This window comes from Streptomyces daliensis (genome assembly GCF_054782395.1).
In genome coordinates, this window is the sequence record NZ_BAAGSO010000028.1 from 1 (window position 1) to 41,239 (window position 41,239).

The window sequence follows — 41,239 nt, forward strand, 5'->3', positions numbered from 1 at the left end:
ACCGGCGCGGTGATCGGTATCGACTGGGGCGTGCGGGAGACGGCCACCACCACCAGCGACGCCCATGACCTTCCCCACCCGCGGCACGGGCGCACGGCGGCGCACAAGCTGGCCCGGTACCAGCGCATGATGGCCCGCCGCCGCCCTGCGAAGGGGCAGGCGGCGTCGAAGGGCTACCGCGAGGCGAAACGGCAGACAGCGAAAGCGCACCAGAAGCTCGCCCGGCAGCGCCGCGAGACCGGCCGTAAGTGGGCCAAGCGCGTCGTCCGCGACCATGACGCCCTGGCCGTGGAGGACTTCCGCCCGAAATTCCTGGCAAAGTCCACCATGGCGAGGAAGGCCGCCGACGCCGCGATCGGCGCCACCAAACAAGCCCTGGTGGAGATGGCCCGCAAGCACGGGCGCATCCTGCACCTGGTCCATCCCGCGCACACCACCATGGACTGCGCACGGTGCGGAGCGAGAACCAAGCACGCACTCCCCCTCTCCGAAAGAACGTATGCCTGCACCACGTGCGGAGCCGTCTCGCCCAGAGACAAGAACTCCGCACGCGTGATGCTGGTCCGGGCTGGTCTGCACCCCGGCTAGCGCTGATCGTGCAAGCCCTGCGCGCCCGCCGGGCCGCAGGCGACGTGAGCTAGGAATCCCCCTCATTGATGAGAGGGAGGCGTCAAGTCCCAGTGGTTGCCCTCTGGGTAGTAGATGTTCCCGGAGGCCGACTTCCACTTGGAGCCGCCTATGGAGGCGAAGTTCCCGGTGATGTAGTTGCCGGTGTGGGGGTTCCTCTCACTCGGTACGGGGAAGGGGAGCCGGGCCGTCAGGAGACGCCGCAGGTGGGCGCCGACCAGTAGCGGCTGGAGCGGTGGTCGACGTGGGTGTGGTCGTCGTGCCCCGGATAGCCGGGCCCGAGGATGCCGTTGAACCCGTGCGCACGGGCCTGCTTCGCGAGGGTGCACAGCGAATGCGGCCCCGAGCCCAGGTCGGCGGCGTCACCGTAGAGGTGCCTGCTGCTGGGCGCCCCGCCGACCGCGTCGTTGCACGCCTTGGACCGGAAGCCGCTGGTGACCCTGATCGACTGGTCGCCTAGCGCGTGCCGCAGCGCCTCCAGCTTCCACATGGTGAGCAGCGCGTTCGCCTTGGCCTGTGCCGCGCTGACGGCGCCGCCGCTCCAGTCGCCGTTGCAGTTGTTCAGCTCCGCGTAGGAGAAGTGGACGGGGGTGCAGTCGTCGTCCTGGAGCGCGTAGAGCTTCGCGTACGTCGCGGATCCGGCGACTCCGTCGGCCGCCAGCCCGTACGCCTGCTGGAAGCGGGTGACCGCCGCCTTGGTCGCGGGCCCGAAGGCACCGTCGACGGCGAGGACCGAGCCGCTGCCGGGGTAGCCGGAGACGCGGATCTGGAGCTGTCGCACGTCCTCGCCCGAGGCGCCCTCGGAGAGGGTGCGCGGCCAGGTGTAGCAGCCGTCGGCGACGGCGGCCGTGAGCGCCGCCCGCACGTGCGGGGGCGCGGCGGCCGAGGCGGCACCGCCGCCCACCAGCAAAGATGCCGCGATCATGACAAGGCCGACAACGGCCCCTGGCATTCGTCCGAGCATGGTTCCTCCATGCGCTGTGGGGTGGCATCCGAGACTGGCGTGACAGGCGTGACCCGTCAACTACGCGCGGAGAATGCCATTGGACGAGGCCACTGGCGGCACGGGTCCGGCTGACGCCGGTTCGGGGCGGTCCGGTCCGACCCCGGTCCGGGAGCGCGTCGGCACCCGTACGACGTGCAGGCCGGAACGCGGCACAAAGAGGGCGGACCAACGCCCGCACAAGGGGTCCCGGACCGATGCCCGGTACACGGAGTACGGCTCGACGCCCGGCACACGGTGAACCCGGCCGACAGCCGAACAACAAGGCCGGCTCGACACCCGCGGGGCACCCGGGCTGGCGCCCGGCACGAATGAGACCGCGCCAGCGCCCGGCCAAGGGCCCCGGGCCGGTGCCCGGCACGCAAGGATCAGCTCGCACCCGGCACACGGTCAACTCGGCCGACGGCCGTATCGCAGGGCCGCCCCGACACCGACGCGGGCACGGCGCGAGGGCCGGGTGGACACCCGGTACGCGGTCGATTCGGCCTACGGCCGAACAACGCCGACAGCCGAACAACAGAGCCGTCCCGGCACCGACGCGGGCACGGGCCCGACGTGGGCGCGGCACGAAGGCCAGCACGACACCCAGCGCACCGTGAACTCGGCCGACGACCGAACAACGCCGACAGCCGTACAACAGGGCCGCCCCGACACCGACGCGGGCGCGGTGCGACGGTCGGCTCCGTGCCGGTCGCGGCACCGGAACACGCAGCGTCCACGCTCGGGACCGGGCACCCGGGGATCGCACCGGACCCGCCTCGCGGTCAGGGCCGACGCCCCGAACCGGAGCCGGGCCGGACCGCTGCCGTCACGCACCCCACGTGGCCCGGTACAGCCGCGTACGGCTCCGTAGGTCCACCGGCGCCCCGGGGCCGCACGGCCCCGCGCCGACGGAGCCGCACCCGGAAACCAGCGCATCCGTGTCCGCGGGACCACCCCGCGGACACGCGTCACTCGTTCGGCACGACCTCGTAGCGCGGGGTGCCCTCGGCCATCTGCCGCAGCGCGTCCTTGCGCTCGCGCTTGGAGAGGCGGTCGATGTAGAGGTAGCCGTAGAGGTGGTCGGTCTCGTGCTGGAGGCAGCGCGCGAAGTAGCCCGTGCCCTCGATGACCACCGGCTTGCCCGAGGCGTCCTGGCCGCGCACCACCGCGTAGTCGGGGCGGGCCAGCGGCGCGTAGGCGCCGGGGACGGAGAGGCAGCCCTCGTTGGAGTCGTCCAGGGCGCGGCGCTCGGCGGGCAGTTCGTCCAGCACCGGGTTGCAGACGGCCCCGACGTGCCGTACGCCGTCGTCGTCCGGGCAGTCGTAGACGAAGACCTTCAGATCGACGCCGATCTGGTTCGCGGCGAGGCCGACGCCCTCGGCAGCCCGCTGGCTCGCGAACATGTCGTCGATCAGCTGGGCCAGCTCGTCGTCGAAGGCCGTGACGTCCTTGCACTCCTTGTGGAGCACCGGGTTGCCGACGACGGTGACCGGCCGGGCCGTGCCGCGCTCGCGGTGCGCGGCCTCGCGTGCCTCGCAGTCCTTGGTGTCGTCGACGAACTCGACGCCCGCCCCCGCCTTGGTCTCCTGCTGCTGCGCCATTCCGCCGTACGCCTTCCTCACAACCTGATTCGTCGCCCTACAGGGTACGGGGCGCACGGCGCCGCCCGCCCCGGCAGACCCCCGCGGGACGGCCCTCGCGCCCCGACCTCAGCAGACGTCCTCAGCAGACCTCCTCCAGGTCACGCCACTCGCGGGTGTCCGGGCTGTCAGCGACCCAGCCGTCCAGCAGCCCCCGCACCAGCGAGGCGGGCGCCGCGAGGCCGCACTCGCGCTCCGGGACCCACAGGTCCCCTGGGCCGCCCGCCGTCATATGGCCCAGCGGCCCGGGGTGGCCGGGCGAGCTGTGGTCGTGCGGGTCCAGGTGGGTGGAGCCGTCGCCCTCGTCGGCGGGCATCCGGCTCTCCGAGCAGGAGCGGCACAGCAGCCGCACCGACGACGACCAGTCCTCGGCGGCGAAGCCCGCGTCGGCCGCCAGGCGTTCCAGCGCGTCCCTGTCGGCCTCCGTGGCGGCCTCCAGCAGCACGACCCAGGTGGGCACCGGGGAGGGCGCCCACAGCTCGATCTCGTCGAACACGGGGTACGAGGGCCCCGCCGTGGTGGTGCGCTCGCCGTGCGGGACGCCGTCGTGCAGCACGACCTCGCCCCAGCGGCGGCCCGAGGAGGGCAGCGGGATGCTCTGGAGCTCCATCCGCGCCGGGTCGATCCTGCGGCCCCACACGACCTCGGCCTCCCCCTCAGGGGAGAGCCGCACGGCCGCGCTGCCCAGCTGCATGCCCGTCGGCTCGCCGACAGCCGCCGCCGACTGCGCGGCACCCGGCACCCGCAGCCCGTACGCCTGCCAGGCGCGCCGCGCCAGGGGCCAGTCCTGGAGCGCCGTGGCCGCGATGCCCACGTTCCACCAGTCGGGCGCCCCTGCCTCCCTGTCCAGCAGGGCCACCGCCCGCAGTCCCGCCGCGCGTGCCTGCTCCCAGTCGTGCCGGAACTTGTGCAGCAGCGCGAGGTTGAACCAGGACTCGGACAGCCACGGCTCCAGGTCGGCGGCGCGGGTGAGCAGTGCTCCCGCGTCCTCGTACCGCCCGTCGCCGATGAGCGTGAACGCGCGGTCGGTCGCCTGCCGCCAGGAGGCGGAGGGCCGATGCCGCACCTTGCCGAAGATCCTCACGATGTTCCCGCCTGATTCCCGCCTGTTGATTCGCCGCCGCCCGGTCTGCTGCTGCGCCTTGTGCGTCGTACGCGCCCTGTTCGCTGTGTGCGCCTTGTGCGCTGTGTGAGCTGCGTGTGCCTCTTTCGCGGTTCCCCTCTTCGCATCCAACCATGCCCACCGGGATGCTCGCTCACTACCCGGGAGTCACGCCTTCGACCCCCCGCGAGACGACCCGGGCCAGCGCTTCGACCACCCGGGGCTCGTACTCGTGGGCGCTGCCCAGCCGCAGCCGCTCCAGCGCGCGCAACGAGCCCTCTATTCCGGGCTGCCCGGCCACCATGTCCTCGTACGCGTTGGCGACGCGGACTATGCGCGCTGTGAACGGCTGGTCACGGTAAGGATCCGCCTGCCGTTCCACCACTACGGCGACATCGGCCGCCACTCCGGTCTTCCTGACCACCGCGCCGCCCAGCTGCGCGATGCGCCGCCGCTCGGCCGGATCCAGGTCCTCGGTGGCGCCGCCCACCACGGGGTCGACGAGGGAGAGCTGCCCGATGTCGTGCATCAGCGCCGCGTACTCCAGCACCGTCAGCTCGGGCTCGCTCAGCCCCAGCTCGCGGCCTGTCGCGGTGCTGAGGGCCGCCACCCTGCGGGCGTGCCCGTGCGGGGTGTATCCCGCGACCTCCGTGGAGCGGGCCAGGGAGGCGATGGTCTGCCGGTACGTCGCCCGTACGGCCGCGTAGCGCCGGAAGGAGAACTGGGTCAGCAGCAGGGGCACGCAGAACACCGGAAGCGCCCACAGGCCCGCCACGGCCACGCCGAGCGCGAGCACGGCCCCGGTGGCGGCGATGGCGGGCACGATGCCGAGACGGGCGCGCAGCGCGTCCCGCAGCAGCGGGCAGAAGGGCCTGCCGGTGCGGGCCCTGGCCAGCACGGACCCGAGCAGCGCGTCGCAGACCCCGGTGAGCAGCGTCACGGCCAGCAGGCACAGCGCGTGGTACGGGCCCGGGCTCAGCAGCGCCGGCAACCCGCCGGTGTTGTAGAGCGGTTGGAAGCACGTCGCGGCGAACCCGACGCCCAGGACGCCGCGTACGAGGTGGTCGGGCGAAGGGGCACGGCCCAGCGCCACATGCGGGGCCAGCCCGGCGAGCGTGGCCAGGACGGCGACGGCGACGCACTGGAGGGCGCCGTGCGTGCTGGGCTGCCCCGCGACCTCGCCGAGCAGCGCGTAGCCGAGCGCCCCCGCCGCGCCGACGGGGCCCGCCGTGGCTGAGCCGTCGCCGTCGTCGCCGTGCGCGGCGCCCGGCAGGCGTACGCGCACGAGTTCGCCGACGGCGATCACGAGGCCGAACACGACGGCGGTGCCCGGCTGTTCCAGGCCGTGCCACAGGGTCCAGGTCAGTGCCGTCACCGTGAGCACGGCTGCCGCTCCGTACACGGCGACGACCGCGCGGCTCATGTGTGCCGCGCCGTGCTGCCGGGGCTGCTTCCCGCGGGGTGCGCCTCCTGGGGTCCGGCAGGGCCGTCGGAGGGCGGCCCTCCTGGGGCGCGGGGCGGCCCGAGTGCACCGCTCTGGCCGCCCTGGTGGGAGGGTGCCGGTACGTTTCCGCCGCGCCCCGGCCCGGCACCTGGTGCGTCGGCCGTGACCGCGGGGGACCAGCCCTGGCGGTCCAGCGCGCGGGCGAAGGCGCGCACCACGCGGGGGTCGAACTGCGTCCCGGCGCACCGCCTCAGCTCCTCCAGCGCGACGGACACGGGGCGGGCGCGGCGGTAGCTGCGCGTCGAGGTCATCGCGTCGAACGCGTCGGCCACGGCGACGACCCGCGCGAACTCCGGGATCTGGCCGCCGCGCAGCCCGTACGGATAGCCGCTGCCGTCCAGCCGCTCGTGATGGTGCAGGATCGCGGCCCGCGCCTCGTCCAGGAAGCCGATGCCGCGCACCATCTCGTGCCCGTACTCGGGGTGCAGCTCGATGACGGCGCGCTCCTCGTCGGTGAGGGGCCCGTCCTTGCGCAACACCCGGGTGGGGACGCCGAGTTTGCCCACGTCGTGCAGGATGCCCGCGAAGCGCAGCGCCTCGGTGCGCTCGTGGTCCATGCCCAGCTCGCGCCCGATGAGGACGGAGGCGCGGCCGACGCGCTCGCTGTGGCCGCGCGTGTAGCGGTCCTTGATGTCCACGGCCTGCACCAGGGCGCGGATGGTGGCCTGGTGGGCGCCGCGCTCGCGGTGGTACTGCGCGAAGACCCAGCAGCAGATGTACATGGGCAGCAGCACGAACAGGGCCGCTACGGGACCGTACGGGCTGCGCCAGAGGACCGCCATCATCAGCCCGGCCAGCCCGTGCACCAGGTGGGGAACGGCGGCGAGCGAGAGCTGGCCGCGCCAGGCGGTGCGTACGGAGCAGCGCTCGGCGGCGACGAGGACGGCGCCGTCCAGCAGCGTGACCACGGCGCAGAACGCGAACGCGGCGGCTGCCGCGGGCAGCAGCGCGTACGGGAAGTCGGCGACGGCGGCGGGCAGCTTGGGCGAGGGTGCCGCGGGGCCCACCGTCAGGGCCGCCTGCGCCTGCGCCGCCGCCCACGCCGCGAGGCCGAGCTGCGCCGCGTGCCACAGGCGGCGCGCGGTGCCGTGCCGGGACTGCACCCGCCCGATGAGCGCCCCCGGCACGGGCACGAGGGCTGCGGCGGCCGGAGGCAGCAGAAAGACCCCGGTGAGGAGGACGGGAAAGAAAGCGCCCATGTTCTTGGGCACCTTGTGGCCCATGAGGGGGCAGCGGGGCGCGTACTCACAGATCGCGTAGAGCACGGCCAGCGGGAGCAGCGCGAGCCACTCGGTCTCCCGGAAGCCGATGACGGCCGGAGCCGCGCACAGCCCGGCCGCGCAGACGGCGCCGCCGATGCACGCACGGGCCGCCCCCGGCAGCCGCGCCCCCGTTTCTCGTGCACGCATCGCACGTCTCCTCCCCGTACCGCACAGGAAAGGGAGGATAGGACGGGGGAAACCGATACCGGCGGGTCATGCGCGTATTACTTCTTAAGAGACCTGTCTCACTCACACGAACGAGTGAGACAGTCGTGAAAAACGTGCGGGAAGTGCCGAACTCCCGTACTACGCACGCGTCTTGACCTCGCCCGCCCCCGCCCGGGGAGGGAGGGGGCGCGGTGCCGGGGCTCGGAGCCGGTGCTCGGCCCGGCGGCGTCGGCGGCGTCAGGCCAGGTGTTTGCCCGCGTCCGACCGCGGGGCGGAGGGCGCGGCGTCGTCCCCGGGCTGTCCCGGTGCCTCCGCGGTCTCTGCCGTCTCCGCCGCGGGCTGGTCGGGGACCTCGCCCGCCTGGCCGGAGCGGATCAGATCGATCCGGTCCATCACCTTGGAGCGCAGGTCGGTCGGCACGTCGTCCTGGCCGCAGCAGCGCTTGACGAGCTTCTTGACCTCCTGCTCCAGGCCGTACTTCTCGAAGCAGGGCGAGCACTCGTCGAAGTGCTCCTTGAACTTCTCACAGTCGCTGTCCGGCATTTCCCGGTCCAGGTACTCGTAGAGGTGGTCCAGCACCTCGGAGCAGTCCGTCTCGTGCGGCTCTCCGCAACTCATGAGCCCGAGCCTTTCCGGTCGTGCGACGCTTCTCCGCTCGCGGACGCACCGGCGGGGGCGAGCCCGCGGTCGCGCGCGTAGTCCTCCAGCATGCCGCGAAGCTGACGCCGCCCGCGGTGCAGACGGGACATCACCGTGCCGATGGGTGTCCCCATGATGTCGGCGATCTCCTTGTAGGCAAAGCCCTCGACGTCCGCGAGATAGACGGCGATGCGGAACTCCTCCGGGATCGCCTGGAGGGCTTCCTTCACATCCGAGTCCGGAAGGTGGTCGAGCGCCTGTGCCTCGGCCGAACGCAGTCCCGTGGACATGTGCGACTCGGCGCGCGCAAGCTGCCAGTCCTCGATCTCCTCGGCGGCGCTGCGCTGCGGCTCGCGCTGCTTCTTGCGGTACGAGTTGATGAAGGTGTTGGTCAGGATGCGGTACAGCCACGCCTTGAGGTTGGTGCCCTCACGGAACTGGTGGAAGGACGCGTACGCCTTGGCGTACGTCTCCTGGACCAGGTCCTCCGCATCGGCCGGGTTGCGCGTCATGCGGAGCGCGGCCGAGTACATCTGATCAAGGTAGGTGAGGGCGTCCCGTTCGAAGCGCTCACTGCGCTCCGCCTCGGTCTCCTGCTTGGCACTGCCGGCGTCTTCGGTCCCGGTGACCGGACCCACCTCCTCCGATGTCACGGCGAGCCCGAACGAGGACCCGCTCGAATCGGAGAATAGACGACGTTCCACTCCGTCCGCCGCCGGAATCTTCGCGCCACCGGCCAACGCCAGCGTGGCCCAGTCCACCTCGGCGGCCTGGGGGCGCTGCGGGCAAGCGACAGAACCCATAGGGGCGGCTCCCTCTCCTCGTGACGTCGCGACAGCCCGTACAACACGCGTATCCCGGATCGCATTCCCGGGCCGCGCGGATCTTCTTCCCTTTGTTTCCGCCGAGAGGGTGGCCGGGCGCTGGCCCCGGGGCCGGGCCCAGGGCCGGAAAGGGTTCTAGAGCCCCGTCAGCCCCTCCAGCCAGGTGCGTACCGCCTCCGTCAGGACGCCGAGCGCCTCCTCCTGGCCGATCCCGGCCCGCTTGGGCACGGCGAAGCCGTGGTCCCCGTGGGGCACCTCCACGACGCGGGTGTCCCCGGGCAGTCCCGACGGGAACTCGTCGGGGCGCCCGAACGGGTCCCGTCCGCCCTGGACGACGAGCACCGGCAGCCCCGTCCCCGTCAGCTCCGGGGCGCGCGACTTCTCCGGCTTGCCCGGCGGGTGCAGCGGAAAGGAGAGGGCGAGCACCGCGTGGGCGCCCAGTTCCGCGCCCGTACGGCAGGCGACGCGGGCCCCCGCGCTGCGCCCGCCAGCGACGACGGGCAGCCCGGGGCCCAGCAGCGCCGGCCACAGCGCCGTCCACGCCGCGTCCAGCGTCCGGGGCGCCGGGGCGACCTTCTTGCCCGCGACGCGCCACGGCTGCTCGACGAGCGCGACGCTCACGCCCGTGGGCGGCAGCGCGGCGGCCAGTGCGACGAGGTCCCGCGCCTCGATGCCGCCGCCCGCGCCGTGGCCCAGCGCGAGCACGGCACGCGCGCCGGCGCCCGCCGCCTCGGCGGTGTGCCAGGTGACGCGGGCCTCCCCCACGGGCGTCGGAACGGTCTCGCGCACGGCGCCGGTGCCCGTGCCCTCGGTGATCTCACTCATGGGAGCATCCTGCACCGCGCGCCCCGGAGAGGCGCAGGACCGGGGCCGTCGGACCGGGCCGTCGGATCAGAACAGCGTGCCCACCTCGGGCCCGTCCAGCTCCTTGACCAGTTCGGGGCTGTTGTTGCGCACGTTGCTGACCTCCGTCGAGACGGGGTAGGCGCGCATCAGCCCGGCCGGGGGCGGCTCCAGCAGAGGGCGCAGTTCGTCGGGGTCCGTGCGCGAGGGGTCGAGCCAGGCGTCCCAGCGGTCCGGGGTGAGCATCAGCGGCATGCGCGGGTGGATGTCGGACAGCGCGCGCGGCCCTTCCTCGCCCGAGTCGCCCGCGAGGGGCGTGGTCTCGGCCTCCGTGGTGATCACCGTGCAGGTCACCCACCAGGCCCCCGAGTGGTCGTCGGGCAGGGTCTTGTCCCGCCAGAACTCGTAGAGCCCCGCCATGGCCATGACCGAGCCGTCCGCCGGGGTCACGAAGTACGGCTGCTTGCGCGGGCGCTTCTTCTTGCCCTCCTGCTCCAGGTCCAGCTCGCCCTTGGCCGTCACCCGTCCCCTCGGGCCTTCGGCCCTGGGGAGACCCCACTCGTAGTACCCGTCAGCGGGGAGCAGGCAGCGGCGGGCCGCGAAGGGGCGCCGGTAGGACGCCTTCTCGTGGACGGTCTCGGCGCGCGCGTTGATCATCTTCACGCCCGTGTCGGGTGACTTCGCCCACCCCGGGACCAGCCCCCACTTGAGGACGCGCAACTGGCGCACGGGGCGCGGATCGTCCGAGCCCTTCAGCGGGCGGTCGAGCACCGCGTACACCTGCTTCGTGGGCGCGACGTTCCAGTCCGGCGCCAGCGCCTCCTCGGGCTCCCACTTCTCGACATCGAAGAGGCCCACCAGATCCTCGGGCTTCCGGCTCGCTGCATACCTACCGCACATAAGTGCCAGACTGCCACGGCACAGTGACACGGATGGCGGAGTCGTCCCGGCTACGGCACGCGTCGTAGGGAGAAGCAGCCCGCCGCCGTCCGTTGTACCGGCGTCCGGCGGGGAACGAACGGGGAGAGCTAGGGGAGAGATGGACACCGCGAACATCACCGACATCTGGGACCGGGTCTTCGGCACACAGCCGGACCCCGACCAGTGGCTGGTCGTCATCACCGGTCTCGTCGCTCTCGCCGCCGTGCTCCCGCACGGCGTCTGGCGGGTGTCGCGGAACGCGGTGACGATCGCCCACGAGGGCGGCCACGGTCTCATCGCACTGCTCTCGGGCCGCCGTCTCGACGGCATCAGGCTGCACTCGGACACCTCGGGCCTCACCGTCTCGCGCGGCAAGCCCACCGGCATCGGCATGGTGCTCACCGCCGCCTCCGGCTACACCGCCCCTCCCCTGCTCGGTCTCGGCGGCGCCTGGCTGCTCGCCGCGAACCACATCACGCTCCTCCTGTGGAGCGCGACGGCGCTGCTGCTGGCCATGCTGCTCATGATCCGCAACGCCTACGGCGTGCTGACGGTCTTCGTCGCGGGCGGCGCCTTCCTGCTGGTCTCCTGGCTGACGGACGCCGAGGTGCAGGCCGCCTTCGCCTACGTAGTGGTGTGGTTCCTGCTGCTGGGCGGGGTGCGCCCGGTCTTCGAACTACAGCGCAAGCGCAGGGGCTGGAGCGGCGCCCGCGGCCGCGTCGCGCACGCGTTCCACGGCCGCCAGGGCGGCCAGGGCGGGGAGCCCGATTCGGACGCCGACCAGCTCGCCCGCCTGACGAACGTCCCTGCGGCGATGTGGCTGGTGCTCTTCCACGCCGTCGCGCTCTGCTCCCTCATCGGGGGCGGCCGGTGGCTGCTGGGTCTGTGACGGCGGGAGCGCGCGCGGCGGCGCGAGGAGGGGGCGCGTGCCGGACTCCAGGCGGCGCGCGGTGCCCTTACCAGTGCCATGTTTCCGTGGCATTTCTCCGATTCTGATCAAGATCCCCGCCCAGGCAGAGCCATTAAAGTGAGACCCATGACCGACCACACCACATCCGCCGCCCACTGGTCCGCGCCGCTCGCGTCCTCCCCCGTGGACGCGACCGTCACCGTGCCGGGATCGAAGTCGGTCACCAACCGCGGACTCGTACTCGCGGCGCTCTCCTCGGAGCCCGGCTGGCTGCGCCGCCCGCTCCGCTCCCGCGACACCCTGCTGATGGCCGAGGCGCTGCGCGCCATGGGCGTGCACATCGAGGAGACGGTGTCCTCGTCCAGCGCATCGGCGGGCCCCGGCGCGGGCGCCACGAGCGCCGCAGCCGGTGCGGGCGAGGCGTGGCGCGTCATCCCCGCAGGGCTGTCGGGCCCGGCCACGGTGGACGTCGGCAACGCGGGCACCGTGATGCGCTTCCTGCCCCCCGTCGCCGCGCTCGCCGACGGCGACATCCGCTTCGACGGGGACCCGCGCTCCTACGAGCGCCCGCTGCACGGCGTCATCGACGCGCTGCGCGCCCTCGGCGCCCGCATCGACGACGAGAAGCGCGGCGCGCTCCCGATGACGGTGCACGGCAGCGGTTCGCTGACCGGCGGCACCGTCGAGATCGACGCCTCCTCCTCCAGCCAGTTCGTCAGCGCCCTGCTGCTCTCGGGTCCCCGCTTCAACCAGGGCGTCGAGGTGCGGCACGTGGGCGGCAGGCTGCCGTCGATGCCGCACATCCGGATGACCGTGGACATGCTGCGCCTGGCCGGTGCCCAGGTGGACGCCCCGGAGGACGGCGGCGAGCGCGACACATGGCGGGTCACGCCCGGCGCGCTGCTCGGCCGGGACCTGACCGTCGAGCCCGATCTGTCCAACGCGCAGCCCTTCCTCGCCGCGGCGCTCGTCACCGGCGGCCGGGTCACCATTCCGGACTGGCCGAAGCACACCACGCAGCCCGGCGACGCGCTGCGCCGGATCTTCACGGAGATGGGCGCCACCTGCGAGCTGGACGAGCGCGGCCTCACACTCAAGGGCAACGGCCGCGTCCGGGGCATCGACGTGGACCTGAGCGAGGTCGGCGAACTCACCCCGGGCATCGCCGCGGTGGCGGCCCTGGCGGAGAGCGAGTCGGTGCTGCGCGGCGTCGCCCACCTGCGGCTGCACGAGACCGACCGGCTCGCCGCGCTCACCAAGGAGATCAACGGCCTCGGCGGCGATGTCACCGAGACCGAGGACGGGCTGCGCATCCGCCCCCGCACCCTGCACGGCGGCGTCTTCCACACCTACGACGACCACCGCCTCGCCACCGCCGGCGCCCTGCTGGGCCTGGTGGTCCCGGACGTCCAGGTGGAGAACATCGCGACGACGGGCAAGACGCTGCCCGACTTCCCCGCACTGTGGTCGGGGATGCTCGGACAGCCCGTCGGAGAGAGGGCCTAGGCCGTGTCGTCAAAATTTCGTCTGTGGGGCTGGGCCATGCACGCACATCTGCCGCGTTGTCAGTCGTCGGCGCAGCCCGCTGCGCTCTCCTCCCTCCGCCTTGCATCTGCACGCACCTGACCCCGCCCCACACCGCCCTAGCGGGCGGAACGACGCTATTCCGACGACACGACCTAGAGGGCTCCCCGCGATGCGCCGCTACGGCAAGAACACCGACGAGGACGACATCCGCGTACGCCCCAACCGCAAGGGCACCCGTCCCCGCACCCACACCAGGCCCAAGCACGAGGACGCGTCGGAGGGCCTGGTGGTCACCGTCGACCGGGGGCGGATCACCTGTCTCGTCGACGGCCATGAGATCACCGCGATGAAGGCGCGCGAACTGGGCCGCAAGGGCGTGGTCGTGGGCGACCGCGTCGCCATCGTCGGCGATCTGACGGGCGCCAAGGACACGCTGGCGCGCATCGTGCGCGTCGAGGAGCGGACGTCGGTGCTGCGGCGGACGGCGGACGACAACGATCCGTTCGAGCGGGTGGTGGTCGCCAACGCCGATCAGCTCGCCATCGTCACGGCCCTCGCCGACCCCGAGCCGCGCCCCCGCCTCATCGACCGCTGCCTGGTCGCCGCCTTCGACGCGGGCCTGGAACCGCTGCTCGTCCTCACCAAGTCCGACCTCGCCCCTGCGGGCCCGCTGCTGGAGGCGTACGAGCCGCTGGGCGTGCGCTCCGTCGCCACCAGCAGGGACGAGCTGGAGGAGGGCGGCGCGGCGGAGAAGGTGCGCGAGCTGCTGTACGGGCACAGCACGGCCTTCGTCGGGCACAGCGGTGTGGGCAAGACGACGCTGGTGAACGCGCTCGTGGAGCGGCAGCGCGCGACGGGCCACGTCAACGCCGTCACGGGACGGGGCCGCCACACCACCACCTCGGCGCTGGCCCTGCCGCTGCCTGGCGAGGCGGGCGGCTGGGTCATCGACACCCCCGGGGTGCGCTCGTTCGGCCTGAACCACGTGGACCCTTCCCGCGTGATCCACGCCTTCCCCGATCTGGAGCCGGGCACGGCCGAGTGCCCGCGCGCGTGCAGCCACGACGAGCCGGACTGCGCGCTGGACCAGTGGGTCGCGGACGGACACGCCGACCCGGCCCGGCTGCACTCGCTGCGACGGCTGCTCGCGACGCGCGAGCGACGCGAAGGGGATTGATCGCGTCCGGTCCGTCCCCGCATGCATACTGACCCTTCCTGGGGAAATACCCCCAGATCCCCACACGGAAGAGCGACAGGACCGGGCCGCTGTGGACATGATCCCTGTGGACGGGACCGGGCCGCTGTGGACGAGCCGGTGACGGCGCGGGAGCGACGGAGGCGATCCGAATGGCGTGGCTGCTGGTCATCGTCGCGGGGATTCTCGAAACGGGATTCGCGGTCTGCCTCAAGCTCTCCCACGGCTTCACCCGCCTGTGGCCCACGGTCGCCTTCTGCGTCTTCGCGCTCGGCAGCTTCGGCCTGCTGACGCTGGCCCTCAAGCGCCTGGACGTCGGCCCGGCCTACGCGGTGTGGACAGGCATCGGCGCGGCCGGTACGGCGATCTACGGCATGGTCTTCCTCGGTGACGTCGTCTCCGTACTGAAGCTGGTCTCCATCACCTTCGTGATCGTGGGCGTGATCGGCCTCCAGCTCTCGGGCAGCGCGCACTGACCTCCGGGTCCCGTCGGCCCCGTCGGGCTTGTTCGGCCACCGCTTCCGGTTCCGCTTCCGGTTCCGCTTCCGGCCGCCGCCTCACTGCCGCGCGAGCAGCGCCCGTACGACCTCGCCGACCCGGCCGCACGTGTCGTCGTCCCGCGAGTCGTCCGGCGCCACGACGTACGACAGCGCGATCCGCAGCCCCGCCTCGTAGGCGCGGCCCAGCGCGGGCAGGGACGTCGCGGGCGACAGCGCGCCACCGGAGGCCAGCCCGGCGACCGTACGGTCGCACAGCACGGCGGCCAGCTCGCCCGGCTCGCCGGGGAGCGCCCCCGCTGACGCGTGCCGGGTGGGCGCGGGCAGCGGCATGCGCGCGCCCCAGCAGCCGGTCAGCGCGGCGTGCACGATCGGCTCGTCCCGCGCGGTCCGCAGCATCCACGCAGCGGCGGCGGCGCAACAGGCCGCCGGATCCGCGCCCTTGCGGCCCGCCTCGGCCGCCGCGCGTGCCGCACCGTCGAGGAAGCCCTCCACCAGCCGGTCCACCAGCGCTGCGCCCAGGCCCTCTTTGCTGCCGAACTCGTTGTAGAGGGTCTGCCGGGAGACTCCCGCCGACGCGGCGACGTCCACCATCCTGACCCCCGTCCACGGCTGTGCGCCCACCGCCTCGTGGGCGGCTTCCAGCAAGGTCTCGCGTGCAGTCGGCATCGTGGCCTCCCGTACCCGACGGCTGGGGTGCGGCACAGAATTGACGCGCCGCCAGGAGGTGTCAAGACATCGCGCATATTCCGGGTGGTCTGGCCCACGACAAGTCTGTGCGCGCGGACACGGTGCGGCCGTTCGGACGCGGTCGCGGACCCGTTCGGCCCTGCCCCGGACCCGTTCGGACCCCACCGGGCTGTGCTCCTGTGGCTGGGTGTGCAGGCGCTCGATACTGTTCGTACATGCTGGACTACCACGATGATCTGCGTCTCGCCCATGTCCTCGCGGACGCCGCCGACGCCGCCACGATGGAGCGTTTCAAGGCCCTCGACCTCAAGGTCGAGACGAAGCCGGACATGACTCCCGTGAGCGACGCCGACAAGGCCGCCGAGGAGCTGATCCGTACCTCGCTCCAGCGCACCCGCCCGCGCGACGCGGTGCTCGGAGAGGAGTTCGGCACCGAAGGGCACGGCTCGCGCCGCTGGGTCATCGACCCGATCGACGGCACCAAGAACTTCGTCAGGGGCGTGCCCGTCTGGGCCACGCTCATCGCCCTCATGGAGTTCGGCGAGGGCGGCGACCGCCCCGTCGTCGGCGTCGTCTCCGCGCCCGCGCTCAACCGGCGCTGGTGGGCCGCCAAGGACAGCGGCGCCTATACGGGCCGCAGCCTCACCAAGGCCACCCGGCTCCACGTCTCCGAGGTCTCCAACCTGCGCGACTCCTCGTTCGGCTACTCCTCGCTGCACGGCTGGGAGGAGCGCGGCATGCTGGGCGGCTTCCTCGATCTGACGCGGGACTGCTGGCGCACGCGGGGCTACGGCGACTTCTGGCCGTACATGATGGTCGCGGAGGGCGCGATCGACATGTGCGCCGAGCCCGAGTTGTCGCTGTGGGACATGGCCGCGAACGCCGTGATCGTCGAGGAGGCCGGGGGCACGTTCACAGGCCTGGACGGCGGCCGGGGCCCGCACAGCGGGAGCGCGGCGGCCTCGAACGGGCACCTGCACGAGGACCTGCTGCGCTATCTGACCGCCTGACCGCTAGGCGATCGCGCCGGGCCCAAACATGGATCGAGCAGGGGCCCGACCTGGACAGAGGGGTGCGTGAGGGCGCCCGGGCCGCGCGACGCGGCTTGATGTGGCCTCGCGCGCCCCTTGTTGTGTCCTCTGGAGCATGTGAGCATGAGAACTCGACCGCTTGTGCCCTTGTGAATTGCTTCTCTAAGAGAAGTGGTTCCTCCAAGGAGGTGGCTCACCCCCATGCCCACGCCCTCAGTCGTGCACGACGCCATGAGCAGCGTCGTCCTCACGATCGGCCCCGCCCACACCCTCCGACAGGCCGCCGAACTGATGTCGGCGCGACGCGTCGGCGCGGCCGTCGTCCTCGACCCCGACACCAGCGGGATCGGCATACTGACCGAGCGCGACATCCTCAACTCCCTCGGCTCGGGCCAGGACCCCGACAGCGAGACGGCCGGCACCCACACCACCACCGACGTCGTCTTCGCCGCCCCGGCGTGGACCCTCCAGGAGGCCGCCGACGCCATGACGCACGGCGGCTTCCGGCATCTGATCGTGCTGAACGAGCGCGAACCCGTCGGCGTGGTCTCGGTGCGCGACATCGTGCGCTGCTGGACCGGACACGCCCCCGAAGAGCCGTCCGCGCCGCGCGTGCACGCCGAGGCGGACGCGGTCACGGTCTGACGGCCCGGCCCCGGCCCCCTCCGGGAACGCGCCGAGGAGACGTACCGGAGGGACGCGAACGCACCGGAGGGACCGGAGCCCCATGGCGTCCGGTCCCTCCGGCCTCAGTACGGCGAGCGGTCGGTCAGCCGCGCAGGGCCTGGACCGCGGCTTCCAGCCGCTTGCCGTAGTCCGCGTCCGCCTGGCGGAAGTTCTCGACCGCACGCTGGACGATGTCCTCGCGCGAGACACCCGCGAGCGCGCCCGCGAGGTTGTCGATCAGACGCTGCTTGGCGTCCTCCGGCATCAGGCGGTAGAGGTTGCCCGCCTGGACGAAGTCGTCGTCCTCGGCGTGCGACGGCGTCTCGTGGTCACCGGTGAGACCGGAGACGGCCGTGGGCTCCCACAGCGGCTTGTCGGTCTGGTGGGGACCGCCGAAGCTGTTGGGCTCGTAGTTCTTCGCGCCGCCGTGCCGGCCGTCGTACATGAAGCCGTCGCGGCCGTGCGAACGGGCCACCGCCGCCTTGGGCTGGTTCACCGGCAGGTGGTCGGCGTTGATGCCGACGCGGTAGCGGTGCGCGTCGCCGTAGCCGAAGAGGCGGCCCTGGAGCATCTTGTCCGGGGACGGGCCGATGCCCGGCACGAAGTGGTGCGGGGAGAAGACCGACTGCTCGACCTCGGCGAAGATGTTCTCCGGGTTCCGGTTCAGCTCCAGCTTGCCGATGGTGATCGGCGGGTAGTCCGCGTGCGGCCAGACCTTGGTCAGGTCGAACGGGTTGAAGCGGTAGCTCGCCGCGTCCGCCGCGGGCATGATCTGCACCTGGACGGTCCAGCTCGGGAACTCGCCGCGCTCGATCGACTCGCGCAGGTCGCGCTGGTGGCTGTCCGGATCCTTGCCCGCCAGCACCTCCGCCTCCTCGGCGGTCAGGCACTTGATGCCCTGGTCCGTCTTGAAGTGGTACTTGACCCAGAAGACCTCGCCGTCGGCGTTGTTCCACTGGAAGGTGTGGGAGCCGAAGCCGTCCATGTGGCGGTAGCTGGCGGGGATGCCGCGGTCGCCGAAGAGCCAGGTCACCTGGTGCGTCGACTCGGGCGAGAGGCCCCAGAAGTCGAAGACGTTGTCCGCCTCCTGCGAGCCCGTGTAGGGGTCGCGCTTCTGGGTGTGGATGAAGTCCGGGAACTTGATCGCGTCCCGGATGAAGAACACCGGGGTGTTGTTGCCGACGAGGTCGTAGTTGCCCTCCTCGGTGTAGAACTTCAGCGCGAAGCCACGGGGGTCACGCACCGCGTCGGCCGCGCCGAGGTTGCCCGCGACGGTCGAGAAGCGAAGAAAGGTCTCCGTCTTCTTGCCGATCTCGGAGAGGAACTTCGCCCGGGTGTACTTCGTGACGTCGGCGGTCACGGTGAACGTCCCGTAGGCACCGGCGCCACGTGCGTGCACGACGCGCTCCGGGATGCGCTCCCTGTTGAAGTGCGCGAGCTTCTCCAGAAGCAGCTGGTCCTGGATCAGCGCGGGTCCACCGACGCCCGCCGTCTCAGTCTGCTGGTTGTTCGCCACCGGAGCCCCCGCCTCCGTGGTGAGCGGTCCGGTGGTCTCGTTCTGCACCGTCACGTGCGCCTCCTGTGCCTTCCCTGTCCATGGCGTAACGCCACAACGGATCCTACATTAGACAATGTCTAAGTCAAGAAGGATCCGAAACTCATACGGGTTCTTCCCATGGACAGCCCGCTGCTACTCTGGAGTCATGAGTGACCTGTTGGAACGACTCCGTGATCGCGGCTGGCGGCTCACCGCGCAGCGGCGAGTCGTCGCCGAGGTGCTCGATGGCGACCACGTCCACTACACCGCCGACGAGGTGCACGCCCGCGCGACGGAGCGGCTGCCCGAGATCGCGCGAGCGACCGTCTACAACACGCTGAGCGAGCTGGTCTCCATCGGCGAAGTGATCGAGGTCAGCACGGACGGCAGGGCCAAGCGGTACGACCCGAACGCCCGCCACACCCATCAGCACCTGGTCTGCTCCAACTGCGGCACGATCCGCGACGTCCACCCCACGGGCGACCCCCTCAGCGCCCTCCCCGAGGCCGAGCGCTATGGGTTCACCATCGCGGAGGCCACCGTCACCTACCGCGGCACCTGCCCCAACTGCGCCGCGGGCTGACCCCGGGCTGACCCCGCCCGCACCAGGCTTTCGGGCCCGTACCCCTCCGAGGGGGTGCGGGCCCTTCGCATGCGACCGCCCCCGTACGCACCCCGCGCACGACCCTTGCCGGTATCTGACGGACCGTCATATCGTCGTCCGCGATGGGCATATCACCGAAACTCCGAGCCGTCGCGCTCACCCGGACCTTCGGGCGGGGCGCCAGCCGGCTGGCCGCGCTGGGACCCGTCGACCTCGACGTCGCGACGGGAGAGTTCGTCTGCCTCGTCGGCCCCTCCGGCTGCGGCAAGTCCACCCTGCTCCGTATCGCCGCCGGACTCCTGCGGCCCTCCGGCGGCGAACTGGCCATCCGTACGGACGTCGGCCACCCGGCCGCCATGATCTTCCAGGACTACGGGATCTACGACTGGAAGACCGTGCGGACCAACGTCCGCTTCGGCCTCGACGTCCAGCGCGTCCCCCGCAAGGAAGCCGACGAGCGCGCCGGGCACTGGCTGGCCCGGATGGGCCTCGCCGACTTCGCCGGGGCCTACCCCTCGGCGCTCTCGGGCGGCATGCGCCAGCGCGTGGCCATCGCCAGGGCGCTCGCCGTCGAACCCGAGATCCTCCTGATGGACGAGCCCTTCGCCGCGCTCGACGCGCAGTTGCGCACCATCCTCCAGGACGAGCTGCTCGCGCTCACCCAGGCCACCCGCACCACCACCCTCTTCATCACCCACAGCCTCGAAGAGGCGCTGGTCCTGGGCGACCGGGTGCTGGTGATGTCGGCCCGTCCTGGCAGGATCATCGCCGAGCGACGGCCGCCCTTCGCCCGCCCCCGCACCGGCGAGGTCCGCTCGGCGCCCGGCTTCACCGCGCTCAAGGACGAGCTGTGGGAGCTGCTCCGCGACGAGGTGGACTCGGGCGACGGCGGTGGAGGCGGGGGCAGGGGCGGGAGCACGGCACCGCACGAGGCGGTCGCCCCGTGAGCGCCCTCGAAGACGGGAGCGCCCCGGACACGGCGGCGGCTCCGGACAGCACGCGCGACAGCGGGCTGCTGCTGCGCCGCCCCGGCCCCCAGGAGACGCGCCCGGCCCGCACCCACCGCAGACGGCGCGCCCTGGAGCTGGCCCTCGCCCTGGCCGTACCCCTCGTCCTCGTCCTCTTGTGGCAGACGGCCGCCGCGCAGCAGTGGATCGACGCCCGGATCTACCCCGCGCCCTCCACGATCCTGGCCGACGGCTGGGAGCGCGCAGCGGCGGGCGAGCTGTGGCCCGACACCTGGGCCACCCTGCGCCGCGTCCTCGCGGGCTACGCCATCGGCACCGCGTCCGGCTATCTGCTGGGGCTGCTCATGGGGTCGCTGCCGCTGGTGCGGGCCGCGCTGGAGCCGATGCTCGACGCGCTCTACGTCGTGCCGAAGCTGGCGCTGCTGCCGGTCTTCCTCAACATGTTCGGGCTCGGCGAGGGGCCGCAGGTCGCGCTCGTCGCTGCGACCGTCTTCTTCTTCGTGTGGATCTCCACCATGGCCGCCGTACTGGCCGTCCCCGAGGGACACCGCGACGCGGGACGGGTCTTCGGCGCGGGCCACTGGCAGATGTTCCGGCACGTACTGCTGCCCGCCTCGCTGCCCGCCGTGCTGGTCGGGGCACGTATCGCGGCGGGGGTGGCGGTGCTGGTCATCGTCGCGTCCGAGTCCATCGCCGCGACGGACGGGCTCGGCCACCTCATCTTCGACTCCCGCGCCCTCTTCCAGAACGACGTGATGTTCGTGGGCATCGTCTGCGTCGCCGTGCTCGGGGTCGTCTTCTCCGAACTCGTCCGCCTCGCGGGGCGGTTCCTCACCCCCTGGGCGCCACGCGACCGGGGCCGCGGCCAGTCCTGACCCGCTCAGTCCCGGCCCCCCACCCACGGAGGTCTCCCGTGCGCACTCCTCACAGCCGCCTCGCCGCCGCCCTCGCCCTCACCCTCACCGCGCTCGCGCTCGCCGGATGCGCCGGCCAGGACACCGGAGCGCTCAGCACCGAGCACCGCGACATCACACCGGTGAAGGGCTGCGGCAAGGGCGCCTGGACCGACCCGGCCGACCTCGCGCCCGACCGCTCCCCGGCCCGCTGCGACAAGGGCGCGCCCGCGCCCCAGCGGCTCAACAAGCAGCGCGAGATCACCATCGCCACCGGCACCCTCAGCGCGGAGTATGTCGCTCCGCTCCAGGTCGCCCTGGAGAAGGGCGAGTTCGCGAAGGAGGGCCTGGACGTCGACCTGAAGGTGCTGCCGACGCCCGAGGCGCTGCCGCTGCTGGCCAAGGGCGAGATCGACGCGTTGTGGGCCGCGCCCGAGGCCGCCGTCGTCAACGGCATCAACGGCGGCTTCGGCATCCGCTGGGTCGCGGGCAACTTCTCCCCCGACCCCTCGTCCAAGAGCGGCCTGTGGGCGCGCGTACGCAAGGGCGAGAGCGCGAAGTCCGTCGAACTGGCCGGCCGGAAGATCGGCACCATGATCGGCAAGGGCTCGGTGATCGCGTACCCGATGGACAAGATCTTCGCGCAGCACGGCGCCGACATGAACTCCGTCACGTTCCAGCAGCTCGGGTCCGCCGACGTCCTCACCGCCATGACCGGCGGCGGCGTGGACTCCGCCTGGCTGCTCGACCCCGTCTGGCGCAAGGTCGACGGGGACAGCCGCTACGCCTTCCTCGGCGGCCAGCCCGTCGGCGAACCGCTGGGCGGCGCGCTGTACGGGCCGAATCTGCTGCGCGACGACGTGGACGCCGGGGTCGCCCTCCTGCGCGCCTACATCCGCACGGTCAACACCTACTTCGCGGGCGACTACAAGAAGGACCGCGCGTTCGTCGCCGAGCTGGCGAAGCTGCTGAAGCAGAACGCCGACGTGCTGACGTCGGTGCCCTCGCTCCGGATGGACTGGGAGATCCGCAAGGGGACGGCGGCCAGGCTCCAGAAGGCGTACCGGGACGCGGGCGTCACCAAGGGGGCCGCGCTGCCGGAGGAGCGCCTCGTGGACCGCAAGCTGTACGCGGAGGCCGTCGGCCACACGCCGTGACCCCGACGCGTCGGGCCGCGCGCCGGGACAAGCGTGGGCGCACAAGAACGAGGGCCCGGATCCGATCGGATCCGGGCCCTCGTCTTCAGTAGCGGGGACAGGATTTGAACCTGCGACCTCTGGGTTATGAGCCCAGCGAGCTACCGAGCTGCTCCACCCCGCGCCGTTGTGTGTCTACTGTAACCCCAGGCCGACGACCAGCGCAAATTCATCTCCGGGGCCTGCCACGGGCCCGGATCCCGGGCCGCCCGGCAGGCCCTCGCGCGGCGAGCGCGAGGACCCCCGGGGCCTTCCGGAACCGGCTGCGACGAACCGGCTGCGACGGGCTACGCCGTCAGCTCCGTGCCGAGCGCGTCCCGCAGCCGCGCGGCCCGCTCGGCCACCTCGGCCGGGCCCAGCTCCACGGCGCGCGCGCACCAGCGCTGCCCCTCGGCCAGCTCGCCGCGACGCGCGTGGATCAGCGCCAGGCGCAGCGCCGCGCGCCCGTGCCCGCCCTCGGCGGCACGGCGCCACCACAGCGCCGCCTCCGGCTCGCTGCCCTCGCGGGCCAGCAGCAGCCCGAGGTTGAACGCGCCGTGCGCGCTGCCCGCCTCGGCGGCGGCGCGGTACCAGCGTGCCGCGTCGACGACCTCGCCGCGCGCAGCGGCGCACATGCCGAGCCGCACCTGCGCACGGCGGTGGCCGTGCTCGGCGGCCCGCTCGTACCACTCCTCGTACTCGTGACGGCCGCTCGCGGGCCGCCCGAGCGCCACGTCCTCGCGCGGCGTCCTGCGCTCCAGGAGCGCGCCCAGGCGGAAGGCGCCCTCGACGCTGCCGCCCCCGGCCGCGCACCGGAGCTGCCGCTCGGCGGCGTGCTCGTCGCCCTCGCGCAGCAGCGCGATGCCCACCTGGAGTGCCGCCTCGGTGTGCCCCGCGGCCGCCGCGCGCTCGTACCAGACGCGGGCCGTACGGTCGTCGCCGCGGCCCACGTACAGGATGCCGAGGTTGAAGGCGGCGTCCACACTGCCCGCCTCGGCCGCCTTGGAGAACCACGGCTCGGCACCTTCCGCGTCACCGCGCTGGAGCAGCAGCACGGCGAGCGCGTTGGCCGCCTCCCTGTGCCCCGCGTAGGCGGCCCGGCGGTACCACTGCTCGGCCTGGGCCACGCGGCCCTGTGCCGCGCACAGCAGCCCGAGGTTGAAGGCGCCGTTGTCGCTGCCCGCCTCCAGCGCCGCGCGGTACCACCGCTCGGCGGCCTGGCGCTCGCCGCGGTCGGCGTGCAGCGCGCCGAGGGCGTTGGCGGCGTTGCCGTCGCCCGCCTCGGCCGCGCGGCGCCACCACACGGCGGCGCTCTCCTCGTCGCCCGCGTCGCGCAGCAGGAAGGCGAGCGCGCACGCGGCGCGGGCCTCGCCGTCCTTGGCGGACGTGAGGTACCAGCGGCCCGCCTCCTTCAGCTCGCCGCGCCGCTCCAGAATGGTGCCCAGGCGCAGCGCCGCCTTGCGGTGGCCGCGGGCAGCCGCCTGCCTGTACCACTGCTCCGCCTCGTGCTCGGCCTTCTCCGCGGCCTCCCTCGTGCCGCTCTCGCCCTCGCCGGGACGGGCGGACTTGCCGGGCTTGCCTTCGCGGGCTCCATCGCGGGCGCGCGCGCCCTGGGCCGCCACGATCCGCGCGACGCGGTACGCCGCCTCCCGGTGCCCCCTGTCGGCGGCGGCCCTGAACCACTCCTCGGCGCCGTCCTCGCCGCGGTGCTCCAGCAGATCGGCCAGGGCGTAGGCGCCCAGGGTGTGGCCCGACTCGGCGGAGTGGCGCAGCCAGTAGTGCGCGGCGGGTTCGTCGCCGCGTTCGCGGTGGTGCCGTCCCAGTGCGTGCGCCGCTGCCGCGGAGCCCGCTACGGCGGCGATGCGCCACCAGCCCGCGGCCTCGTCCGGGTAGCCGCGCTGATGCAGCAGTACGCCCAGGTTGTTGGCCGCGGCGCGGTCACCGGCGGCGGTCGCGGCACGCAGATGCGGTTCCGCGCCGTCGAGGTCACCGCGGCGCAGCAGTTGTGCCCCGAGGGCGCTGATCGCAGCAGCGTCCTCGGTGTTCCTGTCAGTCCCCGTATGGCTCGTCTCAGTCCTCGGTGGACTGTTGAGCCTCACCTTGTCCCCCATAAGCCCCATCGTCGCACCACCCGCAACCCGCGCACACCTGGTATACCGCCGCCAGTGAGGTCACTTCAGAGGTTTGTCGACTTCCCGACACAGAGACACCTCAAACCGCTTTCACCCGCCGGGTCTTGGGAATCCTCCATCACAACGGCCACGACAACGGCCATCACAACGACGAAGGGCCCGGAGTCCGTTGACTCCGGGCCCTTCGCCCTATCAGTAGCGGGGACAGGATTTGAACCTGCGACCTCTGGGTTATGAGCCCAGCGAGCTACCGAGCTGCTCCACCCCGCGCCGTTGTGTTCACAACCCTACACCACGGCGCGGGGTGCCCCTGACCACGGGGCGGCGGCTCAGTTCTTCTTCTTCGCGTCCTTCTCGGCCTCGGCGGCATCCTGGAGTGCGTCCTCAAGGTCCTTCTGGGCCTTGCCGTACGCCTCCCAGTCGCCCTTCTCCAGGGCCGTCTCGCCCGCCTCGTACGCGTCCTGCGCGTCCTCCAGGGCCTCCCGGACGCTCGGGTCCTCCGCCGCGGGCGGCGAGGTGCCCGTGTCCTGGTCCTGGTCGCCGCTGTCCCCGGCTCTGCCCTCGGTGTCGAAGACCTTGTCGAGCGCCTGGCCCAGGGTGTTCTCGAAGGCGATCTGTTCGCCGTAGGTGACGAGAACCTTCCTCATGCGCGGGTAGTTGGTGCCCGCACCGCGCACGTAGACGGGTTCGACATACAGCAGGCCGCCTTCGAGTGGCACCGTCAGCAGATTGCCGTACTCCACTTCGGAGTCGCCGCGCTTGAGGAGGTTGAGCGACTCGGCGATGCTCGGATCCGAGTTGAACTTGCTCTGCACCTGGGACGGTCCGGACACCGTGGTGTTCGACGGCAGTTTCAGGAGTCTGATCTTGCCGTACTGGTCACTTCTGGCATCGGCGTCGATCGCCATGAAGGCGCCCAGCGTCTCGCGGTTGTTCGGGTTGAACGTCGTCGTCAGGGAGAACGTCTGCTTCTTCTGATCCGGCATCTTCATGCTCAGGTAGTACGGCGGAACCGCGTTGCCCTTGTGCGTCGGATCGTCCGGGATCTGCCAGCGCTCACTGCCGCTGTAGAACTGCGACGGCGAGGTCACGTGGTAGCGGGTGAGCAGTTCGCGCTGCACCTTGAACAGGTCCTGCGGGTAGCGCAGGTGGTCCATCAGGTCGTCGCTGATCTGGCTCTTCGCCTTGACCGTGCCCGGGAACGCCTTCATCCAGGTCTTCAGTACCGGGTCCTTCTTGTCCCACTGGTACATCTCGACCTTGCCGGTGTACGCGTCCACCGTGGCCTTGACCGAGTTGCGGATGTAGTTGACCCGGTTCTGCTGGGCCACCACCGCGCGCTGGCCGTCGGTCAGCGAGTCGGCCGTGGTGTCGCCCAGGGTCGTGCGCGAGGAGTACGGGTAGCCGTTGGTCGTCGTGTAGGCGTCGACGATCCACTTGATGCGCCCGTCGACGACGGCCGGGTACGGGTCGCCGTCGATCGTCAGCCAGGGGGCGACCGACTCGACGCGCTCCTTGGGCGTGCGGTTGTAGAGGATGCGGGAGCCCTCGCCGATCGCGCCCGAGTAGAGGATCTGCGGCTCGTTGAAGGCGACGGCGTAGGCGGCGCGGTTCACCGGGTTGGCGAGGTTCACGCCGCTCTTGCCGGTGTAGGTGTACGTCTTCTCGCCGTTGTCGTCGGCGTAGTCCAGTTCCTTCTGGGGGCCGCCGACGATCGAGTACTGCGAGGTCTTCTCGCCGTAGTAGATGCGCCCCTCGTACTTGCCCATCGAGCCCTTGGGCGGCAGGTCCTGCTCGGTGAAGGCCGGAGCGCCGTCCTTGTCGGTCGTGGTGCCCTTGGCCGCCACCATGCCGTAGCCGTGGGTGTACTTGAAGTGCTCGTTGATCCAGTTCTTCTCCGGGATGCCGTTGGTGTTGATCTCCCGGAGGCCGACGACCGTGTCCTGGTCGTTGCCGTCCTTGTCCTTGTAGCGGTCGACGTCGAGCGTCGCGGGGAACTGGTAGTACCCGCGCACCTGCTGCTTCTGCTGGAAGGTGGGCGAGACGACGTTCGGGTCCAGCAGGCGCATGCTCGCCGTGGTGTCGGCGGCGTCCCGCAGGGTGTCGTTGTCGGCCTTGCTGGTGCCGGAGTAGTCCCGTACCTGGGAGTCATCGATGTCGTACGCGTCGCGCGTGGCCTCGATGTTCTTCTTGATGTACGGGCTCTCCTTGGCCTGCTCGTTCGGCGAGACCTGGAACTTCTGCACGATGGCCGGGTAGAGCCCGCCGATCAGGATGGCCGAGAGCACCATCAGGCCGAAGCCGATGACGGGGAGCTGCCAGGTGCGCCGCCAGATGGTGGCGAAGAACAGCACCGCGCAGATGATGGCGATGCAGAAGAGGATGGTCTTCGCCGGGAGGTAGGCGTTGGCGTCGACGTACTTCAGGCCCGTCCAGTTGTCCGTGGCCTTGAAGTCACCGGACTTGACGGCCAGTCCGTACCGGTCCAGCCAGTAGGCGACCGCCTTGAGCGCGACGAACACGCCGAGCAGCACGGAGAGGTGCCCCGTGGCCTGCCCGGTGGCGCGGGCGCCCGGGGTGGTGATCCGCAGTCCGCCGTAGAGGTAGTGCACCAGCGCGGCGGCCAGCAGCGACAGCACGGCTGCGGCGAAGCCGAAGCTCAGCAGGAAGCGGTAGAAGGGCAGGTCGAACGCGTAGAACGCGACGTCCTTGCCGAACTGGGGGTCCGTCTTGCCGAACGGGACGGCGTTGATCCACATCAGCCAGGTGCGCCACTGCCCGGCCGCCGAGGCGCCGGAGATGAGCCCGACGAGCGCGGTGACGCCCAGCAGGACCCACTTCTTGTACGGCGCGATGCCCATGCGGTAGCGGTCGAGGCTCTGCTGCTCCAGCGACATCGCGCTGAGCGGCGGACGCAGCCGGTGGGCGAGCCAGATGTTGAGTCCGACCGAGCCCGCCATCAGGAGACCGAAGACGGCGAACATGCCGACCTTGGTCCAGAGGGTCTTGGTGAAGACCGAGCTGTAGTCGACCGAGCGATACCAGAGCCAGTCGGTCCAGAACCCGGCAAACATGACGAAGAGCATCGCCAGCACCGCGAGCACGCCCGCTGTCAGCAACAGCGTCCGCGCGCGCCGGGACGGCCGGCCCACTCTGATCCGTGGTCCGGACGGGCCGCCTGAGCCCCGGTCCGGCATCTGGAAAGCCAAGGTGCGCACCTCGAAGATTCGCGATGGATGAACATCAAAAAGCAAGGACGAGCAGAGCCCTGCATCGTAAGGCCCTCTTATGCAACTTACTCAAGCTTTACTCAGTTCCCGTTTCCGGGGTCTGAGGCGGCACGATATGGGCATGAACAACCTCCCTTCCGACGGCACGCCCCTCGCCTCTCATCCGCTGACCCGCGCGGTGCTCGAAATCGACGAGTACGCGGCGGGCATGGGCTGGGACCAGCCCGCCCGCCTCTTCGCACTGGTCGACACCGCGAAGCTGCGTACCGAGGAACCCGAACTGGCCGGACAACTCGGCCTTGACGAGAACAACGACGACAACAGCGGAAACGCCGGAAAAGCCGCGTCCCTCACCCCCGTGGAGCAGGACGAGCTGCCGCCCGGCACTCCCCTGGACGAGTTCCTGGCCACCATCGGCTGGCCCGACGCCGTCGCGGGCTGCGCGATGACGGTGGAGCGCCTGATGCTCCCGCCGTCCGCCGAGTCCTCCGTGCCGGAGGAACTCCAGCGCGAGGGGGCCGAGGAGCGGCTCGCCAAGTGGGTCGCCGAGCACCCCGAGCGCCAGGAGGTGCGGATGACGGTGGCGGTGCTGCGTGACGGCTCGCGCGAGTCGGCCGTGCGGCTGCGCGAGAAGGACGCGGCGACGGAGGTGCTGACGGGCGCCGGTCTCGTGCCGGGGCTCGCCGAGGCGCTGGCGGCGACGCTGGAGGACTGAGCCCAGGGCTCCGTACCGCTGCTTGCGTATCGCTTGCTGCCGTACCTCTGTACCCGTACCTCGGTACCGGGCTCTGCTCCGGGCCGGGGTACGGGCCCCGGGGTACGGGCCGGGGAGCTGCGGGGTGCGGGGGGCGGTCAGTCCGCCTTGCACTGGGGCAGCGCGTCGGTGTCGCCGGAGCGGATCTTCTTGAGCGCGCTCATGGCGTCGTCCATGGTCCGCGTCTTCACGAGGGTGAGCCCGTCGGGCTTGTCCTTGGCGGCCGACGGGCAGTTGCCCGAGGGAGTGAGGAAGAACTCGGCGCCCTTGTCGCGGGCGGCGACGAGCTTCATCTGGATGCCGCCGATCTCGCCGACCTTGCCGTTGTCGTCGATGGTGCCCGTGCCCGCGACGAACTTGCCGCCGGTCAGGTCCTGCGGCGTCAGTTTGTCGACGATGCCGAGCGCGAACATCAGGCCCGCGCTGGGGCCGCCGACGTCCGCGAGCTTGATGTCGATCTCGAACGGGAAGGTGTGCCCGGCCCCGGGCTGGATGCCGACGATGGCGCGGCCGTCGTCCGGCGCCTTCTTCGTGGTGACCGTGACGTTCTTCTCGTCGCTCTTCGAGGGCTGCCGGTTGGCCTTCTCCGCCGCCTTCGCCTTGGCGGCGGGGACCACGGTGAAGGTGACCTTCTCGCCGGGCTCGTGCTTGGTGACCAGCTTCGCGACGCCCTCGGGGTCCTTGACGGTCCTGCCGTCGACCGCCTTGATGGTGTCCCCGGCGTGCAGCGTGCCCTCGGAGGGGCCGTCCTTGACGACGGAGGAGACGAGGACACGGGACTTCACCGGGATGCCCAGCTCTTCGAGGGCCGCGACCTTGGCGCTCTCCTGGGAGGCGCTGAACTCCTCCGCGTTCTGCTCGTCGACCTCCTGGGCCGACTTGTTGTCCGGATAGAGCGTGGAGTGGGGGACGACCGCGCTGTCGTGGCGCAGCCAGCCGTAGACGGCCTCGACCAGGTTCATGCGGTAGTCGGCGCCGGTGACGCGGACCGTCGTCATGTTGAGGTGGCCCGAGGTGTCGTAGTTCTTGTGATCCTTGATGTTCAGCACGGGCTCACCGCCGTGCTCGCCCAGGGTGTTCACCGTGGGACCGGGTGACATCTCCGCGTACGGGACCTTGATCAGCACTCCGGCGCAGAGCAGCGCTATGAGAAGCAGCGTGGAGGCGAGCATCGTCGCGGTGCGGCGTGGCATGCCACGACAGTACGGGACGGGTCTGTCAGTCAGCCGCTCGGGCCGGTCCGTCCGAGGCGCCCTGTGCCACGCCGACCACGGCGGGCTCCGGCGCCTTCACGGGGGCCTCCCCGGCGGCTTCCTCCGCGCCTCGTCGCGCGAGCCCGTTCCCGTCCGCTCCCGCTGCTCCGGTGCCCTCGGTCCGCGAGGCGTCCTCAGCGTGTTCCGCGTGCTCCGGCTCCTCGGAACGCGAGCGTTCCATGGCCGCGCGGAATCGTTCGTAACCCGCCACACCGTCGACGTCGGGCGTCGTACTGCGTCGACGAGCGGCCCAGCTACCCCATACGCCTGCCGCGATCGCGGCGACGACCGGAATCAGCAACCAGGAGAGTGCCGCCATGGAGACCTCCCGACCCCTCGTTCTTGCCGTACTGAGCCGTGTAACCGGCCGATGAGCAGATTAACCGTCGGAGAGTCAACGGTCCGGGCCGGGGTCGGGTTACGCAACCGGAATATCCCGCTCCGCGCCTGGGAGTTGAGCGGGGACGCGGGGCTGCGACGGCGGGTGTGGCGCGGTCCTGGGCGGGGCTGGGGCCGTCCGGCGCGGGGGCGGGGGCCGTCCAAGGCGCGGTCCCGGGCCCGGACGGGCCCCTCAGCAGGCGCCGACCCACTCCTCCGTGCCGTCGGCGAAGGTCTGGTGCTTCCAGATCGGGACCTCGTGCTTGAGCGTGTCGATGAGGCTGCGGCAGGCGTCGAACGCCTCGGCCCTGTGCGGGCACGAGACGGCCACGACCACGGCCAGATCCCCCACGGACAGGTCTCCGACGCGGTGGACGGCTGCCAGGGCCCGCACCGGGAAGTCCGCGGCCACCTTCTCCGCGACGCGGCGCAGCTCCGCCTCGGCGGTGGGATGCGAGGAGTAGCCCAGACGGGCGACATCGGTGCCCCCGTCGTGGTTGCGCACCGTGCCGACGAAGAGCGCGGTGCCGCCCGCCGCGTCGTCGCCGACGGCCGCGAGGACCTCGTCGACGGAGAGCGGCTCCTCCCTGATGCCCAGCAGCCGGACGGGATCGGCCGCCGCCCGCTCGCCGGGGTGGTCAGGGTGATCGCGCTGCTCGTACGTCTGTGCCATGGCGCTCATGCTGCCGTACGCGCGGGGCTGAGGGAACACCCGGCGTGGCCGCGCACGGGCACGGCCCCCGGACGGCGCACACGGAGGGCGGACGCGCCCCGGAGCCGCCCCGGCCCGGCGGGGGCCTCCGGTCAGAGTCCGCGGCGCTTCCGCGCCCTGCGCACCAGCGCGGCCGTGCCCAGCAGCGCCACGGTGGCGCCTGCCGCGCCCGCGGCCGTCGCGGCCTCCGTGCGGCCCAGACGGCGCCCGGCGAGCGTGTGGCGTCCCGCGACCTCCTCCAGCAGCTCCGCCAGGACCTCCTCGTTGGTCCAGCGCGGGCGCCAGCCCGCCTCGTGCAGCCGGGAGCCGCTGACCACCCAGGGGTGCATCGTGTACGCGAGGTCACCGGCGGGCGACGGGGTCAGCCCGAGCCGGTGCAGCCGGGAGGCCGCGCCCAGGGCGACGGCCGAGGGCAGCTCCATGCGGCGGATGCCCGTCAGCTCCTCGATCTCCTCCTGCTCCAGCCAGCCGTCGCAGCCGACCGCGATCTCGCCCTCGACCTGCTCGTGCACGGCGTACTCCAGGGCGCTGACCAGGTCCTCCACGTGGCAGAACTGCCAGCAGGGCCGGGAGCCGGCGACGACCAGGAGGCGCGGTGACTCGAAGTGCCGGGTCAGCGCCGTGTCCATTCCGGCGCCGACGAGGACGGCCGGGCGCACGACGGTCACGTTGAGCCCGGGGTGGGCGCGGGGCGCCCTGCGCGCCAGCCGCTCGATCTCCAGGAGATCGCCGACGCCGGTGGCCTCGGCGGTGGCCCGCAGCTCGGCGTCCTCGGCGAGCGGGACGTCGTTGTCGGCCAGCGCCCCGTAGACCATCGCCGAGGTACACAGGACGACCCTGCGCACGCCCGCGGCGGCAGCGGCGGTCAGCACGGTCTGGGTACCGCGTACGTTGTACGCCGTACGGGCCGAGGGATCGGTCTCCAGGTCGAGGTCGAGCGCGAGGTGGACCACGACGTCCACGGGCTCGCCGTCGCCGCGCAGGCGGTCGGCGATGGCGGGGTCGCGCACGTCCAGGGTGTGCCACTGGGCCTCGCTGACCTCCCCGCGGCGCTCGTCGAGGCCGATGACCTGCTTGATCCGCTCCGACGCCGCGAGCCGCTCGGTGAGCAGCGCGCCTACCCCCGAAGCGGCGCCCGTGACGGCGACGGTTGGGGTTCGCGCTGCGCGAACGTTGGTCTCGGAGGAACTCACCGGGCGTCTCCAGCGGTTGTTTCTGGTACGAGGTGCGCAGGCTCCATCCTGCCTGACGGGTGTCTAGGCTGGAGGCAGAGCCCATGGATAGATGCGTTCGATGCAGGATCTTCAGTCAGCACACCGTCCGACGAGACAGAGCCGAGGAAACCCGTGAGTGACATCCCATTCGGATTCGGCGTACCTCCCGAGGAGCCCGAGGACGGGGACGAAGGCAAGAAGAAGCGGCAGGGCAAGGGGGACGACGCCGAGGGCGGGCAGAAGGGTTCCCAGGGCGGCACCGGCAGCGGCGGCCAGGGCGGTGGGGACACCCCGCCGCAGAACCCCTTCGGCTTCGGCGGCCTGCCCGGCGGGGGCGGCTCGGACAACCCGCTGGCCGCGATGTTCGGCTCCCTGGGCGGCGGCCAGGGCGGCATGGACCCCAATGACCTGGGCGCGGCCTTCCAGAAGCTGGGCCAGATGCTCTCCTTCGAGGGCGGCCCGGTGAACTGGGACATGGCCAAGGACATCGCCCGCCAGACCGTCGCCGCCGGGGCGCAGGACGGCTCCAAGGACGCCAGCGTCGGGCCGAACGAGCGCGCCGCCGTCCAGGAGGCCGTGCGCCTCGCCGATCTGTGGCTGGACGGGGTGACGTCCCTGCCCTCCGGTTCGAGCACCGCCGAGGCGTGGAGCCGCGCCGAGTGGGTGGAGCAGACCCTTCCGGTGTGGAAGGACCTGGTCGATCCGGTGGCCGAGCGCGTCGGCGCCGCCATGGGCGATGTGCTGCCCGAGGAGATGCAGGCCATGGCGGGCCCGCTGCTCGGGATGATGCGCTCCATGGGCGGCGCGATGTTCGGCACCCAGATCGGACAGGCCCTGGGCGTGCTGGCCGGTGAGGTCGTCGGCTCGACGGACGTCGGGCTGCCCCTGGGCCCCGCCGGCAAGGCCGCGCTGCTGCCGGGCAACATGGCGGCACTGGGCGAGGGCCTGGGCGTGCCCCAGGAGGAGGTGCGGCTGTATCTCGCGCTGCGCGAGGCGGCCCACCAGCGGCTCTTCGTCCACGTGCCGTGGCTGCGCTCGCATCTGTTCGGCGCGGTCGAGGGCTATGCGCGGGGCATCAAGGTGGACACCTCCAAGCTGGAGGACGTCGTCGGCCAGCTCGATCCGCAGCGCCCCGAGGAGCTTCAGGAGGCGTTGCAGCAGGGCATGTTCCAGCCCGAGGACACCCCGGAGCAGAAGGCCGCGCTGGCGCGTCTGGAGACGGCGCTCGCGCTCGTCGAGGGCTGGGTGGACGCGGTCGTGCACGCGGCGGCCGAGCCGCACCTGCCGTCGGCCTCCGCGCTGCGGGAGACGCTGCGGCGCCGTCGCGCCTCCGGTGGTCCCGCCGAGCAGACCTTCGCCACGCTGATCGGCCTGGAGCTGCGGCCCCGCAGGCTGCGGGACGCCTCCCGGCTGTGGGCCTCCCTGGCCGACGCGCGGGGCGCCGAGGGGCGCGACGCGCTCTGGGAGCACCCGGACATGCTGCCGACGGCGGCGGACCTGGACGATCCGGACGGCTTCGTGCACCACGAGCAGCCGGACTTCTCCGAGCTGGACAAGATGCTCGGGGACGCGGCGCAGAGCGCGGAGGGTGCGGCGGGCGCCGAAGGCGCCAAGGGTGACGCCCAGGAGCCCAAGGGCGACGGCGGCACGGACGGAGACAACGGCGACGGCACCACCGGCGACGACGGCGACGCGAAGAAGTGAGCGGACCGGCAGAGACAGGGGCTGGAGCGGGCGCAGAGGTGAGCGGCGGGCTGCGTGAGGACGCGGCGCGTGTCCTCAAGGAGTGGCACGCGGCCACGGAGGAGCAGGAGCGCCTCCGAACGCTCTATCTGGACCACCTCCTGACGCACCCCGACGGCATGTGGAAGGCGTGCACTGCCGGGCACATCACGGCGAGCGCGCTGGTGATGGACCCCGCGGGCGGGCGCGTCCTGCTGACGCTGCACCGCAAGCTGCGCAAGTGGCTCCAGATGGGAGGCCACTGCGAGCCCGGGGACGCCACCCTGGCCGAAGCGGCACTGCGCGAGGCGACGGAGGAGTCGGGCATCTCCGGGCTGACGCTCCTGCCTGGCGGCCCGGTGCGGCTGGACCGGCACGAGACCCCGTGCGCGTGGCATCTGGACGTCCAGTACGCCGCGGTGGCACCGGCGGGCGCGCTGGAGACGGTCAGCGACGAGTCGCTGGACCTGGGCTGGTACGCGTACGACGAAGTGGCCTCCGTCGCCGACGACTCCGTCGTCCGTCTGACGGAGGGCGCCCGAGCGCTCGTCTGAGCGAGGCGCCCCCGTCCGGACGAGCTGTGCGGTGGGCCGCGTTCTGCCGCCCACCGCACCGCACGACACCAGGGCGCCGCACGACGCACGCCGCCGCTCAGTTGGTGAAGATGTTCCCCTGGTTCTGGCCCGCCGCGCCCTGCGGCCCCATGCCGTACTGCGCGCGCAGGCCACCGCCGATTACGGCGTTCTGCGGGGGCAGCAGTTCACTGGGCTGGACGAGGGCGTAGCCGTGGCCCATGAAGCTCAGCTCCCAGCCCTCCCCCGTGTTGCCCCGGCGGCGCCACACGCCCGAGGCGCTGGTCTGCGCCTGCATCTGCACCCGGAGCGAGCTGGACCAGGCGACGACCGCGTCCGCGTCAGCGTTGGCGTACGTCTCCGGGGTGATCCGCAGCATCAGCGGCTGCCCCGAGGTCATCAGCGCGACCTTGCCCTGCCCTGAGATGTTGAGGTTGTACTTCCCCGACCCGGACACGCCGTACTGGCTGTCCACGGAGATGACCTCCCAGTGGAGGTGTGAATCGAGGGCGAGCACATAGGCGCCGTCGACGGTCAGCCCTTCGTGGTCGACGTCCACGATGTGCACGTACTGGGCGAGGTTGGCGAAGAACACCGTCCCCTGACCCGAGCAGCGCATCAGATCGAGGCCCTCACCCGTCACCGCGCGGGCCTGCCGCTGGCCCTGCGTCTGGTACTCCCCGTCGAACTCCAGCATGCCCTGGTAGGCGACCATGCTGCCCTTGCGGGCGAGCACGTCCTCGTGGCCGTTCAGGGCCACGCGCAGGAGCTTGGGGTTCTGGAGGGCGTAGCGTTCCGGTGTCTGGACCTCGGTGTAGCCGAAAAGCGGGCTCTGCATGGTTGTCCGTTCCCCTCCCCGTCAGCCCCGGGCCCGCAGCCGGTCGGCGCTGTCCTCGCTGGGCTGTACGACGACGAATCCCTGTCCCGAGAAGCCCAGTTGGTACGCCTCTCCGCTGCCGCGCCCGATCACCGAGGACGCCTTGAAGCTGCGCTTGCCCTTCATCTTCAGATGGGTGGACCAGGCGACGAGCGCGTCCGGGTCCACGTAGGTCTCGTCCTCGCCGCGCCCGCAGTCGACGACCACGGGGGCGCCCCGCGTGGTCAGCGCCACCCAGCCGGTGCCGGAGATCGCGACGTTGAAGAGGCCCTGCCCGGCGAACTTCGCCATCCCCTTGACGCGCTGCACGCCCCACTCCAGGTGGGCGTCGAAGGCGAGGAGGTTGGTTCCGTTGACGGACAGGCTCTCGTCGTTGAGGCTCAGCACGACCACGTCGGCGCCGTAGTCGGCGAGGTAGAGCAGTCCGTCGCCGTGGCAGCGCATGAGGGGCGCGCCCTCACCCGTGAGCCACTGGGAGGCCCGCTGGCGCACGGCGGGCGGGTTGGGCTCGTACTGCACGAAGCCCTCGTAGGCGACCATCGAGCCGACGCGCGCGTAGAGGTCCTGGCCGCTGTTCATGACCACCTTGAGCATGCTGGAACCGTGGTTCTCCATGCGCGCGGTGGGCTGTGCGGGGGCGTAGCCCGCGATGAGCTGCTGATCCATGACGGGCTCCCTCACATCTCGTAGGGCTGGACGACGATGAAATTGCCGGGGGCGCCGCGGAACTGGAGGTTCACGCTCTCGCCGCTGTGCCCCGGATACGCCTGGCGGCGCAGCCGCACCTGGCTGGAGACGATCACCTGCGCCGCCGCCGACCAGGCCACGACGGCGTCCGCGTCGGCGAACGTGGTCGGGGTGACCGGCAGGACGACCGGGGTGCCGTGCGTGGTGACGACGACGGTGCCCGTGCCCTGGAACTGCATGGTGAACAGCGCGCCACCGGGGATGCCGTGCCCCTCGATCCGGCGCACCTCGTGCTGGAGGCTCTCGTCGAAGGCGAGGACGTGCTCGGCGGAGACGCAGATCGCGTCCCCTTGCAGCTCGATGGGGTGGAGGTAGGCGGCCTCCTCTGCGAGGAAGACCTGGCCGTTGCCCGAGCAGCGCATGAGCTGCATCTCCTGGCCGGTGGCATTGCCGACGACCCGGCCGCGGAACCCCGCGCCCTTGTAGCCGAAATCGACCTTCCCCTGGTACAGCACCATGCTGCCCTGGCGGGCGAGGACGGGCTGGCCGTCGATACCGAGGTCCACCCGGGCGAGCTGCCCGTTCTGGAGCGTCCAGCGCTGGCCGGTGGGGGCCTCGCGGTACTTGTCGAGGGTGACGCCGATGCCCGCGGGCTGGGCCTGGGGGATGACCGGAATCTGCGGGGCGCCCTGGCCCGGCGGCGCCTGCGGGGCGCCGTATCCCTGCGGCGCTCCGGGCGGTCCGGGCTGCGGCTGCCCTGGTTGTCCCGGCTGCCCGAACGGGTTGGGCAGCGCCTGTCCGGGCGCCCCCTGCTGAGGCGGCTGGGGCGCCTGGGGCTGGAACGGCTGCTGTTGTTGGGGCGCCTGGGGCTGAGGTGCCGGGGCCTGCGGCGTTTGAGGCTGCGGCGGCTGCTGATAAGGCTGCGCCTGCCCCGGCACCTGCGGGGTGGCGGGCGGCGCGGGCTGCGGCGGGCCGGGCTGCGCGAACGGCTGCTGCTGGCCGCCTGCTGGGAAGGCTCCGTCGGCGATCGTGGGCGCCGCCGCCTGGGCGGCGCGCGGATCGGCACCCGGCCCCTGCGCCACGGCGGGCTGCGAAGGCTGCGGAGGCTGCGGAGCGGAGGGCTCCGGCGGGGCGGGCGCGGCAGGCGTCGCGGGCGGGGCGAAGGAGGGCGCGGGCTGGGGCTGCGGCTCGGCCGCACCGCCCGGGGGCGCGAAGCCGGGCGCCGGTGCGCCGCCAGGTGGTGCGAACCCGGGGGCCGCCGTGGGCTCGGGCGCGGGCTCCTCCTCCATGACCTCGCCGCCGAAGTTCCTCAGCAGCGCGTCCAGGCCCCCGTCGAAGCCCTGTCCTACGGCGGCGAAGCGCCAGACGTCCTTGAAGTAGAAGTCCCCGAGCATGACCGCGCGCTCGGTGCTGAACTCGGCACCGCTGAACGCGTAGCGCGCGACCTCTTCGCCGCCCGCGACGATCCGGATGTACCCGGGCGCTATCTGGGACATCTGCCCCGCGCCGTCGAGGGCCGCGGTGAAGGAGAGCCGGCGGATGTCCGCCGGGACGCGGTCGAGCGTCACCCGGAACGAGTCCGTGTCCCCCGCCTGGGCACCGAGCTGCTGGAGCGACTCCTCCGGCGACTTCGGCTGGTTGAAGAAGATGAAGTACCGGTCGTCGGAGAGCCGGTCGTCGGCATCGAGTCCGAAGCAGCTGATGTCGAACGACAGCCCGGGGCCCGAAATCTGCACACCTACGTACAGATCGGTCCCCGCCGTCAGATCACTGATCTTGGCCTTGTGGCCGCGTTGGAATTCCCTGGCCATACGTAACGACCGTCCCCCATCCGCGTTGCTGTGTGTGCTCGCGGCGCCAGGCTATCCGGTGGGGCCGACAGGTCACTCTTCCCGGGTCGCGGGAAGATGCGGCAGCCGCCCCGCCGTCACGACGCCCTCCAGGAAGCCGCGCGCACGCTCCGTACGGGGATAGACGTCCAGCAACTGCCAGAAGCGGGGGCCGTGCCCCGGGACCAGCAGATGCGCCAGTTCGTGGAGCAGGACGTAGTCGATGACGTACTCGGGCATCCCCTGGAGCCGGTGCGAGAGGCGGATGCTGCCCTCGGCGGGGGTGCAGGAGCCCCAGCGGGTGTTCTGGTTGGTGACCCAGCGGACGGTGTTGGGGCGGGCCCGCCCGTCGAGATACTGCTCGGACAGCCGTGCGGCGCGCTCCGCGAGATCGCTGTCCCCCAGCATCCGCTTGCTCTCCTGGGCCGCCAGTTTGTCCAGCATGACGCCGACCCAGCGCGCTTCCTCGTCGGCCGACATGCGGGCCGGGATCAGCACGACGGTGCGGTCGCCCTCGCGGTAGGCGGAGACCGTCCGCCTTCTGCGCGCGCTGCGGCGCACTTCGACCGCGCTCTGGCTGGCGCTGTTGAGCGGGTCGGAGTGCACGCCCCGACGTTACCCGCTGGCGCTGTGCGAAGTCCCGTCTCCCGGCTGGTTCACAGGCCATTCGACGCGCGGGCGCAGCATTCGTATGACTATCACGCGCACCTGTGGATAACTTTCCGCGGACGCCGGGGCCAGGGCCGCATGCTGTGTATCGGCAGCGGAGAGGGACCAGGCCGAATCCGAGGGGGACGAGGACATGCATCCGATGATCAAGCCCGCGCTGCGCCGCGCGTGGTGCGACCGCCAGACGGTGCGGTACGGCGTGGCGCCGGCGCACGCGGTGCTGCTGGGCCCGGTGGACGATGCGACGGCCGCGTTCATGGAACTGATGAACGGCACGCGCAGCCTGGAGCAGCTCAGGGCGGCGGCCCCGTCCTTCGGGCTCCCGGAGGAGACGGCGGACCGGCTGACGGAGCGGCTGTCCGCGGTGGGCGTGCTCGACGACGCCATGGCCGATCGCGCGGCCTCGGCCGAGGTTCCCGACAGGCTGCGCCCCGATCTCGCCTCGCTGTCGGTGGTGCACCGCGAGCCCGGGGGCGGTCTGCGCAGGCTGGCGGCCAGACGGGACGCGAGTGTGCTGGTGAGAGGGACGGGCAGGGTGGGCGCGATCGTGGCGGCGACGTTGTCGGCGGCCGGTGTGGGCCAGGTCGATGCCGTGGACGGCGGTCGCGTGGAGCCGTGGGATGCCGCACCCGGGGGCCTTCCGCCGGAGGCCATGGGCGAGCGCCGCGACACCGCGGCCCGCAAGGCGGTGAACGCGGCCAGGCCCTGGCAGTCGCGTTCCCGCGACGGCGTCAGCCTCGTCGTGATGACACCCCGCGACGGCCTGGACGCCTACTCCCCCGATCCCCTGGCCTCCGAGGGCTTCCTCGCGACGGGCACCCCTCATCTGTACGGCGGCGTGCTGGAGGGGACGGGCGTGGTGGGCCCGCTGGTGCTGCCCGGCGCCTCCCCGTGCGCGGAGTGCCTGACGCGGAACGGCGCGGAGCGGGAGCCGGGCTGGCCGCTGGTGGTCGGCCAGTGGCGCACGGGTGGCCGAAGGCGCTCCGGGGTACCCGCCTGCGACATGGCGCTGGCCACCATGGTCGCGGGCGCCACCGCGTCGTACGCGCTGAGTTTCCTCGACGGCGACGGTGGCTGCGGCGCCGGTTACCGGCTGCGGTTCACCCTGCCGCATCTGGTCCCGGAGACGGAGCACCTCGCGCCGCACCCCGAGTGTCCATGCGGTGCCGCTTCGGTGGGGGTGGACCGCCCGCCCTCGGCGGAACACGCTTCACGGGCCACAATGGCGGGATAGTCGTCGGCCTCGGTGCTGTTCGGTTGAGCTGTATGGGAGTTGGAGGGGCGCATGTCTGATCTTCCCCGTAAGGCGGTCACACGTACCGCCAAGCTGGCCGCACTGCCGCTGGGGTTCGCGGGCCGTTCCGCCTGGGGGCTCGGCAAGCGGATCGGCGGCTATTCCGCGGACCTCGTGGGGCACGAGCTGCAACAGCGCACCGCTGAGCAGCTCTTCAAGGTGCTCGGCGAGCTGAAGGGGGGCGCCATGAAGTTCGGCCAGGCGCTCTCGGTCTTCGAGTCCGCGCTTCCCGAGGAGATCGCCGGGCCCTACCGCGCCACCCTGACCAAGCTCCAGGAGGCGGCGCCTCCGATGCCGACCAGCACGGTGCACTCGGTCCTGGCGGAGCGGCTGGGCGAGGAGTGGCGGGACCTCTTCGAGACGTTCGAGGACAAGCCCGCGGCGGCGGCCTCCATCGGCCAGGTCCACCGTGGCGTATGGCACGACGGGCGCGCGGTGGCGGTGAAGGTCCAGTACCCCGGCGCGGGCGAGGCCCTGATCTCCGATCTTGCCCAACTGGGCCGGTTCGCCCGGCTCCTCGGACCCTTGATCCCCGGCATGGACATCAAGCCGCTGATCGCGGAGCTGCGCGACCGCGTCACGGAGGAGCTGGACTACGGCCTGGAGGCGCAGGCCCAGCGTGCCTACGCCGCCGAGTTCGCCGACGATCCCGATGTCCTCATCCCGGACGTGGTCCACCAGGGCGAACAGGTGCTGGTCACCGAGTGGCTGGACGGGATACCCCTGGCCGAGGTGATAGCGGAGGGCGACGAGGCGGAGCGCGACCGCGCGGGCCAGCTCCTGGCGCGCTTCCTCTTCTGCGGTACGGCGCGCACCGGCCTGCTCCACGCCGACCCGCATCCCGGCAACTTCCGGCTGGTGCCGGAGGAGTCCGCCGACGGCGGCCCGGCACGGTGGCGGCTGGGCGTCATGGACTTCGGCACCGTGGACCGGCTGCCGGAGGGGCTGCCGCCGACCATCGGCACGGCACTGCGGATGACGCTCGACGGCGAGGCCGACGCGGTGTACGGGCTGCTCTGCGAAGAGGGGTTCGTCAAGGACAGCATCGAGCTGGACCCGGCCGAGGTGCTGGACTATCTGATACCGATCATCGAGCCCGCGCGGGCTGACTCCTTCGAGTTCAGCCGGGGCTGGATGCGCGAGCAGGCGGCGCGCATAGCCGATCCGCGTTCCCCAGCGCACCAGTTGGGCAAGCAGCTCAACCTGCCGCCGTCGTATCTGCTGATACACCGGGTGACGCTGAGCACCATCGGCGTGCTCTGTCAGCTCGGTGCGACGGTCCGGATGCGGGACGAACTGGAGTCGTGGGTCCCCGGGTTCGCGGCCGACGGCGGGGAGGAGACGGCGGAGGTCGCGGAGACCACCGCCTGACCACCCCGGACGGCGCGGGCGTCACGGGCCGGGCGGGAATTGCCGGACAGGCCCTAACCCCCTCACCACCAGGCCGATTCGAGGCGGCCCTCGATGGCGCGGAGGTTCTCGCGGGAGCAGCGTTCGCAGAAGTACTGACGGTCGCCGTTCTCCATGGAACAGGTCCAGGTGACCGGCCTGCCCTCGGTGGTCTTCCCGCAATGGGCGCAGACCGTCGTGTCGGTCTTCTTCTCATCCACCCGCCCGAAGATATCCCCGGAATCGGGTAGGAGGGCCGGGTCGCCCGGCCCTCCTCCCACACCACCGGACATGCGGGTCACGCATCCGGCGGTTCATC

38 protein-coding genes and 2 tRNA genes are annotated in these 41,239 nt (G+C 71.9%); 16 read left to right on the top strand and 24 right to left on the bottom strand.

The window, feature by feature from the left end; translation table 11 throughout:
• The coding region (locus ACYVOO_RS06190; RefSeq protein WP_461014623.1) for an RNA-guided endonuclease InsQ/TnpB family protein at window positions 1-588 on the top strand (588 nt) is incomplete at its 5' end.
• Between the two features lie 229 nt (window positions 589-817).
• On the opposite strand, the gene ACYVOO_RS06195 is transcribed toward ACYVOO_RS06190, so the two are convergent.
• From ACYVOO_RS06195 to ACYVOO_RS06235, 9 genes are all read right to left on the bottom strand, one after another.
• On the bottom strand, window positions 818-1,591 hold the full coding sequence (locus ACYVOO_RS06195; protein WP_461014624.1) for a D-Ala-D-Ala carboxypeptidase family metallohydrolase: 774 nt from the start codon (window positions 1,589-1,591) through the stop codon (window positions 818-820).
• Window positions 1,592-2,580: 989 nt separating this feature from the next.
• Window positions 2,581-3,213, bottom strand: coding sequence for a peptide deformylase (def, locus tag ACYVOO_RS06200; protein WP_461014625.1), 633 nt, complete (start codon window positions 3,211-3,213; stop codon window positions 2,581-2,583).
• A gap of 121 nt (window positions 3,214-3,334) precedes the next feature.
• A complete protein-coding gene (locus tag ACYVOO_RS06205; protein WP_453345387.1) occupies window positions 3,335-4,336 on the bottom strand; it encodes a tetratricopeptide repeat protein in 1,002 nt (333 codons plus the stop codon).
• Between the two features lie 175 nt (window positions 4,337-4,511).
• The gene (locus tag ACYVOO_RS06210) at window positions 4,512-5,777 is read right to left on the bottom strand and encodes an HD-GYP domain-containing protein (protein ID WP_461014626.1); all 1,266 of its coding nucleotides are present in this window, start codon (window positions 5,775-5,777) and stop codon (window positions 4,512-4,514) included.
• Entirely contained in the window at window positions 5,774-7,267 is a 1,494-nt protein-coding gene (locus tag ACYVOO_RS06215; protein ID WP_461014627.1) for an HD-GYP domain-containing protein, read from the bottom strand. The genes ACYVOO_RS06210 and ACYVOO_RS06215 overlap by 4 nt, the downstream gene beginning before the upstream one ends.
• 258 nt (window positions 7,268-7,525) lie before the next feature.
• The gene (rsrA, locus tag ACYVOO_RS06220) at window positions 7,526-7,906 is read right to left on the bottom strand and encodes a mycothiol system anti-sigma-R factor (RefSeq protein ID WP_461014628.1); all 381 of its coding nucleotides are present in this window, start codon (window positions 7,904-7,906) and stop codon (window positions 7,526-7,528) included.
• Window positions 7,903-8,565, bottom strand: coding sequence for a sigma-70 family RNA polymerase sigma factor (locus tag ACYVOO_RS06225; protein ID WP_453345507.1), 663 nt, complete (start codon window positions 8,563-8,565; stop codon window positions 7,903-7,905). Before ACYVOO_RS06225 ends, rsrA begins: the two co-directional genes overlap by 4 nt.
• A gap of 321 nt (window positions 8,566-8,886) precedes the next feature.
• Window positions 8,887-9,576: an alpha/beta hydrolase family protein gene (locus ACYVOO_RS06230; protein WP_461014629.1), complete on the bottom strand. Its 690-nt coding sequence runs from the start codon at window positions 9,574-9,576 to the stop codon at window positions 8,887-8,889.
• 66 nt (window positions 9,577-9,642) lie between these two features.
• Entirely contained in the window at window positions 9,643-10,494 is an 852-nt protein-coding gene (locus tag ACYVOO_RS06235) for an SOS response-associated peptidase (protein ID WP_461014630.1), read from the bottom strand.
• A 139-nt stretch (window positions 10,495-10,633) separates the two neighbouring features.
• Between ACYVOO_RS06235 and ACYVOO_RS06240 the strand changes: the two genes are divergently transcribed.
• From ACYVOO_RS06240 to ACYVOO_RS06255, 4 genes are all read left to right on the top strand, one after another.
• The gene (locus ACYVOO_RS06240; RefSeq protein ID WP_461014631.1) at window positions 10,634-11,404 is read left to right on the top strand and encodes a M50 family metallopeptidase; all 771 of its coding nucleotides are present in this window, start codon (window positions 10,634-10,636) and stop codon (window positions 11,402-11,404) included.
• Between the two features lie 147 nt (window positions 11,405-11,551).
• The gene (aroA, locus tag ACYVOO_RS06245; RefSeq protein WP_461014632.1) at window positions 11,552-12,931 is read left to right on the top strand and encodes a 3-phosphoshikimate 1-carboxyvinyltransferase; all 1,380 of its coding nucleotides are present in this window, start codon (window positions 11,552-11,554) and stop codon (window positions 12,929-12,931) included.
• Between the two features lie 190 nt (window positions 12,932-13,121).
• Window positions 13,122-14,129: a ribosome small subunit-dependent GTPase A gene (rsgA, locus tag ACYVOO_RS06250; RefSeq protein ID WP_461014633.1), complete on the top strand. Its 1,008-nt coding sequence runs from the start codon at window positions 13,122-13,124 to the stop codon at window positions 14,127-14,129.
• 170 nt (window positions 14,130-14,299) lie between these two features.
• Entirely contained in the window at window positions 14,300-14,623 is a 324-nt protein-coding gene (locus tag ACYVOO_RS06255; RefSeq protein WP_453345378.1) for a DMT family transporter, read from the top strand.
• Between the two features lie 81 nt (window positions 14,624-14,704).
• Here the strand turns inward: ACYVOO_RS06255 and ACYVOO_RS06260 are convergent, their stop codons facing one another.
• Window positions 14,705-15,313, bottom strand: coding sequence for a TetR/AcrR family transcriptional regulator (locus ACYVOO_RS06260; protein ID WP_461014634.1), 609 nt, complete (start codon window positions 15,311-15,313; stop codon window positions 14,705-14,707).
• A gap of 236 nt (window positions 15,314-15,549) precedes the next feature.
• Between ACYVOO_RS06260 and hisN the strand changes: the two genes are divergently transcribed.
• Window positions 15,550-16,344, top strand: coding sequence for a histidinol-phosphatase (gene hisN, locus ACYVOO_RS06265; RefSeq protein ID WP_453345376.1), 795 nt, complete (start codon window positions 15,550-15,552; stop codon window positions 16,342-16,344).
• 222 nt (window positions 16,345-16,566) lie between these two features.
• Window positions 16,567-17,010: a CBS domain-containing protein gene (locus ACYVOO_RS06270; protein ID WP_461014635.1), complete on the top strand. Its 444-nt coding sequence runs from the start codon at window positions 16,567-16,569 to the stop codon at window positions 17,008-17,010.
• A 124-nt stretch (window positions 17,011-17,134) separates the two neighbouring features.
• Here ACYVOO_RS06270 and ACYVOO_RS06275 read toward each other — a convergent pair whose 3' ends face one another.
• Window positions 17,135-18,601, bottom strand: a complete 1,467-nt coding sequence (locus ACYVOO_RS06275; protein WP_461014636.1) for a catalase — start codon at window positions 18,599-18,601, stop codon at window positions 17,135-17,137.
• A 133-nt stretch (window positions 18,602-18,734) separates the two neighbouring features.
• Here ACYVOO_RS06275 and ACYVOO_RS06280 point away from each other — a divergent pair, with 133 nt between their 5' ends.
• From ACYVOO_RS06280 to ACYVOO_RS06295, 4 genes are all read left to right on the top strand, one after another.
• A complete protein-coding gene (locus tag ACYVOO_RS06280; protein WP_453345373.1) occupies window positions 18,735-19,151 on the top strand; it encodes a Fur family transcriptional regulator in 417 nt (138 codons plus the stop codon).
• Between the two features lie 143 nt (window positions 19,152-19,294).
• Complete coding sequence (locus tag ACYVOO_RS06285) at window positions 19,295-20,119, top strand: ABC transporter ATP-binding protein (protein WP_461014637.1); 825 nt, start codon at window positions 19,295-19,297, stop codon at window positions 20,117-20,119.
• Window positions 20,120-20,184: 65 nt separating this feature from the next.
• Window positions 20,185-21,015 (top strand): ABC transporter permease, encoded by an 831-nt coding sequence (locus tag ACYVOO_RS06290; RefSeq protein WP_461014651.1) that lies wholly within the window; start codon window positions 20,185-20,187, stop codon window positions 21,013-21,015.
• Between the two features lie 38 nt (window positions 21,016-21,053).
• On the top strand, window positions 21,054-22,190 hold the full coding sequence (locus ACYVOO_RS06295) for an ABC transporter substrate-binding protein (RefSeq protein ID WP_461014638.1): 1,137 nt from the start codon (window positions 21,054-21,056) through the stop codon (window positions 22,188-22,190).
• A gap of 89 nt (window positions 22,191-22,279) precedes the next feature.
• On the opposite strand, the gene ACYVOO_RS06300 is transcribed toward ACYVOO_RS06295, so the two are convergent.
• The 4 genes from ACYVOO_RS06300 to ACYVOO_RS06315 form a co-directional block, all read right to left on the bottom strand.
• Window positions 22,280-22,353, bottom strand: a tRNA-Met gene (locus ACYVOO_RS06300).
• Between the two features lie 163 nt (window positions 22,354-22,516).
• Window positions 22,517-24,319: a tetratricopeptide repeat protein gene (locus ACYVOO_RS06305; protein WP_461014639.1), complete on the bottom strand. Its 1,803-nt coding sequence runs from the start codon at window positions 24,317-24,319 to the stop codon at window positions 22,517-22,519.
• Window positions 24,320-24,536: 217 nt separating this feature from the next.
• Window positions 24,537-24,610, bottom strand: a tRNA-Met gene (locus ACYVOO_RS06310).
• 59 nt (window positions 24,611-24,669) lie between these two features.
• Entirely contained in the window at window positions 24,670-27,558 is a 2,889-nt protein-coding gene (locus ACYVOO_RS06315; protein WP_461014640.1) for a UPF0182 family membrane protein, read from the bottom strand.
• Window positions 27,559-27,691: 133 nt separating this feature from the next.
• On the opposite strand from ACYVOO_RS06315, the gene ACYVOO_RS06320 reads away from it, so the two are divergent.
• Entirely contained in the window at window positions 27,692-28,285 is a 594-nt protein-coding gene (locus ACYVOO_RS06320) for a PPA1309 family protein (RefSeq protein WP_453345368.1), read from the top strand.
• 137 nt (window positions 28,286-28,422) lie between these two features.
• Here the strand turns inward: ACYVOO_RS06320 and ACYVOO_RS06325 are convergent, their stop codons facing one another.
• The 4 genes from ACYVOO_RS06325 to ACYVOO_RS06340 form a co-directional block, all read right to left on the bottom strand.
• On the bottom strand, window positions 28,423-29,517 hold the full coding sequence (locus ACYVOO_RS06325; RefSeq protein ID WP_461014641.1) for a YlbL family protein: 1,095 nt from the start codon (window positions 29,515-29,517) through the stop codon (window positions 28,423-28,425).
• Between the two features lie 25 nt (window positions 29,518-29,542).
• Window positions 29,543-29,896 (bottom strand): hypothetical protein, encoded by a 354-nt coding sequence (locus ACYVOO_RS06330; RefSeq protein WP_461014642.1) that lies wholly within the window; start codon window positions 29,894-29,896, stop codon window positions 29,543-29,545.
• Window positions 29,897-30,148: 252 nt separating this feature from the next.
• Complete coding sequence (locus ACYVOO_RS06335) at window positions 30,149-30,637, bottom strand: molybdenum cofactor biosynthesis protein MoaE (RefSeq protein ID WP_461014643.1); 489 nt, start codon at window positions 30,635-30,637, stop codon at window positions 30,149-30,151.
• Window positions 30,638-30,759: 122 nt separating this feature from the next.
• Complete coding sequence (locus ACYVOO_RS06340) at window positions 30,760-31,860, bottom strand: SDR family oxidoreductase (RefSeq protein WP_453345364.1); 1,101 nt, start codon at window positions 31,858-31,860, stop codon at window positions 30,760-30,762.
• Window positions 31,861-32,013: 153 nt separating this feature from the next.
• On the opposite strand from ACYVOO_RS06340, the gene ACYVOO_RS06345 reads away from it, so the two are divergent.
• Window positions 32,014-33,585, top strand: a complete 1,572-nt coding sequence (locus ACYVOO_RS06345; RefSeq protein WP_461014644.1) for a zinc-dependent metalloprotease — start codon at window positions 32,014-32,016, stop codon at window positions 33,583-33,585.
• 38 nt (window positions 33,586-33,623) lie between these two features.
• Entirely contained in the window at window positions 33,624-34,157 is a 534-nt protein-coding gene (locus tag ACYVOO_RS06350; protein ID WP_461014645.1) for an NUDIX hydrolase, read from the top strand.
• A gap of 97 nt (window positions 34,158-34,254) precedes the next feature.
• Here ACYVOO_RS06350 and ACYVOO_RS06355 read toward each other — a convergent pair whose 3' ends face one another.
• The 4 genes from ACYVOO_RS06355 to ACYVOO_RS06370 form a co-directional block, all read right to left on the bottom strand.
• Window positions 34,255-35,013 carry an AIM24 family protein gene (locus tag ACYVOO_RS06355; protein ID WP_461014646.1) on the bottom strand — a complete coding sequence of 253 codons (759 nt, stop codon included), beginning with the start codon at window positions 35,011-35,013 and terminating at the stop codon, window positions 34,255-34,257.
• A gap of 21 nt (window positions 35,014-35,034) precedes the next feature.
• On the bottom strand, window positions 35,035-35,718 hold the full coding sequence (locus ACYVOO_RS06360; protein ID WP_453345360.1) for an AIM24 family protein: 684 nt from the start codon (window positions 35,716-35,718) through the stop codon (window positions 35,035-35,037).
• A gap of 11 nt (window positions 35,719-35,729) precedes the next feature.
• On the bottom strand, window positions 35,730-37,550 hold the full coding sequence (locus ACYVOO_RS06365) for a TerD family protein (protein ID WP_461014647.1): 1,821 nt from the start codon (window positions 37,548-37,550) through the stop codon (window positions 35,730-35,732).
• A 72-nt stretch (window positions 37,551-37,622) separates the two neighbouring features.
• On the bottom strand, window positions 37,623-38,174 hold the full coding sequence (locus ACYVOO_RS06370) for a M48 metallopeptidase family protein (RefSeq protein ID WP_453345358.1): 552 nt from the start codon (window positions 38,172-38,174) through the stop codon (window positions 37,623-37,625).
• A gap of 196 nt (window positions 38,175-38,370) precedes the next feature.
• Between ACYVOO_RS06370 and ACYVOO_RS06375 the strand changes: the two genes are divergently transcribed.
• Both ACYVOO_RS06375 and ACYVOO_RS06380 read left to right on the top strand, forming a co-directional pair.
• Entirely contained in the window at window positions 38,371-39,471 is a 1,101-nt protein-coding gene (locus tag ACYVOO_RS06375; protein WP_461014648.1) for a ThiF family adenylyltransferase, read from the top strand.
• A gap of 51 nt (window positions 39,472-39,522) precedes the next feature.
• Window positions 39,523-40,902, top strand: a complete 1,380-nt coding sequence (locus ACYVOO_RS06380) for an ABC1 kinase family protein (protein ID WP_461014649.1) — start codon at window positions 39,523-39,525, stop codon at window positions 40,900-40,902.
• Window positions 40,903-40,964: 62 nt separating this feature from the next.
• Here ACYVOO_RS06380 and ACYVOO_RS06385 read toward each other — a convergent pair whose 3' ends face one another.
• Window positions 40,965-41,141, bottom strand: coding sequence for a hypothetical protein (locus ACYVOO_RS06385; protein WP_461014650.1), 177 nt, complete (start codon window positions 41,139-41,141; stop codon window positions 40,965-40,967).
• Window positions 41,142-41,239: the final 98 nt, after the last annotated feature.

Bases quoted from the DNA above. Each gene is read 5' to 3' on its own strand.
- ACYVOO_RS06195 (WP_461014624.1), bottom strand. From the start codon at position 1,591: ATGCTCGGACGAATGCCAGGGGCCGTTGTCGGCCTTGTCATGATCGCG.
- def (WP_461014625.1), bottom strand. From the start codon at position 3,213: ATGGCGCAGCAGCAGGAGACCAAGGCGGGGGCGGGCGTCGAGTTCGTC.
- ACYVOO_RS06210 (WP_461014626.1), bottom strand. From the start codon at position 5,777: ATGAGCCGCGCGGTCGTCGCCGTGTACGGAGCGGCAGCCGTGCTCACG.
- ACYVOO_RS06215 (WP_461014627.1), bottom strand. From the start codon at position 7,267: ATGCGTGCACGAGAAACGGGGGCGCGGCTGCCGGGGGCGGCCCGTGCG.
- rsrA (WP_461014628.1), bottom strand. From the start codon at position 7,906: ATGAGTTGCGGAGAGCCGCACGAGACGGACTGCTCCGAGGTGCTGGAC.
- ACYVOO_RS06230 (WP_461014629.1), bottom strand. From the start codon at position 9,576: ATGAGTGAGATCACCGAGGGCACGGGCACCGGCGCCGTGCGCGAGACC.
- ACYVOO_RS06235 (WP_461014630.1), bottom strand. From the start codon at position 10,494: ATGTGCGGTAGGTATGCAGCGAGCCGGAAGCCCGAGGATCTGGTGGGC.
- ACYVOO_RS06240 (WP_461014631.1), top strand. From the start codon at position 10,634: ATGGACACCGCGAACATCACCGACATCTGGGACCGGGTCTTCGGCACA.
- aroA (WP_461014632.1), top strand. From the start codon at position 11,552: ATGACCGACCACACCACATCCGCCGCCCACTGGTCCGCGCCGCTCGCG.
- rsgA (WP_461014633.1), top strand. From the start codon at position 13,122: ATGCGCCGCTACGGCAAGAACACCGACGAGGACGACATCCGCGTACGC.
- ACYVOO_RS06255 (WP_453345378.1), top strand. From the start codon at position 14,300: ATGGCGTGGCTGCTGGTCATCGTCGCGGGGATTCTCGAAACGGGATTC.
- ACYVOO_RS06260 (WP_461014634.1), bottom strand. From the start codon at position 15,313: ATGCCGACTGCACGCGAGACCTTGCTGGAAGCCGCCCACGAGGCGGTG.
- hisN (WP_453345376.1), top strand. From the start codon at position 15,550: ATGCTGGACTACCACGATGATCTGCGTCTCGCCCATGTCCTCGCGGAC.
- ACYVOO_RS06270 (WP_461014635.1), top strand. From the start codon at position 16,567: ATGCCCACGCCCTCAGTCGTGCACGACGCCATGAGCAGCGTCGTCCTC.
- ACYVOO_RS06280 (WP_453345373.1), top strand. From the start codon at position 18,735: ATGAGTGACCTGTTGGAACGACTCCGTGATCGCGGCTGGCGGCTCACC.
- ACYVOO_RS06285 (WP_461014637.1), top strand. From the start codon at position 19,295: ATGGGCATATCACCGAAACTCCGAGCCGTCGCGCTCACCCGGACCTTC.
- ACYVOO_RS06305 (WP_461014639.1), bottom strand. From the start codon at position 24,319: ATGGGGGACAAGGTGAGGCTCAACAGTCCACCGAGGACTGAGACGAGC.
- ACYVOO_RS06320 (WP_453345368.1), top strand. From the start codon at position 27,692: ATGAACAACCTCCCTTCCGACGGCACGCCCCTCGCCTCTCATCCGCTG.
- ACYVOO_RS06325 (WP_461014641.1), bottom strand. From the start codon at position 29,517: ATGCCACGCCGCACCGCGACGATGCTCGCCTCCACGCTGCTTCTCATA.
- ACYVOO_RS06330 (WP_461014642.1), bottom strand. From the start codon at position 29,896: ATGGCGGCACTCTCCTGGTTGCTGATTCCGGTCGTCGCCGCGATCGCG.
- ACYVOO_RS06335 (WP_461014643.1), bottom strand. From the start codon at position 30,637: ATGAGCGCCATGGCACAGACGTACGAGCAGCGCGATCACCCTGACCAC.
- ACYVOO_RS06355 (WP_461014646.1), bottom strand. From the start codon at position 35,013: ATGCAGAGCCCGCTTTTCGGCTACACCGAGGTCCAGACACCGGAACGC.
- ACYVOO_RS06360 (WP_453345360.1), bottom strand. From the start codon at position 35,718: ATGGATCAGCAGCTCATCGCGGGCTACGCCCCCGCACAGCCCACCGCG.
- ACYVOO_RS06365 (WP_461014647.1), bottom strand. From the start codon at position 37,550: ATGGCCAGGGAATTCCAACGCGGCCACAAGGCCAAGATCAGTGATCTG.
- ACYVOO_RS06375 (WP_461014648.1), top strand. From the start codon at position 38,371: ATGCATCCGATGATCAAGCCCGCGCTGCGCCGCGCGTGGTGCGACCGC.
- ACYVOO_RS06380 (WP_461014649.1), top strand. From the start codon at position 39,523: ATGTCTGATCTTCCCCGTAAGGCGGTCACACGTACCGCCAAGCTGGCC.